Source organism: Mesorhizobium sp. M0074 (assembly GCF_040322975.1).
Classification (GTDB): Bacteria; Pseudomonadota; Alphaproteobacteria; order Rhizobiales; family Rhizobiaceae; genus Mesorhizobium.
Map to the genome: position 1 here is coordinate 55,874 of NZ_JAMYUM010000007.1, position 57,127 is coordinate 113,000.

At 62.7% G+C, this 57,127-nt stretch carries 50 protein-coding genes and 1 tRNA gene (1 of these 51 only partly in view); 25 read left to right on the forward strand and 26 right to left on the reverse strand.

Translation table 11 applies throughout. The features are described from left to right. Window positions 1-133: 133 nt before the first annotated feature. Window positions 134-466, reverse strand: coding sequence for a DUF167 family protein (locus NKJ73_RS11655; protein ID WP_352569478.1), 333 nt, complete (start codon window positions 464-466; stop codon window positions 134-136). Further along, complete coding sequence (locus NKJ73_RS11660; RefSeq protein WP_292657287.1) at window positions 463-765, reverse strand: YggT family protein; 303 nt, start codon at window positions 763-765, stop codon at window positions 463-465. The genes NKJ73_RS11655 and NKJ73_RS11660 overlap by 4 nt, the downstream gene beginning before the upstream one ends. 166 nt (window positions 766-931) lie before the next feature. Between NKJ73_RS11660 and NKJ73_RS11665 the strand changes: the two genes are divergently transcribed. From NKJ73_RS11665 to NKJ73_RS11680, 4 genes are all read left to right on the forward strand, one after another. Continuing rightward, window positions 932-1,007: transfer RNA gene (locus tag NKJ73_RS11665), tRNA-Ala, on the forward strand. 239 nt (window positions 1,008-1,246) lie between these two features. Continuing rightward, window positions 1,247-1,705 carry a hypothetical protein gene (locus tag NKJ73_RS11670; protein ID WP_352569479.1) on the forward strand — a complete coding sequence of 153 codons (459 nt, stop codon included), beginning with the start codon at window positions 1,247-1,249 and terminating at the stop codon, window positions 1,703-1,705. Between the two features lie 120 nt (window positions 1,706-1,825). Further along, window positions 1,826-5,038 (forward strand): AfsR/SARP family transcriptional regulator, encoded by a 3,213-nt coding sequence (locus tag NKJ73_RS11675; protein ID WP_352569480.1) that lies wholly within the window; start codon window positions 1,826-1,828, stop codon window positions 5,036-5,038. Between the two features lie 222 nt (window positions 5,039-5,260). Continuing rightward, window positions 5,261-6,601 (forward strand): LGFP repeat-containing protein, encoded by a 1,341-nt coding sequence (locus NKJ73_RS11680; protein ID WP_352569481.1) that lies wholly within the window; start codon window positions 5,261-5,263, stop codon window positions 6,599-6,601. 377 nt (window positions 6,602-6,978) lie between these two features. Here the strand turns inward: NKJ73_RS11680 and NKJ73_RS11685 are convergent, their stop codons facing one another. After that, window positions 6,979-9,033 (reverse strand): M3 family metallopeptidase, encoded by a 2,055-nt coding sequence (locus NKJ73_RS11685; protein WP_352569482.1) that lies wholly within the window; start codon window positions 9,031-9,033, stop codon window positions 6,979-6,981. 223 nt (window positions 9,034-9,256) lie between these two features. On the opposite strand from NKJ73_RS11685, the gene NKJ73_RS11690 reads away from it, so the two are divergent. Next, on the forward strand, window positions 9,257-9,685 hold the full coding sequence (locus NKJ73_RS11690) for a hypothetical protein (protein WP_352569483.1): 429 nt from the start codon (window positions 9,257-9,259) through the stop codon (window positions 9,683-9,685). Window positions 9,686-9,802: 117 nt separating this feature from the next. Here NKJ73_RS11690 and NKJ73_RS11695 read toward each other — a convergent pair whose 3' ends face one another. From NKJ73_RS11695 to NKJ73_RS11715, 5 genes are all read right to left on the reverse strand, one after another. Then, window positions 9,803-10,210: a nuclear transport factor 2 family protein gene (locus NKJ73_RS11695; RefSeq protein WP_352569618.1), complete on the reverse strand. Its 408-nt coding sequence runs from the start codon at window positions 10,208-10,210 to the stop codon at window positions 9,803-9,805. A 13-nt stretch (window positions 10,211-10,223) separates the two neighbouring features. Continuing rightward, complete coding sequence (locus NKJ73_RS11700) at window positions 10,224-10,868, reverse strand: carbonic anhydrase (protein WP_352569484.1); 645 nt, start codon at window positions 10,866-10,868, stop codon at window positions 10,224-10,226. Between the two features lie 166 nt (window positions 10,869-11,034). After that, window positions 11,035-12,060 carry a transporter gene (locus tag NKJ73_RS11705; protein WP_352569485.1) on the reverse strand — a complete coding sequence of 342 codons (1,026 nt, stop codon included), beginning with the start codon at window positions 12,058-12,060 and terminating at the stop codon, window positions 11,035-11,037. 86 nt (window positions 12,061-12,146) lie between these two features. Beyond that, entirely contained in the window at window positions 12,147-13,751 is a 1,605-nt protein-coding gene (locus NKJ73_RS11710) for an inorganic phosphate transporter (protein WP_352569486.1), read from the reverse strand. 144 nt (window positions 13,752-13,895) lie between these two features. Continuing rightward, window positions 13,896-14,432: a TetR/AcrR family transcriptional regulator gene (locus NKJ73_RS11715; RefSeq protein WP_352569487.1), complete on the reverse strand. Its 537-nt coding sequence runs from the start codon at window positions 14,430-14,432 to the stop codon at window positions 13,896-13,898. 149 nt (window positions 14,433-14,581) lie between these two features. Between NKJ73_RS11715 and NKJ73_RS11720 the strand changes: the two genes are divergently transcribed. Both NKJ73_RS11720 and NKJ73_RS11725 read left to right on the forward strand, forming a co-directional pair. Beyond that, window positions 14,582-15,859, forward strand: coding sequence for an efflux RND transporter periplasmic adaptor subunit (locus NKJ73_RS11720; RefSeq protein ID WP_502905370.1), 1,278 nt, complete (start codon window positions 14,582-14,584; stop codon window positions 15,857-15,859). Beyond that, complete coding sequence (locus tag NKJ73_RS11725; protein ID WP_352569488.1) at window positions 15,856-18,942, forward strand: efflux RND transporter permease subunit; 3,087 nt, start codon at window positions 15,856-15,858, stop codon at window positions 18,940-18,942. The genes NKJ73_RS11720 and NKJ73_RS11725 overlap by 4 nt, the downstream gene beginning before the upstream one ends. 43 nt (window positions 18,943-18,985) lie before the next feature. On the opposite strand, the gene NKJ73_RS11730 is transcribed toward NKJ73_RS11725, so the two are convergent. Beyond that, entirely contained in the window at window positions 18,986-19,450 is a 465-nt protein-coding gene (locus tag NKJ73_RS11730) for a L,D-transpeptidase (RefSeq protein ID WP_352569490.1), read from the reverse strand. A 601-nt stretch (window positions 19,451-20,051) separates the two neighbouring features. Between NKJ73_RS11730 and NKJ73_RS11735 the strand changes: the two genes are divergently transcribed. Then, window positions 20,052-20,219 carry a hypothetical protein gene (locus tag NKJ73_RS11735; RefSeq protein WP_023721318.1) on the forward strand — a complete coding sequence of 56 codons (168 nt, stop codon included), beginning with the start codon at window positions 20,052-20,054 and terminating at the stop codon, window positions 20,217-20,219. A gap of 76 nt (window positions 20,220-20,295) precedes the next feature. On the opposite strand, the gene NKJ73_RS11740 is transcribed toward NKJ73_RS11735, so the two are convergent. After that, window positions 20,296-20,982, reverse strand: a complete 687-nt coding sequence (locus NKJ73_RS11740; protein WP_352569491.1) for a winged helix-turn-helix domain-containing protein — start codon at window positions 20,980-20,982, stop codon at window positions 20,296-20,298. A 46-nt stretch (window positions 20,983-21,028) separates the two neighbouring features. Between NKJ73_RS11740 and NKJ73_RS11745 the strand changes: the two genes are divergently transcribed. Together NKJ73_RS11745 and NKJ73_RS11750 are read left to right on the forward strand one after the other, a co-directional pair. Further along, complete coding sequence (locus tag NKJ73_RS11745) at window positions 21,029-21,808, forward strand: response regulator (protein WP_198023578.1); 780 nt, start codon at window positions 21,029-21,031, stop codon at window positions 21,806-21,808. 46 nt (window positions 21,809-21,854) lie between these two features. After that, window positions 21,855-23,942 carry a PAS domain S-box protein gene (locus NKJ73_RS11750; RefSeq protein WP_352569492.1) on the forward strand — a complete coding sequence of 696 codons (2,088 nt, stop codon included), beginning with the start codon at window positions 21,855-21,857 and terminating at the stop codon, window positions 23,940-23,942. An 88-nt stretch (window positions 23,943-24,030) separates the two neighbouring features. On the opposite strand, the gene NKJ73_RS11755 is transcribed toward NKJ73_RS11750, so the two are convergent. Beyond that, a complete protein-coding gene (locus tag NKJ73_RS11755) occupies window positions 24,031-24,435 on the reverse strand; it encodes a hypothetical protein (RefSeq protein ID WP_023678146.1) in 405 nt (134 codons plus the stop codon). Window positions 24,436-24,855: 420 nt separating this feature from the next. Between NKJ73_RS11755 and NKJ73_RS11760 the strand changes: the two genes are divergently transcribed. Next, window positions 24,856-26,058 (forward strand): aromatic ring-hydroxylating oxygenase subunit alpha, encoded by a 1,203-nt coding sequence (locus tag NKJ73_RS11760; protein WP_352569493.1) that lies wholly within the window; start codon window positions 24,856-24,858, stop codon window positions 26,056-26,058. A gap of 12 nt (window positions 26,059-26,070) precedes the next feature. Here NKJ73_RS11760 and NKJ73_RS11765 read toward each other — a convergent pair whose 3' ends face one another. The 3 genes from NKJ73_RS11765 to NKJ73_RS11775 form a co-directional block, all read right to left on the reverse strand. Next, entirely contained in the window at window positions 26,071-26,838 is a 768-nt protein-coding gene (locus tag NKJ73_RS11765) for a DUF429 domain-containing protein (RefSeq protein ID WP_352569620.1), read from the reverse strand. Window positions 26,839-26,900: 62 nt separating this feature from the next. Further along, on the reverse strand, window positions 26,901-27,785 hold the full coding sequence (gene pdxY / locus NKJ73_RS11770) for a pyridoxal kinase PdxY (protein WP_352470715.1): 885 nt from the start codon (window positions 27,783-27,785) through the stop codon (window positions 26,901-26,903). A gap of 8 nt (window positions 27,786-27,793) precedes the next feature. After that, window positions 27,794-28,045 carry a hypothetical protein gene (locus NKJ73_RS11775; RefSeq protein WP_023678142.1) on the reverse strand — a complete coding sequence of 84 codons (252 nt, stop codon included), beginning with the start codon at window positions 28,043-28,045 and terminating at the stop codon, window positions 27,794-27,796. A 161-nt stretch (window positions 28,046-28,206) separates the two neighbouring features. On the opposite strand from NKJ73_RS11775, the gene NKJ73_RS11780 reads away from it, so the two are divergent. From NKJ73_RS11780 to ppa, 6 genes are all read left to right on the forward strand, one after another. Continuing rightward, window positions 28,207-28,851 (forward strand): LemA family protein, encoded by a 645-nt coding sequence (locus NKJ73_RS11780; protein WP_352569494.1) that lies wholly within the window; start codon window positions 28,207-28,209, stop codon window positions 28,849-28,851. Window positions 28,852-29,017: 166 nt separating this feature from the next. Further along, on the forward strand, window positions 29,018-29,860 hold the full coding sequence (locus tag NKJ73_RS11785) for a TPM domain-containing protein (RefSeq protein ID WP_352569495.1): 843 nt from the start codon (window positions 29,018-29,020) through the stop codon (window positions 29,858-29,860). A 52-nt stretch (window positions 29,861-29,912) separates the two neighbouring features. After that, window positions 29,913-30,755 (forward strand): TPM domain-containing protein, encoded by an 843-nt coding sequence (locus NKJ73_RS11790; RefSeq protein ID WP_352569621.1) that lies wholly within the window; start codon window positions 29,913-29,915, stop codon window positions 30,753-30,755. A 10-nt stretch (window positions 30,756-30,765) separates the two neighbouring features. Continuing rightward, entirely contained in the window at window positions 30,766-31,404 is a 639-nt protein-coding gene (locus NKJ73_RS11795; protein ID WP_352569496.1) for a TPM domain-containing protein, read from the forward strand. A gap of 117 nt (window positions 31,405-31,521) precedes the next feature. Continuing rightward, the gene (locus NKJ73_RS11800) at window positions 31,522-32,028 is read left to right on the forward strand and encodes a GNAT family N-acetyltransferase (protein ID WP_023678138.1); all 507 of its coding nucleotides are present in this window, start codon (window positions 31,522-31,524) and stop codon (window positions 32,026-32,028) included. Window positions 32,029-32,144: 116 nt separating this feature from the next. After that, window positions 32,145-32,675 carry an inorganic diphosphatase gene (gene ppa, locus NKJ73_RS11805; protein ID WP_352451245.1) on the forward strand — a complete coding sequence of 177 codons (531 nt, stop codon included), beginning with the start codon at window positions 32,145-32,147 and terminating at the stop codon, window positions 32,673-32,675. A gap of 18 nt (window positions 32,676-32,693) precedes the next feature. On the opposite strand, the gene NKJ73_RS11810 is transcribed toward ppa, so the two are convergent. Together NKJ73_RS11810 and NKJ73_RS11815 are read right to left on the reverse strand one after the other, a co-directional pair. Next, on the reverse strand, window positions 32,694-33,284 hold the full coding sequence (locus NKJ73_RS11810; protein ID WP_352569497.1) for a hypothetical protein: 591 nt from the start codon (window positions 33,282-33,284) through the stop codon (window positions 32,694-32,696). Window positions 33,285-33,381: 97 nt separating this feature from the next. Beyond that, entirely contained in the window at window positions 33,382-33,987 is a 606-nt protein-coding gene (locus tag NKJ73_RS11815) for a TetR/AcrR family transcriptional regulator (protein ID WP_352569498.1), read from the reverse strand. A gap of 82 nt (window positions 33,988-34,069) precedes the next feature. Between NKJ73_RS11815 and NKJ73_RS11820 the strand changes: the two genes are divergently transcribed. Together NKJ73_RS11820 and NKJ73_RS11825 are read left to right on the forward strand one after the other, a co-directional pair. Beyond that, window positions 34,070-35,353 (forward strand): MFS transporter, encoded by a 1,284-nt coding sequence (locus NKJ73_RS11820; RefSeq protein WP_352569499.1) that lies wholly within the window; start codon window positions 34,070-34,072, stop codon window positions 35,351-35,353. A 280-nt stretch (window positions 35,354-35,633) separates the two neighbouring features. Next, window positions 35,634-37,208, forward strand: a complete 1,575-nt coding sequence (locus tag NKJ73_RS11825; protein ID WP_352569500.1) for an alkaline phosphatase D family protein — start codon at window positions 35,634-35,636, stop codon at window positions 37,206-37,208. Between the two features lie 46 nt (window positions 37,209-37,254). Here the strand turns inward: NKJ73_RS11825 and NKJ73_RS11830 are convergent, their stop codons facing one another. Beyond that, window positions 37,255-37,536, reverse strand: a complete 282-nt coding sequence (locus NKJ73_RS11830) for a hypothetical protein (RefSeq protein WP_352451242.1) — start codon at window positions 37,534-37,536, stop codon at window positions 37,255-37,257. 198 nt (window positions 37,537-37,734) lie between these two features. Between NKJ73_RS11830 and typA the strand changes: the two genes are divergently transcribed. Together typA and NKJ73_RS11840 are read left to right on the forward strand one after the other, a co-directional pair. Next, window positions 37,735-39,564 carry a translational GTPase TypA gene (gene typA / locus NKJ73_RS11835; protein WP_023678130.1) on the forward strand — a complete coding sequence of 610 codons (1,830 nt, stop codon included), beginning with the start codon at window positions 37,735-37,737 and terminating at the stop codon, window positions 39,562-39,564. Between the two features lie 241 nt (window positions 39,565-39,805). Next, window positions 39,806-40,552, forward strand: coding sequence for a M48 family metalloprotease (locus NKJ73_RS11840; RefSeq protein ID WP_023678129.1), 747 nt, complete (start codon window positions 39,806-39,808; stop codon window positions 40,550-40,552). A gap of 110 nt (window positions 40,553-40,662) precedes the next feature. Here NKJ73_RS11840 and NKJ73_RS11845 read toward each other — a convergent pair whose 3' ends face one another. After that, window positions 40,663-41,289, reverse strand: coding sequence for a DUF1062 domain-containing protein (locus NKJ73_RS11845; RefSeq protein WP_352569502.1), 627 nt, complete (start codon window positions 41,287-41,289; stop codon window positions 40,663-40,665). Between the two features lie 393 nt (window positions 41,290-41,682). On the opposite strand from NKJ73_RS11845, the gene NKJ73_RS11850 reads away from it, so the two are divergent. Further along, complete coding sequence (locus tag NKJ73_RS11850) at window positions 41,683-42,297, forward strand: LysE family translocator (RefSeq protein ID WP_352569503.1); 615 nt, start codon at window positions 41,683-41,685, stop codon at window positions 42,295-42,297. Window positions 42,298-42,306: 9 nt separating this feature from the next. Here the strand turns inward: NKJ73_RS11850 and NKJ73_RS11855 are convergent, their stop codons facing one another. Both NKJ73_RS11855 and NKJ73_RS11860 read right to left on the reverse strand, forming a co-directional pair. Further along, the gene (locus tag NKJ73_RS11855) at window positions 42,307-42,630 is read right to left on the reverse strand and encodes a YciI family protein (RefSeq protein ID WP_023678126.1); all 324 of its coding nucleotides are present in this window, start codon (window positions 42,628-42,630) and stop codon (window positions 42,307-42,309) included. Between the two features lie 136 nt (window positions 42,631-42,766). Beyond that, complete coding sequence (locus NKJ73_RS11860; RefSeq protein WP_023678125.1) at window positions 42,767-43,330, reverse strand: peroxidase-related enzyme; 564 nt, start codon at window positions 43,328-43,330, stop codon at window positions 42,767-42,769. A 130-nt stretch (window positions 43,331-43,460) separates the two neighbouring features. Here NKJ73_RS11860 and NKJ73_RS11865 point away from each other — a divergent pair, with 130 nt between their 5' ends. After that, entirely contained in the window at window positions 43,461-48,281 is a 4,821-nt protein-coding gene (locus NKJ73_RS11865) for an NAD-glutamate dehydrogenase (RefSeq protein ID WP_352569504.1), read from the forward strand. A 188-nt stretch (window positions 48,282-48,469) separates the two neighbouring features. Then, complete coding sequence (locus NKJ73_RS11870) at window positions 48,470-49,846, forward strand: MFS transporter (protein ID WP_023678123.1); 1,377 nt, start codon at window positions 48,470-48,472, stop codon at window positions 49,844-49,846. Between the two features lie 39 nt (window positions 49,847-49,885). On the opposite strand, the gene purH is transcribed toward NKJ73_RS11870, so the two are convergent. From purH to htpX, 5 genes are all read right to left on the reverse strand, one after another. Beyond that, on the reverse strand, window positions 49,886-51,502 hold the full coding sequence (purH, locus tag NKJ73_RS11875; RefSeq protein ID WP_352569505.1) for a bifunctional phosphoribosylaminoimidazolecarboxamide formyltransferase/IMP cyclohydrolase: 1,617 nt from the start codon (window positions 51,500-51,502) through the stop codon (window positions 49,886-49,888). Window positions 51,503-51,585: 83 nt separating this feature from the next. After that, entirely contained in the window at window positions 51,586-53,334 is a 1,749-nt protein-coding gene (locus tag NKJ73_RS11880; protein ID WP_352569506.1) for a heparinase II/III family protein, read from the reverse strand. 146 nt (window positions 53,335-53,480) lie between these two features. Next, window positions 53,481-54,827, reverse strand: coding sequence for an RsmB/NOP family class I SAM-dependent RNA methyltransferase (locus tag NKJ73_RS11885; RefSeq protein ID WP_352569507.1), 1,347 nt, complete (start codon window positions 54,825-54,827; stop codon window positions 53,481-53,483). Beyond that, window positions 54,824-55,150 (reverse strand): hypothetical protein, encoded by a 327-nt coding sequence (locus NKJ73_RS11890; RefSeq protein ID WP_352451231.1) that lies wholly within the window; start codon window positions 55,148-55,150, stop codon window positions 54,824-54,826. The genes NKJ73_RS11885 and NKJ73_RS11890 overlap by 4 nt, the downstream gene beginning before the upstream one ends. Continuing rightward, entirely contained in the window at window positions 55,147-56,163 is a 1,017-nt protein-coding gene (gene htpX, locus NKJ73_RS11895; protein WP_352569508.1) for a zinc metalloprotease HtpX, read from the reverse strand. Before htpX ends, NKJ73_RS11890 begins: the two co-directional genes overlap by 4 nt. 116 nt (window positions 56,164-56,279) lie before the next feature. Between htpX and NKJ73_RS11900 the strand changes: the two genes are divergently transcribed. After that, window positions 56,280-56,492 (forward strand): DUF1674 domain-containing protein, encoded by a 213-nt coding sequence (locus NKJ73_RS11900; RefSeq protein WP_352451229.1) that lies wholly within the window; start codon window positions 56,280-56,282, stop codon window positions 56,490-56,492. A gap of 17 nt (window positions 56,493-56,509) precedes the next feature. Here NKJ73_RS11900 and NKJ73_RS11905 read toward each other — a convergent pair whose 3' ends face one another. Further along, a protein-coding gene (locus NKJ73_RS11905) for an HAD-IA family hydrolase (protein ID WP_352569509.1) crosses the window boundary here: on the reverse strand, window positions 56,510-57,127 show its 3' portion. Its footprint extends 54 nt past the window's final position; only the last 618 of its 672 coding nucleotides appear in the window; its start codon lies beyond the right edge, outside the window; it ends in the stop codon at window positions 56,510-56,512.

The following is a 57,127-nucleotide window of genomic DNA, read 5'->3' on the forward strand; positions in this document are numbered from 1 at the left end:
AACCCATATGCAATGTGCGTCGGATGTTTCCTCCCATTCGTCCGGCGCGTTCCCCTCTGAAGGTTTTCGACCTTCACATCTGGCCGGGCTTTGCAGCCCGGCCTTTTTTGCGGGGTAAGTGAGCGAGCCGAGATCATGGCGCAGACGTGCCCAGCGTATCGATGCGTTTCGCTAGCGCCGCAGTATCGCCAAGCACACGGACCGTCTTCAGCCGAGCGGTGCCGCCGGCGGCGATCGAGACGCCCGATGCCGGCACGCCAAGCGCCTTAGCTACCAGCCTTTCCAGCGCTCGATTGGCGGCTCCGTTTTCCGGCACGGCGCGGACGCGGGCTTTTAGATAGCTTCGCCCATCCACCGATGTTTCCATGCCCTCCAGCCTGTCCATCGCCGCTTTCGGCGTCAGCCGGACGAACAGGTCGATGCCGTCGGCGCGAAGTCGAAAGAAACGGTTCGTCTCGTGACTCACATCGATCCGATACCGAACATCGGCTGAACGGTCGTGTCTAGGAACACGCTGATAAATGTCAGCGCAAGCAACAGGATGATCGGCGAGATATCGATCCCGCCAAGGTCCGGGAGGACGCGGCGGATCGGCCGCAATGCCGGCTCGGTCAGCCGATAAAGCATGTTGCCGATAGAGTCGACAAGCTGGTTGCGCGAGTTGACGACGTTGAAGGCGTAAAGCCACGAGAAGATAGCCGCACCAATCACAATGTACCAATAGATATTAATCGCGGCATGCAGCGTATAAAAGACTGCGATCATCGGTTGCTCCTTGCGAACGCCCGACATGTAGCCACTGTAGGTGAAAGCGGCAAGAGCCGCCTTCCGCCGCATGGCGAAGCCGGACGAACGGCCGAACGGCATTTCGGCAGCAAGCGCAGCCTTGACAGGAAACCGCAGCGGCCGATAAAAGCCCCATCCGCTGGACGGGGCTGTAGCTCAGCTGGGAGAGCGCGTCGTTCGCAATGACGAGGTCAGGAGTTCGATCCTCCTCAGCTCCACCAGCGGATTTTTAGAATCCCTTGCCTGGTTGCATGCCGAAGACCCGCTTGGAGTCCATGGCTATCCTCAGCTGAAGCAACCGAATGCATCGCGAGCCTCTGCCGGCTTGGCACTGTCATCGCCGGGTGGATTCACATCGGCGACGTAAAGGCCTTCTACACCAGTAGCGTATGCGGCCTATTGCTACTGCGCCTCGTCCTTGCCAGACTTGGCCCGTCTTCAAAACCGAGGGGAATTCACTATGACCAGCACGACAAGACGTGATTTTGTAGGTCTTACAGGAGTGGCAGCGACTGCCCTGGCCGGTGCTGTTGCAACACGAGCTACCGCTGCTGAAACCGACGTATCGCCATCGTTCGATGAGGTTCTTCAAGAGTACAATCAAAACAACACAGAAAGGACTAGATCAAAGCTGGCGATCTATGTGGTGCTTTCTCATCTGCACGCCAGCCTCGAGGACGAATTTAGTGACCTTGGGCTAGAGCTGCCTTTAGGAAAAAAGGCCTTGCCATCGAAGCTGCCGGCCAATTTCGAGGACGCGCAGGTTGCACCCCTTCCTTGGCTCTTCAAGCCCTCGGAAGTTACCGACCACGAACGAAACGGCTATGCGACGATTGCAATGCGAATGAACGCAGTGATGGCAAGACACACCGCCGACGTGAGTGTCGGGGTTTCGCATATCATGTCGCACAAGGGATAGGCGCGACCTTGCCGGCGAGCACGGCACGTCAGGCGAGCACAACGCCGGCCGGCGATTTGTTGTTGCGGGCGAACCGATTGCCTGTTTTCGCGAGGCGACTGCGCTGCGAGAGTCCTCACAATGGATAAATCCTTCCGGGACGCGCCGCGCGAGATAGCAAAGCTCTCGGCACCCCGGCCAGTGGGAATTGTCAGCCGTCCGCGCGTAGTGGCGCTGCTTTCGCAGGCCCTCGACAGCGGTGCATGCTGGCTGGCTGCGCCTGGTGGATACGGCAAGACCACCGCGGTGATCGACTTTCTGGAACACGGCGGGCTGGAACAAGGCGGGCTGAAGCAAGGCGAATCGGCGTACAACTGGTATCGGGTCGACACCGAGGACCAGGACGTTGCGCGCCTTTTCCACTATCTGACGCTGTCGCTCGACGGCAGGCATGCCGGCATGCCGGTCTTTGGTCCGGAATATGCCGACAATTCCGACGATTTCGCGCGGCTGTTCTTCCGCACCTATTTCTCGCGGCTTGATCCGGGCACGATCCTGGTCCTCGACGATCTGCATCGTGCCGATGCGCCAGGCTTTCGCCGGACGCTGGCGATCCTGTTGCGCGAACGCCCCAACACCGTCCGCTGCATCTGCACATCGCGGATGCTGCCCGAGGGCGATGTCGCCGACCTCGTGCTGTCGGGACAGTTGCCGGTGCTCAACCAAACGCTGCTGGAGTTTTCGCCTGCGGAGGCTCGCAACCTCGTCGCCGCCCGCTCGCAATCGCCGTCCGAGGTCGGCGACATTTCGGAGGCGCGCGGCTGGGCGGTGGGGCTTCTCCTGCTGGCCAACGCCGGAATGTACTACCCGCTTTCGCAGACCGGCCTTGCCGGAGGCGCCGGCCTTCGGGAGATTGTCGGACGTTATTTCCTGCGCGACATCGCGCCGGAGGACCAGGATCTGCTTATCAGGCTCAACGTTCTGCCGGAGATCAGCACGGAGCTTGCCGATGCGTTCCTGGGCTCGCCGCAGGCTGCTCGCCTGCTGGTGCGGCTGCAGCATCGCCAGCTGCTGATCACGCGCGACGGTCCGGGCGGCGCCGCCTTCCAGCTGCATGACTTGTTGCGCGAATACCTTGCCGGCCTACTGGACCGGCGCGTGACGGAAGCGGACCGTTCCAGGCTGCGCGAGCAGGCAGCAAAGGTCCTGCACGAGGCAGACAAAACCGATGCGGCAATCGTGCTGGCGTTGCAGGCGGGCGCCTGGCCGCTGGCACGCCAGCTCATTCTGGAGTGCGCTAACGGCGTTCTCTCGCAAGGGCGCAGGGCCAGCTTCGTCGAATGGTGCAACAGGCTGCCCCCCGACCAGATGGACGGGTGGGTCCATTATTGGCTGGGCGTCGCCTTCGCATCGGACGATGCGAAGGCCGAACCGCACTTCTCCAAGGCCTGGCAAGCATTCGAGAACACCGACATGCGCGGCCAATGCCTGACGGTCGCGCGGGCGGTCGTAGTCAAGACCGCCAGCTGGCGTACGCATGAGGGGCTGGCGGATTGGACGCGCCGAGCCTCACAGGTTCTTGCCAAGGGATTGCCGGAGTTGGATCCGGAGGAACTCATGATGGTCAGGCTCGGCATCCTGCGGGCCGTCGATTTCGCCGAACCTGGCGAATTCGACGCCCATGACGCGAAGCGCCTCGTGAATGATATCCAGCAGCGCCTGACACATCTGCCGATCGAGGATTCGGTCGAGTTGCGCCTGCTGGCAAGCGAAGCGCTCATCGACTACGCGACCTCGTCGGGGCAGCGCGACATTTTTGCCAATGCCGTGGACAGCGTTGCCGCCGATCTCGAAAATCCGGATATCCCGCCGCTGGTGCTCGGCATGTGGCTGGTGTCCTTTGGCTCGGCCAGCGGCCGTTACTTCCCGTATTCGCGGCGCGGTTTTGTCTATGCCTCGCCCGAGGATGCGTTGCGACGCGCAACGGCGATAGGCGAGCAGCACGCGTTACGGGGCGTCGAGTTCAGCGCCCTCTATCAGCTTCAATTGCTGATGAAGCTTCACAACAGGTTCTCGGAATTCAATGCGCTTGTCTCCCGGCTGGGCGAGATCGCGGACAGCAGGTTCACAACCCAGGTCGCTGTAGTCGCCGACTGCCACGCGGCGATGCACACGCGCAACGGCGACTTCGTCAAGGCTTATCTCGACTGCGATGCCTTCATGGATGCGATCGAGCGGGCGAATGAGCCGATGATCGAACGCTGGCCGCATTACGTCACCAAATACCAGGTCCTGCTGGCCGATCGGCGTCCAGCGGAGGCCATTGCGCTACTCCAGGAGATCGTCGAAAGGCTGAGCGGCGGCCCTCGCCAGCGCGTCGAACTCAACATTCTGGCCGCTCAGGCCCTGGAGCAGAAGTGGAACGGCGGCGCGTCCTATGGCACTCGTCTGGCTGAATTCATGGAGGTGTTGCGCCAGGTCAACCCCTCCGCAATCCTGCTCAACCTGCCGGACATATTGGCCGATCTGGTCGCCGATGCGCTGGAGCGAAAGATCGACGTCGATCTCTGCCGCCGCGTCGTTCGGGCGCGATATCTGGTCCCGCCCGTCGGCCGACCCGCCCAGTGGCCTTGGCCGCTCAGGATCCACTTGATGGGAGGCTTCCGCCTCGAAATCGATGGCGCCGAGGTCGCGCCCGGTGCCAAACCTACCCGCGCGCTCGACATATTGCGCATTATCTGCCTGTCGAGGGACCAGGTCTGTTCGGTGGAAACCCTGCAGGATTGGCTCTGGCCCGACCTCGACGGCGACCAGGCCAAGGCGGCCTTGGAGCAGGCGCTGCATCGTCTGCGCAAATTGCTCGGGCAAGGCGAACTCGTGACGCTGAGAGAAGGCCGTTTGCGGCTCGCTGCCGACAAGGTCTGGATCGATCTGCAGGATTGGGAAGACCGGCTGAAACCCGTTCTGTCGGGCCAAAGAGACAGCGCAATCGAGGAGCAGGAGATGCTGCTGGAAGGCTTTGTCGGCCCGCTTTTCTCGAATGGCCCGACGCCCGCCTGGTCGAACGCCGCGGCCGACCGGGTGCGGGACGGGTTGGTGGAGCTTGCCGTGCGGATCGCCAAACACTGGCAGAGCCAAGGCAACGCGGATCGGGCACGCCAGGCGTGCCGGCGTGCGCTCGATTTCTACCCGGAATCGGCCAAACTCCATGGCACGCTCATCCAGGAGAGCCTCTCCAGGAACGACCAGGCCGGCGCCATCGAGGATTACCGGCGCTATGAACGCGCGCTCGCTTCGACCGGCGATGACGAGCCCTCGCCTTTGCTGCGTTCGCTCGTGCGCCCGTTTCTCTAGACCGGTTCGTTTCACGGAAACGCCGAACCGCTCTATCTCTTTATTTTTTGCGCAATTCCGGACGGAAAACCGTTCCACACTTTTCCTGGAATTGCTCTGGCGCAGCTCGGAACTCCGTAAGCCGTCCGTAAGTCGCGGTCTGGGAACCTCGGCCCGTCGATCAAAACCGATCGCCGGAGGCCTGAAGCCCCCGATACCAACACTCACAGGAAGGAAAAGGTCATGCCGTATACTGCCAGAGCAACTTCGAGAGTGCGTGCCGGCACCATCCGCGCTGGAGCCACAAGACTTTCCGACCAGCTCAGGATCGGGCCTTGGTCGCTCCTCTCGCCCGAAGCTGTCATACAGCAAAAGTACAACTCCCTTGGAGGCGCCGGCTTCGCCGAGATCGACAGGAAGGACACTGGAAAAGCCTGGTATCTCAAGAACGGCTCATGCATTTGTTACAACGATGCCATGCACGACGCCTTTGAGATCCATGGCGAAATCTATAGGAAGTGGATTGCGCTTGGCGGTCTCGCGTGGGGCATTCCCTGCACCGACGAAACCGGAACTCCCGACGGCGTCGGCCGATACAATCACTTCAACAACAATACCGCTTCGATCTACTGGACACCGAACACCGGTGCTCAAGCGATTTGGGGGGCAATTCGCGGCAAATGGGCAGCAATGGGCTGGGAGCGCTCGGTTCTCGGCTATCCGGTCACCGACGAAACCGGAACTCCCGACGGCGTCGGGCGCTACAACCATTTTGCCAATGCCGGCTCGATCTACTGGACACCGAACACAGGAGCCAACGTGGTGTACGGTGACATCCGCAAGAAGTGGGAGAGCCTGGGCTGGGAACAGTCATATCTGGGTTATCCCACGACCGACGAGACCGAATTTGCCGAAGGAGGCCGCGCCAATCTGTTTGAAAACGGCGGCATATACTGGTGGCCCGACACCGGCGCGATCGACCTTCGAGACGTCGTCGTCCACTATACCGGCCTCCATTGCTTCGGCGAGACCGACTGGGATCAGGGGCCGGGTGGTGCGGACGAGCCCTATGTCATCGTCAGCGTGGCAACGCCGCAGATCGCCGACACCAAGCGCAGCCAGGTCTATGGCGACGTCGATGCGGGAGATACGAGACCCGACCTGATGGAGGTCTATCGAGGCAAGCCCTACGGCATCAATATCGGTACGGTGCTGATGGAAAATGATTTCGGCGATCCGAACAAGTACAAGGACGAAGTGCAGAAGGTCGTGATGGGCGTCCATACGGCGGGTACGCTGGCTTTGGGCCTCATTCCGGTGGCAGGACCTATCATTGCCGCGATAGCCGGCCCGGCCCTGGGATCCTTGATGCCATCGATCGGCGGCGCCATCAGCGATCTCTTCGATTGGGGCGATGACAGGATCGGGAGCGCGACAGTGACCATCTCCGCAAGGCAGATGGTGTTGCTCGCGGCACGTACGAACAATACCACCTTCAGCGGGATTGGGTTCAAAGTGGAAACGCCCCTGATTTCCGGCGAGGGGGCTTCCTACAAAGCCTATTTTGGCTTTGTGCCTGCCTAGGCCAATCGCCCCGGCAAAAAAGCTTGCCGGGACAATCAACTTACCAGCCCCGCCTTCCGTTGGCGGGGCTGACGTTCGCGACTGAGAGTTTCCGTAGCGGTCGTCGCAAGGCGCGATCCAGATGCGGCAGCGGCCGATCAGCATCGCGGGCAAGCTGTCGTTGCCTACCCCGCACAGCCCGTAGCGCCGCCATGAACGCGGCTCCTTCGGCCGGAACGATGGAGACCGCATTAAGTGCAGTCACCTCAACGACGCGGCCGCAGCCAACGAGGCCGAACGGGACCGGCGGAAACCGGATCAGGCGATGCGCAACCCGCCGCCATGACAGCCGAGATCAATCAGGATGGAAAGAGAACGGTGACAAGAGCGGGCATGCATCACACCAGCCCGCGCTTGGCCATCATCGCTTCCGGGGAAGGCATCTTGCCGCGGAAGGCGGTGTAGAGTTCTTCCGGGTCCTTTGAACCGCCGGCGGCGTAGATGTTCTTGCGCAGCCGCTCGGCCAGCGCCGGATTGAAGGGATCGCCTGTTTCCTCGAAGGCGGCGAACGCGTCGGCGTCGAGCACTTCCGACCACATGTAGGAGTAATAGCCGGCAGAATAGCCATCGCCGGCGAAGATATGGCCGAAATGCGGGGTGCGGTGACGCATGGCGATGGTGTCAGGCATATCGAGCTTTTCGAGTGTTTCGGCTTCGAAACGAAGCGCCTGTTCCGGTGCATCCGGCCGGGCGTGGTAGGCCATGTCGACCAACGCCGAGGCGGTGAACTCGACGGTGGCGAAGCCGGCGCCGAAGGTGCGCGCCGCCAGCATCTTGTCGACCAGCGCCTTTGGCATCGGCTTGCCGGTCTTAATATGCAGCGCATGCTTTTCCAGCACCGCCGGCACCGTCAGCCAGTGTTCATAGAGCTGCGACGGCAGCTCGACGAAATCGCGGCTGACCGAGGTGCCAGCGACCGATGGCCAGGTAACGTCGGTCAGCATGCCGTGCAGCGCGTGACCGAATTCGTGGAACAGGGTCTTGGCCTCGTCGACCGACAGCAAGGCTGCCTCGCCGGCCGGCGGCTTGGCGAAATTCATGATGTTGTAAATGACCGGCTTGGAGCCATCGCCTAGCTTGTAGCCGGATTTCAGCGCGCTCATCCATGCGCCGGAGCGCTTCGAGGGTCGCGCGAAATAATCGGCGAGGAACAGGCCGCGCTCGCTGCCGTCGGCATTCTTCACCACGAAAACCCGAGCGTCCGGGTGCCAGGTGGCAATGCCCTTCTTTTCTTCGAAAGAAATGCCGAACAATCGTGTTGCAACGTCGAAACAGGCCTCGATGATGCGGTCGAGCTGCAGATACGGCTTCAGCTCGGCCTCGTCGAAGGCGAATTTCTCTGCGCGCAGCTTCTCCTGATAGAAGCGCCAGTCCCAGGCGGCGAATTTCTCGTTGCTGCCGGCCTCGGCCGCCAGCCGCTGCAATTCGGCCTGGTCGCTTGCGGCCTTTTCCACCGCCTTTTCCCAGACTGGATCGAGCAGCGCGTGCACCGCCTCCGGCGTCTTGGCCATAGTATCGTCGAGCTTCAATGCGGCGTAGGAAGCATAGCCGAGCAGCTTCGCCTTCTCGGCGCGCAGGCGCAGCATGTCGCGCACCACTTCCGTGTTGTCGGTGGCGCCGCCATTCTGACCACGCATGATGAAGGCGCGAAACGCCGTCTCGCGCAGATCGCGGCGTTCTGAGAAGGTCGAGAACGGCTCGTAGATCGAACGCGACAGAGTGACGGCGTAGCGGCCCTTCTGGCCGCGCATCTCGGCGGCTTCCGCCATCGAGCTTTTCAGGAATTCCGGCAGGCCGGCAAGGTCGGCCTCGTCGAGGAACAACGCCCAGTCGCGCTCGTCGGCAAGCACGTTCTGGCCGAAATTGGTGCCGAGCGAGGACAATTCCTCGTTGATCGAGGCCAGCCGCTTCTTGCCTTCGGCGTCGAGCCTGGCGCCGGAGCGGACGAAGTTTTTCCAGGTCTTTTCCAAGACCCGCAGCGTTTCGGCATCGAGCTTCAAAGCATCGCGGCGCTGATAGAGGTGGTCGATGCGGGCGAACAGGCGTTCGTTCATCGAGATTGCCGAGAAGTGCCGCGACATCTTCGGCGAGATGTCGCGCTCCAGCGCCTGGATCGCTTCGTTGGTGTGGGCGCCGGCGCGGCACCAGAAGATCGACGAGACATGGTCGAGCGCCTCGCCGGCAAGCTCGAGCGAGGCAAGCGTGTTTTCGATCGTCGGCGTCCCGGTGTTGCCGGCAATCGCCTCGATCTCGGCCTCATGCGCCTTCAGGGCCGCGTCGAAGACCGGAGAAAAATCGCCGTCGCCGATGCGCGTGAAATCGGGCAGGCCGAGCGGCCCTTGCCATGCGGTCAGCGGATGGGCGGCGAGGTCGACGGTGGACGGCATGGGCAAACTTTCGCTGAGGAAGGCGGGAGAAGCGGATCGTCACCGATGTAAGGCGCCGGCCCGTTGCGCGCAACAGCGCGCCTGGTTAACGCCGATGCGTGCCCACATGGTGCCGTGAGTATCGTTCGAGCCGAATTCTATGCGTACCAAGATTATTATCTTGTAACCTGCATTTTCCTTCGACTGAGGCTTCCACTCGTATCCTGACACCTGATCCAAAGGAACCTTAATGAGAGTAGAATTCTATGGCCTCACGTTCGACCTACCTGCCGGATGGGTAGATATAACCGGCGATCTTCCAGAGGGGTCGCCACCTACCTTAGCCAAAGAAACGGACGGCGGCGGCGCGGTTCAATTCTCTATTGCGAAGTATCGTAGCGGAGAAAAACCAACTGTAGACTCTAACGTTCTGAGAACATTTATGATTCAGTTTTGCCACAATAATTCCATAGATGTAGGTCATATCACAAGCAACGAGTCTGAAGGTATAATCTCTGTTGGCGTATTGTCAGAGACCGTGGATCAATTGCTATCTGCCTGGTATTTGTCGAATGGGAATGATGTTGTATTTATGACATACGTCGGTATGGCTAATGACACGGATTGTCTGAAAGAATTGGACGTTGCCCGAGCAATCGTGTCGTCTATATCGTTTTAGAGACTTCGATATTGGGTGGAATTACGGGAATTACGATGACAGTGCGCTTTTTAGACGCGAGATAACGCGGGCAATTCCAGCGCCCGTCACCAAAAAAGCCCTGGGCGGAAAACTCCGTCAGTAGCCGTCGCAGTTTTCGGCGATTGCGGCCTGCGAACTGGCGGTGATCTGGTCGTTGGCGACCGCAAAGGTCTCCTGCATCAGCATGTCGTTGCTGGGAAAATCATAGCAGGCGATGACAGTGGTGACGCCACCCTCCGCCTTCTCGATCCGGTGGCGGATTTCGGCCCCGGCGACGGCGCCTTGCCACTCGGCGATCGAGGCGATGAATTCCTGCTTGCTTTGCACGACGCCGAGGTCGTCGAGCTTGATGCGGACGTTGTCGGCAAGCAGGTCCGACAATTCGGTGCGGTCGGCGATCAGCAGTGCCGAATACCAGCGGTCTATGATCGCGCTATCGTCGGCGCGGGCGACATTTGCCGAGCACAGCAGTGCCGCCGCCGCGAACGCGAACCGAGCTCGCATCATGCCTCGTCTCCTACTCCGTCTCCGGCCGCTCGAAATCGCCTGTGTCCTTGTTCATCACCCAAAGCTCGCCGGTCGAAATATCGAACCAGGCACCGTGCAGCGACAGCCGCCCCTTGCCTTCGAGGATCGAAACACAAGGGAAGGTGCGCAGATTGGCTATGGAATAGCGGATCGAGATGCGCTCCAGCGCCGTCTGGCGCTCGGTCGCGGTCATGAAGGTGCTGGACGACACGGTCTCGGCCGCCGGCGCGATCAGGCTCATCCATTTGCCGATGAAATCGCCCGGCGACAACGGCGCGGCCGTGGTGTCGAGTGCCGCACGGATGCCGCCGCAGCGGCCGTGGCCCATCACCACGATGTTCTTGACCTTGAGGCTCTGCACGGCAAATTCGAGCGCCGCCGATGTCGAGTGGAACTGATCGTCGGGCGCATAGGGCGGCACCAGATTGCCGACGTTGCGCAGCACGAACAGCTCGCCGGGCCCGGCATCGAAGATCGCTTCGGGCGCGGCCCGCGAATCGCAGCAGGCGACGATCATCGTTTCCGGTGCCTGGCCCTCCCGCGCCAGCGAGCGATAACGGCCGCTTTCGGTGAGATAGCGGCCGCTCATGAAATTGCGGTAGCCGGTGAGAAGATGCTCGGGAAGATGGGGCATGGGCAGCGGTGGGAGCCTTTCCGGGTTAAAGGCACGGTTCAATCCCGAAAGGCTCTAGCGCATCGGCCTGAAAATCGGAACCGATTTTCGGAAGGCGGGATGGCGTGGTTTCGACGTGCCAGCCCGTATTTTGACACAGGTGAACGAACGCCGCCATTAATCGGCCTCAGAACCGCAGATTGGCGCCGGCGCGCAGTAGAAGCCAGTAGAACAGGCCGGTCGCGCCAACCGCCAGCAGCATCGCCAGGAAGAAGCCGCTGGGACTCTCGGCAAATGGCAGTCCGCCTGTGTTCATGCCGAAAATGCCGACGATCAGCGTTCCTGGCAAAAGCAGCGCGCTCATCACCGCCAGCGCCTTGAGGCTACGGTTCGATTCGTCGGCAAGCTCAGCCGCAAGCTCCTCCTGCAGCAGCCTTGCCCGGTCGTTGATCATGACGACCTCGCGGTCGAGCCGTTCAAGGCGCGCAGCAAGCCGGCGCAGAACTTCATGTGCGCCGGCGGAAAGGTTCCAGGCGGAACGGTCTTCGTCCTGGAAAAGCGCTGCCAGGGCCGAGATCGGCCGATGCAGGGATACGGCAAGGCGGCGCACATCCTTCAGCTGCCGTCTTTCGTCGGCAAGCCGCTCGGTCACGAGATGATCCTCGACTGCATCCAGCCGCTTCGTTGCCGCGGCGAGCCGCAGGCTGGTGGTCTTGCAAAAAGCCATGACTAGCATTTCGAACAGCTCGAATGCCGTGGCCGGCCGCAGCCCCGCGGCAAGGGCCGTGTGCACTTCCTCCACTGCCGCCAGCGGATGCCGGCGGCCGGTGACCAGCAGCCGTTCCGAGACCGCAAAATGCAATCTGCCGATGGTCGTCGACTGATGGGTGATCTCGCCATGCAGATCGGCCGAAATGCCGTGGACGACGCCATTCTCATGCGCCAGCACCAGGCTGTCCTCATGTCCTTCGAGGATTGCATGAGCCGACGCCGGCAGCGCGCAGGCATGGCTGATCCAGGAATGGGCGCGCCGGTCTACAAGGTCGACATGCAGCCAGACCCAGCCGTCCGGTAAGGCCAGCGCGGTTTCTATGTCTCGGGGCGCCAGCGATTCGGGAGCTTTGCCGGGAGCGGCATGATAGGCCCAGACCAGCCCGGGAGCATGATGCTGGTCGTCCGCGGCAAGCAATGTCAGATGCGATGCGTCATTCATGGCCGCCGCCGAAACGATGCACGTTCAGGTGATCCGGGCGGCGCCGGGGCCGGTGCCGCGACATTCTGGTCAAACCCTGCCCCCGCTCAGAACACCTGGCGGAAGATGACGAACAACACGAAGGCAAGACAGATGGAGACCGGAAGGGTCAGTATCCAGGCCATCAGCATGTTGCGCACCGTCGACCATTGCAGGCCCGAGCCGTTCGCCGCCATGGTGCCGGCAACGCCCGAGGACAGCACATGGGTGGTTGAGACCGGCAGGCCGAGATAGTCGGCCGATGCGATCGTCGCCATCGCGACAAGCTCGGCGGACGCACCCTGACCGTAGGTCAAATGGCTTTTGCCGATCTTCTCGCCGACGGTGACGACGATGCGCTTCCAGCCGACCATGGTGCCGAGGCCGAGTGCCAGCGCGATGGCGACCTTGACCCAGAGCGGGATGAACTTCGTCGCGTTGTCGACCGCCTTGTGATAGGTCGTCACCGCCTTCAGGTCGTCTGCCTCCATTGGCAGCAGCTTCTTCTTGTCGATCAGCTTCAGCGCTTCACCGATAAGATAGATGTTGTTGCGGGCGTTGCTGACCAGCGTTGTCGGAAGCTTTTCCACGGACGGATAGGGCGACAACATGGCGCTGGTGTCGTGGATGAAGCTCTGCAGGGCAGGCGTGGTCTCGTCCTTCCAGGTCTTGGTGCGAACGGCGTTGCCGACCACGGTTGCCGCATCGGTCACGGCGACGCCGGGCTTGACGTATTTGCCGAGTACCGTTTCGACCTGCGTCGCCGCCGATTTGTAAGCTTCGAGATAGTTCACGTCCGGTGTGCGGTTGAGCGCGAAGGCGGTCGGCACGACGCCGATCAGGATGAGCATGATGAGGCCCATGCCCTTTTGCCCGTCATTGGAGCCGTGGGCAAAGCTGACGCCGGTGCAGGTGAAAATAAGCAGCGCCCGAATCCACAGCGGCGGCGGCGCGCTCGATTTGGGCGCCTCGTAGAGCTCGCGGTTCCTGACCAGCAGCTTCATCACCAGAAGCAGCAGTGCAGCCAGGCCGAAACCGACCAGCGGCGAGATCAGGAGCGACAGGCCGACATTGGACGCCTGCGACCAGTCGACGCCGCTGGTGACGGAGCCGGCCGGGGCCATGAACTGGTTGGCGAGACCGACGCCGATGATCGAGCCGATCAGCGTGTGCGAGCTCGAGGCCGGCAGGCCGGGATACCAGGTTCCGAGATTCCACATGATCGCTGCGACCAGCAGCGCGAAGACCATGGCTAGCCCCGCGCTCGATCCGACCTGAAGGATCAATTCGACCGGCAGCAGCGATATGATGCCGAAGGCGACCGCCCCGCTGGCGGTAAGCACGCCCAGAAAGTTGAAGAAGCCGGACCACATCACCGCAAGCTCAGCCGGCATGGAATGCGTGTAGATCACCGTTGCCACCGCATTGGCAGTGTCGTGAAAACCGTTGACGAATTCGAAGCCGAGCGCGATCAGCAGCGCCAGCCCAAGTAGGATCCACGGCACCGCGATGGTGCTGGTCAGGTCCTGGCTGAGCGCGTAGCCGACATAGGCAAGGCCGCCCAGAATGATGACGGCAAAGGCCGGCAGAAACCATTTGCCGGTGCCGTTTGGCCGGTCAAGCGGATGCTCCGGCCTTGGAATTCCTGCTTCGCTTGAAACAATATCGACCATACCCCACTCCTCCTGCGTTGCAGCAAAGAATGGGAGGACGCTATGTCGGCAGGATGAAGCCTGTGTGACGGCGGGCACTTTGGGTTGACGCAACGGGCGATCGACGCGACCGAGGCAATTGAACCCGGCCGGCGCATTCCTAGACTATTCCGCGATCTCCAGCAGGGTCGATATCAGCAGCCGGCGCTCTTCGGCGGAGAGAATGTCCGAATCGAACAGGTTCATGCTGCGAAGCCCTTCGATGGCGAGATAGCAGACCAGCAGCGCCTTGAGGTTCGGCGTTTCCTGCTTCAGCCGCTCGAACAGCTGCCGCCTGAACGATTTTATCGGCGTCAGGAAATCGGGATCCTCGGCAATCGCCGAAAAAATCCAGGACGCCGACGGTTTCGATTCCTCGGCATGCTCGGCCGACAGCTTGATATAAGTTGCAAGCGGGCTTTCGCCGTTGATGCCGGCCGTGCGGGCGGACTGCAGCGCCTGCTCGAAGGCGCGCAGATAATCCTCCACCAGCGCCTGCATCAATTTCGCCTTGGTCGGGAAATTGTAGAGAAGACCACCCTTCGACACGCCAGCACGGCTGGCGACCGCATCCAGCGACAGGCTGCCAGGACCCGTCTCGCGCGCCACGGCGGCGGCGGCGGCGAGAATCTTCTCGCGCGAATTTGCTCTGCGGGCCTTCATCAAGCGTTCCCCATTCATTAGCTTAGGCGGAATTGACAAGACCGTCCAGACGGTACAGTAAGATCGCCGTCATTTGAAATTGGGACCAGGCACAGGTATGTGTTCCGGTCATCCGACCGTTATGCTGGCCCGTGGCCGAGGGACTGTTCGTGATCAAGCGCTTCATCATCGCCTTCATTCTGCTCGTGCTGGTGTGCGGCGGCATCGTTGGCTTCAACCTGTTTCGCGACAATGCGATCAAACAGTTCTTCGCCACCATGAAGCCGCCGGCCGCGACCGTGTCGACGGTCATCGTCAAACCGATGTCATGGACGCCCGGCATCGAGGCGATCGGCACTGTCAGTGCCGTACGCGGCGTCGACCTCACCGTCGAAACTGCTGGCATCGTCAAGGACATCCTGTTCCATGCCAATCAAAAGGTCGCCGCCAACGCCGTGCTGCTGCAGCTCGACGATGAAGTCGAGCGAGCCGACCTCGTGGCATCGAAAGCGCAAGCCACATCCGACCAGACGACGCTGATGCGCGCTCTTGAGCTGCAGAAGCGCGGGGTCGGCACCGATGCTACGCTCGACACGGCGCAGGCAGCAGCATCGGTCTCCGCCGCGCAGGTAAACAAGCTGCAAGCGGTGCTCGACCAAAAGCAGTTGACGGCCCCCTTCAAGGGTACCGTCGGTATTCCGAAAATCGACCTTGGCCAGTATCTCACACCCGGCACCGCTGTGGTGACCTTGCAGGACATGGATACGATGCGTGTCGATTTCACCGTGCCGGAGCAGCAGCTTCCGCAGCTGAAGATCGGACAGACGGTGCGGTTGGGCGTCGGCGGCGGCGACATGCCGTTCACCGGCAGCATCCGCGGCATCGATCCGAAGATCGACCCGACCAGCCGGCTGGTGACGGTAAGGGCGGAGGTCGGCAATCCCGAAGGCAAGCTGACGCCCGGCCAGTTCGTTCAGGTGCGCGTCGAACTGCCCGAGGAGAACGACGTGCTGGCGCTGCCGCAGACGGCGCTGACTTCCAGCCTGTACGGCGACTTCGTCTTCGTGGTGCGCCCGGCCAAATCCGCCGAAGCCAACGGCGCGGCGCCCGAGGCAAAGCCGGAAGAAAAGCCGGCTGCAGATGCTGCCAAGCCCGCAGCCGAGGCACCCGCGGCAAAACCCGACGAAAAGTCGGCTGCTACCCCAGCCAAACCGGCAGAGGAAGCCAAGCCGGCAGCGGAAGAACAGAAGCCGCAGCTCGTGCTAGCCCAGGTGTTCGTCAAGCCAGGCCGCCGCAACGCCGGCCTGGTCGAGATTCTGGAGGGCATCGCGCCAGGCGACGAAGTCGTTACCGCCGGCCAGAACCGGCTCTCCAACGGAATGTCCGTTGCCGTCGACAACACGATCGATCCGAGCAAGCCAGGGAACCAGCAGGCAGCCCAGCAATGAGCTTTTCCGACCTCTTCATCCGCCGCCCGGTCCTTTCGACCGTGCTTGCCTGCATGATCCTGCTTCTGGGTTTTCAGGGCATCTTCAACCTTTCGATCCGGCAGTATCCAGAGGTTGAAGAAACGGCCATCACCATCACCACTGCCTATCCCGGCGCCAGCGCCGACCTGATCCAGGGGTTCATTTCCGCGCCGATCGCGCGTGCCGTCGCGTCGACCGAAAACATCGACTATGTCACGTCGGCGAGCCGGCCGTCATCCAGCACCGTGACAGTGCAGATGAAACTCGGCTCCGACCCCGACGTCGCGCTGAACGAAGTCTTGTCGAAGGTGCAGAGCGTTCGCGGCGATCTGCCGGACGAAACCAAGGACCCGGTGATCGTCAAGGGCACCGGCCAGCAGTTCGCGATGATGTACATCTCGATGCAGAACCCGAACATGACGCCGGAACAGCTCACCGAATATATCGAGCGCGTCGTGCGGCCGCGTATCTCGACGGTCGAAGGCGTCGCCGACGTGCAGATCTTCGGCGCAGCCGAATATTCGATGCGGGTCTGGATCGACCCGATCAAACTGGCGGCGCGCGGCGTGACGGCGGCGGAAGTGCTGGCCGCCATCAACGAATCGAATTTCCTTTCCGCGCCCGGCGACACCGAAAACGAATATGTGGTTTCCTCGATCACCGTTCGCTCGACGCTGCAGACCCCGGAGGCTTTCGCTGCCCTTCCGCTCCGCTCGAAAGACGGCAATGTGGTGAGACTGCGCGACGTGGCCCGCGTCGAACTCGCCGCGGCGAACACCGACACCAGGGTCAGCTTCAACGGCAAGCCCGGCATCTTTCTCGCTATCTTTCCGACGCCGGCCGCCAATCCGCTGACCACCGCGGCGGCAATCCACAAGATTGTGCCGACCATTCAGGAGACGCTGCCGCTCGGCATGACGATGGAGATCGTCTACGACTCAACCGAGCAGATCAGCGCTTCGATCGAGGAGGTATTCAAGACCATCGGCGAGGCGGTCGCCATCGTCATCGTCGTCATCCTGCTCTTCCTCGGCTCGTTCCGCTCGGTGCTGATGCCGATCGTGACCATTCCGCTGTCGCTGATCGGCGTCTGTTTCCTGCTGTTTTCAGTGGGCTATTCGATCAATCTTTTGTCGTTGCTGGCCATGGTGCTGGCGATCGGACTTGTCGTCGACGATGCCATCGTGGTGGTGGAAAACATCCACCGCCATATGGAGGAAGACGGCTTGTCGCCGATGCAGGCGGCGTTCAACGGCATGCGCGAGATCTCGTCCGCCGTCGTCGCCATGACGATAACATTGGCCGCCGTGTTCGCGCCGCTGGCCTTCACCGGCGGCCTGACAGGCGCACTATTTCGCGAATTCGCGGTGACGCTTGCCGGCTCGGTGGTGCTTTCGGGTGTCGTCGCCCTCACCATCACACCGATGATGTCGGCACGTATCCTGAGGTCCGGCTCGCACAGCCGCTTCCAGCGCATTGTCGACAATACGTTCGGGCGCGTCGAACACATCTATGAGCGGCTCGTCACCGGTTCGTTGAACTATCGCCCGGTGACGCTGATGATCGTCCTCGCGCTGGTCGCCACGACCGGTTTCATGTTCACCAAGACCGCGAGCGAACTGGCGCCGGAAGAGGACCAGGGTTTCCTGCTTTCGCTGGTGACCGCGCCGCGGTACGCGACGTCGGACTATACCGAAACCTACGTCAATCAGATACTCGGCCTGGTCAAGGATCTGCCTGAGACGCGGGCACAGTTCTCCGCGGTCGCCTTCGGTGGTGGCCAGACGAACAGCGCTTTCGTCGGCTTTGCGTTCAAGGACTGGGCTGACCGCACGCGCAACTCGAAGGAAATCCAGCAAGACATTACGGCCCGCCTGAGCAAGGTGGCGGGCGTCGAAGCTTTCGTCTTCGCGCCGCCGACGCTGCCCGGCTCCGGCGGCGGCCTGCCGATAACGATGGTCGTGCGCTCGACCGGCGACGCCTCGCAGGTGTACGAGGCGGCCGAAGACATCAAGAACAAGGCGCAGGCCTCCGGCCGCTTCATCGTCGTGCAGAATTCGATGACCTTCGACGCGCCGCAAGTGACAGTGACGATTGACCGCGATCGCGCCGCCGCGCTCAACCTGCCGATAGCCGACATCGGCCGGACGCTGACGCTCCTGGTCGGTGGCGCCGAAGTGGCGCAATTCGACCGCGAATCCAATAGCTACGACATCATTCCGCAGGTGCCGCAGCAATTCCGCGACAATCCCGAAAAACTGGGCGAGTATTTCGTGCGCAGCGTATCGGGCGAGATGGTGCCGCTCTCGGCGGTGGTGAAGATCTCGACCAACGCGTCGCCGGCCGCCATCGAGCAGTTCAACCAGCTCAACTCGGCGACGATCTCTGCCTTGCCGCGGCCCGGCATCACCACCGGGGATGGGCTACAGGCGATCGAGGACATTGCCAAGCAAAGCCTGCCCGACACCTTCTTCATCGACTATACCGGTCAATCGCGGCAGGAGAAGGAACAGGGCTACACGATCATCATCGCCTTCGCGGCGGCGGTGCTCGTCATCTATCTGGTGCTGGCGGCGCAATTCGAAAGTTTCCGCGATCCGCTGATCATCATGATGGCGGTGCCGCTGTCGATCTTCGGCGCGATCGTGCCGCTTAATATTGGGCTCGGCACGCTCAACATCTACACCCAGGTCGGCTTGATCACGCTGATCGGCCTGATCACCAAGCACGGCATCCTTCTGGTCGAGTTCGCCAACCAGCAGCGTGAAATGCACGGCATGCGGCGGCGTGATGCGATCATCGCCTCCGCCAAGGTGCGGCTACGGCCGATCCTGATGACGACGGCGGCGATGGCGCTCGGCGTGGTGCCGCTGATCATCTCCAGCGGCGCCGGTGCGGCGGCACGCTATTCGATGGGCTTGGTGATCTTCACCGGCATCCTGGTCGGAACCATGTTCACGCTGTTCGTGGTGCCGATGTTCTACACCTTTATCGCCAGCAAGGACCTGCCGCATCACGCCGAAAAGCCGGATCCGAAGCTGATGCCGGTAATGCCGGATTAGACTGCGCTAATTTCCGGCCCCTGGGAGCGACGAGAAGCATCGCTCACTTGACGATGACGATGCTGGTGTTGGCCGGGCCGAAGACCTCGACGAGCTGGTAGAAATCGGCGGCGTTGTCCGGATGCAGACGCACGCAGCCATGCGAGGCTGGCTGGCCGAGGCGCTTGATGGCGCTTGTCGCATGTACGGCGTAGCCGCCGCTGAAGAACACCGAATGCGGCATCGGGGCGTTGTCGTATTTCTTCGAATACCAAATTTCATGCATGCGGGTCGGCTTGAACGAACCGGTCGGCGTGACGTGCGTCCTGTCGCCGGTCGAGACCTTCCAGGCGAATGTCGGCCGGCCGTCGACCAGGATTTCCATGGTCTGCTGCGATAGCGACACACGCGCGACGATCTTGTTGGCGGCGGCGTGGGCTGCGCCGTTGCCGGCACTGACAAGCAAGGCAGTACCGGTGATGAGGGCGGCGGCGATGTTGATGAGCTTGGCGGAAATGGCAGTGTACATGATGTCTCCCCTATTCTGCCGGTCGGGGCCGGCTCAATTCGATGACCGGCTTATCGGGGCGTCATGTTTCAAGTCGATTTCGCTACGTGCTCGTTTGTGTTTCGATTCTGTTTCCCCTGGTTAACAGAAAAGGTCCGTGCAAAGCAGCTTGCAGTTGCACGACGTCGTCATGACGGTGGCGTGTTTGCCTAGGCGGATCGGCCAAACCGCGGCGCGAATACGCGATTGCCTTTCGTTTGATAGGAATTCACCTGACTCCGAAACCGAGCTGCAACAAAGCGCAGCCTCGGCGGCATGATCCGGATACAGCGAACAGGCAAAGTTGACCTAACGAAAACAGCGGTCAACGAACGATCGGAAGCCAACACTGTTTTCGCTACGGTCTGGATTGGTCTGGACAGTTTCCAGCCTGCGCGTCGACCGGCTCAAGCCCCCTCTGGCGGGGGCGGCTTAGGGCCGTTGAGGATGCGCGGCGCCTCCGGCAACTTGCAGCCGAGAGGACCGAAGGCCCGCGCCGCAACGGGGGGCTCCGCTGGCGGCGCGGGCGCTTCGGGGGTTCCCCTGAAGTGCCCGTAAATTCCAATTTTGAGGAACGAACAGGATGAAAACGAAATTCGCCGCTTCCGTGCTTTCCGCCCTGCTCTACGTGCAGGGGCTGCTCGGCATTGCCGGCCTCGCCACCGTGCTGCTGAAGGAACGTGCCCATGCCGGCGAGGTCAGCACGAACAGTGACATGCCGTCCGGCCCGTCGCTTCTCGTGGTGCGCTGAAGAGCATCGGACCCCAAAGTGGAAACCGGTTTTGGGAAAATCCGATGCTCAAGACAAAAGGGTGGCCGTCCTGCCTTCAATCGGCGAATTGCGTGGGCGGATCGAACCGGTAGCCCGCACCCCGTATGGTGGTGATGGTTTCGGTATCGAGCTTGCGGCGCAGCCGCACGATGCGCGAATCGATCGACCGATCGAAGGCTTCGGCATTTTCGGCGGGCGCGGCGGCGATGATGTCGTCCCGCGTCAGCACCTTGCGCGGGCTGGCCAGGAACAGCCTGAGCAGCGCCACCTGCCCGGGGGACAGCTGTTCTTCCGTTCCCGAGCGGTGCATGACGATGGCCGATCGGAGATCGACGGTCGCGTTCTCCAGCACGATCAGTTCCCCGGCGCTCCTGCCGCGCCGAGCCAGAAGGCCGCCGACGCGAGCGGCAAGCTCCCTGACATTGAGCGGGCTTTCGACGACGTCGGCGGCGCCGAGTTCGAGCGCCAGAACCTTGTCGACCAGATCGGCCGGGCGGCAGATCAGGATGAAATCCGGTCCACCTTCGCCGCCGTGTCGCCTGAGCAGGTCGCGCCCCTCCGCCTGGCTGACGCTGTCGCCGACAACCACGACATCGATACCCTTTTCCGAAAGCAGCGATTCGGCCTCCCACGGCTGTCGCGCCGCGCGGACGTCATGACCGCGCCGCTCGAGATGATCGGCGAGATCGGTCGCAACTACTTCAGCGACGGAAACAAGCGCGATAACGGATCGTGCAGCCATGTTTTTCTACCCCGCATACGGCAACCCAAGAAGAGTGCTGGACATCATGTTTATACCCAATCTACTTTCCGCTGAAAGCGGGAGCGAAAGCATCGTGCGGGCACGAATTGTCATTGTCGAGGACGAGCCCGACCTGAGGGATGCGGTCGCCGAGTATCTCGGCGCCAGCGGCTATGATGTGGCCACGGCCGAAAGTGCGGCGGCGGCGCGCGACCTTTTGGAAACCCAGTCCTTCCATCTGGCCATTCTCGACATCGCCATGCCGGGCGAGGACGGCCTGTCGCTCGGCCGCTGGATGCGGTCGAAAATGCCGATCGGCATCATCTATGCGACGGCGGCCGGTACCGCGCTGGACCGCATCGTCGGACTGGAGCTCGGCGCTGACGACTACATCGTCAAGCCTTACGAATTGCGCGAAGTGCTGGCCAGGGTGCGCAGCGTGCTGCGCCGCGTTCCGGAGCCGACCGAGCCACAAAAGGCCAAGGCTGAAACATCCGGCGGCCGCCGGTCCGTGAGCTTCGGACCCTTTCACGCCGATCTCGACGGCAGGCTCGTCACCGGCGCCAACGGCGCGGTCATCGACATGGCCAAGAGCGAGTTCGACGTGCTGGAGGTGTTCCTGACGCGCGCCAACCGGCTGTTGACGCGGGCGGCGATCTCCGAGGCGATCGGTTTCGTCGAGGACCCGGAGTCGTCCCGCGCCGTCGACATCCGCATCATGCGGCTGAGAAAGAAGATCGAGGCGGATCCGGCCAATCCGAAATTCCTGCGCACGGTGCGCGGCGAAGGCTATATCTTCTCGCTGCCAGTCGGGGAAAACAACTAAGGCCCGGCGGCTTGAGCAAGCCACGGCCAGGAAATGACGGCTGACCATGACGGCTGAAACAACACGCGCGGACATGCAGGGCGCCAGGCAGGGCGCGGCGATGGCGGCCGTGCATGTGGTTCGCCGGTTGCGCGAAGCCGGCGACTGGCAACGCGAAATGGAGGGTATTCTCCAGACGCTTTGCGAAGCCATGGATTGTCACCGCGGCATCCTGTTTCGCCTGCGCGAACTGCCCGGCCAGGGCTTCGCCCAGTCGGTCGCCGCTTATTGGATCGCTCCCCGGTTTGGCGGCGAACTGGCGTCACCGACCGTCATCATGCAGTCGGTCGTCGATTCGGACCCATTGCTGGAACGGCTGGCGGAGGACGAGCGTCAAGGCAAGATCTTCGCCGGGCACACACGCGATCTCGAAGGCTTTCTGCGGACGGATTTCGAAAAGCAGAACATCAAGTCGTTCCTGTCGGTGTCGGTGTTTTCGCACGGCAATTTGTGGGGCACGCTGGCGGTCAACGACTGCATCCACGAACGCGAATGGACCGACCAGGAAGAGGCGGCGCTGCACATGGTGGCACTCGCCATCGGCGATGCCATCGAACGGTCGCCCTCCGACGCGCATGCCAGCGACGTCATTCGCCGCACCATGCTGCAGGCCTCTCTCGACGCCATCATCGTCATCGACGAGACCGGCTCGATCATCGAATTCAATCCGGCCGCCGAGAAGATGTTCGGCTATCGGCGCAGCGATATCCTCGGCAAGGACCTGCTCGATACGGTCGTGCCGGAATATTACCGCAAGGGCTATGCGTCGGGTGCCGAATACATGTCGGGCCGCGGCGCGCCGATGGTCGGCCAACGGCTTGAAACGGTCACCCAGAATGCCGCCGGCGAGGTTTTTCCGATCGAGCTGACGGCAACCGAGATGCGGGTCGCCGATCGCCAGCTGATCTTCGGCTCCATCCGCGACCTGCGCGACAAGTTGCGGGCCGAGGAGGAAATCAACCGCCAGCGCGAAAAACTGCACCAGAACGAGAAGATGGCGGCAATGGGCTCGCTGCTTGCCGGCGTTTCGCACGAGCTCAACAATCCGCTGGCCGTGGTTGTCGCCCAGTCGACGCTGCTGCACGAATTCGCCGCCGATCCCCAGACCAAGGTGCGCGCCGAAAAGGTGCGCGCCGCTGCCGAGCGCTGCGGCCGTATCGTCAAGAGCTTCCTGTCGATGGTCCGCCTGCACCCGGCCGCACAAGCCGAAACCGACCTCAACCAGGTGATCCGCGCCGCACTCGAAGTGACCGCCTATGGTGCACGGTCGAGCGGCATCATCATCGACACCGATTTCGCCAGCGGCCCGCTGCTGGCCATGGCCGATGCCGACCACGTGACGCAGGTGGCCGCCAACTTCCTCATCAACAGCCAGCACTCCTTGGCCGGCGTTGCCGGCGACCGCCGGATCAAGGTCCGGACGTTTCGCAGTGACCGCGGCAATCCCGGATTCTCGGTCGAGGACAACGGGCCAGGCGTGCCGGAAGCGATACGCTCACGCATATTCGAATCCTATTTCACCACCAAGCCGGTCGGTGTCGGTACCGGCATCGGCCTGTCGATCTCGAAATCGATCATCGAGCGGCACAATGGCAATATCTGGTTCGAGGAGGTTTCGCCGAGAGGTGTGCGTTTTGTCGTGCAGCTGCCGGCGATCGCGGCCGGCGCGGCCGCCGCCGGCGAAGCTCCGTCGCGGTCGAGCGGCTTGCGTCACGCGCTGATCATAGACGATGAGCCGGATGTCGCCGCGTCGCTGTCCGATATTCTGGAGCTGATGGGCATCAAGTCGCGGGTCGTGCCGGCCTGGGTCTCGGCCGCCGCGACGCTGAGCGGCCATGTGCCGCCGGACATCGTGTTTTCCGATTTGCGCATGCCCGGCACCAGCGGCATAGCCGCCTATCGCGAGCTACTCGCCGAAATGCCGGGTCTGGCGCGGCGCTTCGTGCTTGTCACCGGCGATCTGATCGGCGCGAAAGGCGAGATCGAAGCGCTGCCGGCGCAGCAGCGGCCGCCGATCCTCGAAAAACCGTTCAGCACCCTGGACGTGCGCGGCGTGCTCTCGGTCATTGCCGAGCAGGCCGCTCTGGGCGGCTAACTCCGCGATCTCTCCCGGAAGAAAAAGGCTCCCGGCCGACATTGCGGCGGGAGCCTGACTGGAGTGCTGGAGGGCGCTCGCAAAAAAATCAAAAAACGTTCGGCGTATCGGCCAGCGGGGCGGCGTTGGCGATCATGCGGACCGGTCGTGCCTTGCCCGACTGGGCAGCGATGACGCGCAGGCAATCCAGGCTCTCGGCGCCCCAGGCCTGCCCCTTGCAGGCAAAATCGATCTCCGGCATCGGCAGGCGCGCCGTCTTGGTGGTGGTTGTCGCGCCATCGATGAGGTTGGCCGGCGGGTTCAGTGAGGCGAAGGCCGGACCGACGGTCGGCGTCAACGCCATGCCGGCAAATGCGGCAGCCGCCAGCAGCATGAACATCGCCATCGGATGATCACTGGCGCGCTGGCGCAGCGCCAGCTTCGGGCGTCGGTCGTTACGCTGGGGACCTTGCTGGCGAAGGTCGGTATCGGTGATCTGGATTTTCGTACGCATCGTCGTTTCCTTCGGTCTTCTTCTTTTCCCTGTTGAAACGAACTTAATCGCACCTTGTAACCGGCCAACGATGATGGATTAACGATTGTGTAACCGGCATGAAACCCAAGCCCGCGGCCATTCCCGGGCAAACCGATCCGGCGTAGCTGGCAGCACCGGTGGCATTCTGTGCTCGTTTTCCGCTACCCACGGCACCAGATCCACGTCGCCTTCCAGGCCCACGGAGCGTCGGGCGCTTAACAAGTGTTAAGGGATTAACGTCTGGAATTCCCGGGATTTTCCCGGCTTCGATCGTTCGGACTGGGCTCTCGAATCCCGCTCGATTTCCCGTCGAGAATTCGTCCCATTTTCCCAAGCCATTGCATTTCAACGGAAAATATGCTTTTATTGAACGATCATTCAATAAATAAAGAGCCTTTTATGAACCCGCATCTGCGTGACGTGGCAATCCCCAACGATTGGGATCGGCGGGGGCTGCCGGGCTGGAGCTATCATTCCGACGCCTTGCTCGAACTCGAGAAAGAGCACGTCTTCCGCAACCATTGGCAGATCGCCGGCCATGTCTGCGACGTGCCGAACGCCGGCGACTATCTGACGATGGATGTGGTCGGCGAGCGGGCGCTGATCGTGCGCGGCAAGGATGGCGTTGTGCGCGCCTTCAACAATATGTGCCGCCACCGCGGCAGTCGCGTCGTTGCCGACAGCCGGGGCACTTGCAAGAATGCGCTGGTCTGCCCCTTTCATGGCTGGGTCTACAATCTCGACGGCACGCTGCGCGGTGCTGCCCGCCCCCGTTCCTTCCCCGACCTCGACAAGACCGAATTCGGCCTGATGCCGCTCGAGCTCGAAATCTGGATGGGCTTCATCTTCATCCGTTTCCGCAAGGGTGGGCCGCAGCCATCCGTGGCCGAGCTGTTGAAGCCGATCGAAGCCGAGATTGCCCATTACGGCGTCGCCGAGATGGTGCCGTCCTGGGGCATCTGGACCCAAAAGACGCCGGTCAACTGGAAGTCGGTGCGCGATGTCGACAATGAAGGCTACCACGTCGCCATGGCGCATCCGGCGCTGCAGGACCTTTACGGTGCGACCTATTTCGACGAGCCGTTCGTCAACGGCGTGTCGCGCTCGTTCGCCACCTACAATCCGCATGCCGGACGGCGCTGGAGCGTCGCGCAGTACATCAAGCTCGCACCCGAGGCGAAGCACCTGCCGGAACACCTGCGCAAGGCCTGGATCTACTACGGCATCTTCCCGAACAACGTGCTGTCGATCATGCCGGAATCGGTGCAGTTCTATCAGGAATTTCCGCTGTCGACGGGTGAGACGCTGCTGCGCGGCGCCATCTACCGCTATCGCGACGAGACCAGGGAACAGGCGGCAGCCCGCTACCTATCCTACCGCATCGACCGCGACACGCTGGCCGAGGATGTACAGCTTTCGATATGGTCCAACGAATCCATGCTGTCCGAAGCCTTCGGAGGTTTTTACCTCTCCGATCTCGAATATGGCGTGCGCACCCACCACGACCATTTGCGTAAGCAAGTTCCCGTGCTCGGATTGGAGACCGCGCCCGAGGAGAAGGATATGTGGGCACTCAACGAGGCGCTCAGATCACGCTCCTGACGCCCCCGGTCCTCAGGCCCAAATGGCGACCGGAATGCCGAAACGATCGGCGAGCGGCGGATCCGGAAACGGCATTGCCTCGCCTCTGACGATGCGTCCGGCAACCACCATCATCGCCGCAGCATCGAGGAAATCGTCGGCGGCCGCGCCGCGCGGCGGCGTCTGGTCGAGAAAATCCTGGCTATAACCATGCCGGGCAAGCAGCGCCTTGCGTTCGGCCATGCCGGCCGGATTGATGTTGCCCCTGATCTTCTTTGGCAGGCGCATCGCCCGGTCGCCGTTCAGTTTGCAGAAGGCAACTTCCGGATGCGATTCGAACACGCGGCTGCGTAGTTCGGGGCGCGCGATCAGCAGCGAATCGATCTCACGGATCTTGGCGAAGATGCCGAAGGCCTGGATCGAGACACCGCGCGGCGGATCTGAGGTCGTCTTGGCTACCTCACTTGTCTTGCGGTGTGCGGCGTACCAGGCGTCGACCGTGGTGAAGGCTTCGATCTCCGCGTAGAGCGCGGCGCGGGAGGGGATGGCAAAGACACTGGACTGCCGGGCCCCAAGCAGCGGCCGCACCAGCGCCTCCGGGCCGCGACCGCCTCTTTGGGAGAAATCGGGCAGGCCGATTGGCATATCGACCGCTACCAACGAGTCGGCGGGCAGTCGGTCGAGCAACGCCGCGAAGCTTGGGAAAACGGCTGTCGACGGTGCCGCACCGGGATCGCGGCGGACGGCTATCCAGCCGGCCTTGCAACCGTCGACGCCGACAAGCACAACATCCCAGGGCATAACATCGTCTGGCGCAACATCCTTGGGCGCATCATCCTGGGGCACGGCGTCTTCGGCCTGCTTCACGCCCGGCGGTCCCGTTCCGGATGCAGGAGATGGCGAAGCTGCACCATCGCCATCGGGTGCGACAGGCTCTGGGCATCGGTCTCGAGCTGCAACTCGTCGCCGCCGCGCTTGGCGGTCCGCGCCAGGATCTCGTAGACCGCCGCCGTGGTCGATTGCAGCGCCTTGGCGGCCGGCTGGCCGGACAGGATCCGCGCCAGGTAGACGGCCGCCGTTAGGTCGCCGAGCCCATTCGGCGGCTTGTCGATGAGCCGGTGTTCGGCAAGCAGTGCCTCTCTGCCGGCGAGCAGTAAATTGCCGGTGCCGCCGGCCATCATCGCCGGCGCCGATGTGACCAGCATGGCCGGTGGGCCGGCCTGCAGGGCTGCAGCCATTGCCGATTTCAAGTCGGGCAGCGGCGCTCCGGCCATCCATTCCAGCTCGTAGCGGTTGGGCGTGGCGATATCGGCGATCGGCATCAGCCGGTCGCGCATGGCGATTGCGGTCGGCTCAGGTACGTAGAGCCCGCCCGAATCGCCCATCACCGGATCGCAGATATAGAGGGCGTCCGGCGTCTTCGCCTTGACCGCGCCGACCAGCGAAGCGACGGCTTCGGCCTGGCCAGCCTCGCCGAGATAGCCGGACAGCACGGCGCCGACCTCGCCCAGCCACGGCGCGCGCTCGAGGTCGGCCATCAGCGCCTTGAACTGGTCCAGCGGCGGCACGATGCGGGTGGCCCGGCCATGGCCCGGATGCCAGGGCAGGATGACAGTCGGCACCGCCCAAACCGGAAAGCCGAGCGTCTCCAGCGCAAAGACAGCGGCACGGTTGCCGACCGAGCCACGGGCGACATGGCTGGAGACGACGATGACCGCGCGCGGCGCGTCGGTTTTTTCGGCACTCATTGATTTTCCTAACTGCCCCTGGTGACGAAAAGCACGAGCCAGATCAACAGGCCGATGGCAATAAGCAAGCCCGCTGCCCGACCGATGCGGGTGCCCCAATATTCGATCGGGTCCGACCGGTCGGCATCGGCCGCGGTGACGTGGTCGCGCGCGCCTTTAGTGGTTCGTGCAAGGAACGAGGTGCCCCCCGGGTCGGTCTCGCGCGCCACCCGTTCGATGATGCGGCGCGATTCCGCGTCGCTGTCGTGGCGTTTCGCCATGGTGATGTCCCGTTTTATGCTGAGCTTAACCCGTTCGCCTCGTCTGTCACAGGGCCCGACGGCGAATGGCAGAAACCAGTAACACTTCTCGGCCGAAGTCATTTTCTTACGCAAGGATTGTGCTAATGCTTCGCCTGCCAATGCTATCGAGGGGACTTATCATGCTTGCCCAGCGCCTTTCTTCGCCGCCAATCTTTCGTAATCTAGCTACGTTCCTGGTCATGGCCGTCATGCTGCCGCTGCTTGCCGGCTGCGGCTACAACACCATTCCGACGGCTGAGGAAAACGCCAAGGCCGCATGGAGCGAGGTGTTGAATCAATACCAGCGCCGCGCCGATCTCATCCCCAATCTGGTCAACACGGTCAAGGGCTACGCCGCGCACGAGAAGGACACGCTCGATGCCGTGGTCGAAGCACGCGCCAAGGCGACGCAGGTGACCGTGACGCCGGAAACGCTGAACAATCCGGAAGCCTTCAAGAAATTCCAGGACAGCCAGGCCGGCCTGACCAGCGCGCTGTCGCGCCTGCTGGCGGTGGTGGAGAACTATCCCGATCTCAAGGCCAACCAGAACTTTCTGGCGCTGCAAGCACAACTCGAAGGCACCGAGAACCGGATCACGGTCGCCCGCCGCGACTATATCCAGGCAGTGAGAGAGTACAATCTGACGCTGAGGACCTTCCCGTCGGTGATCTGGGCGACCTTGTGGTTCCGCGGCAACCAGCCGTTTGCGAATTTCACCATCGAGGAGGATAAGATGCAGCCGCCGAAGGTCGATTTCGGCACCAACACCACGCAAGGCGGGTGAACGGCGCCTGTTGAGCCTGGGCCTGTTGGCCTTGTATTCCGTCGCGCCCCCCTCTGTCCTGCCGGACATCTCCCCCTCAAGGGGGGAGATTGGCAGCTTTGGCCTCACCGCCCATCCTGCAACGTTGGAGATTGGCGAAAACAGCCGTGACAGCCGATCTCCCCCCTTGAGGGGGAGATGTCCGGCAGGACAGAGGGGGGCGCGACAGAACGCCAGCCTGGCCTTCCTGCTCGTCTTCCAAAGCCTTCTCCTCCTCCCTCTCATCGCCTTCGCCGCCGACCTGCCAACCCTCACCGGACGGGTCGTCGACAATGCAGGCATCATCGATGCCGCGACCGAGGCGGCGCTGACGCAGAAGCTTGCCGCGTTCGAGACCAAAGGCTCCGACCAGATCGTCGTCGCGACCATCCCCAGCCTCGACGGCGAGGAGATCGAGCCTTACGCCAACCGGCTGTTCCGCGCCTGGAAACTGGGCCAGGCGAAGGAGAACAACGGCGTCCTGCTTCTGGTGGCGCCGAACGACCGCAAGATGCGCATCGAGGTCGGCTATGGGCTGGAAGGCACGCTGACCGACCTGCACACCAAGCTGATTATCGAAAACGACATGGTGCCGGCCTTCCGTGCCGGCGATTTCTCAGGCGGCATCAGCAAGGCCGTCGACGACATGATCATGGTGCTGGAAGGCAATCCCGAAGAACTGGAGGCGCGCGGCGAACGCAACCAGCAGCCGCCGTTCAACAGCGACGATCTGTTCTTCACGATCTTCATAGCCATCTGGGCAATCATCTTTTTCGGCGGCCTCGCAGCCTCCATCCTGCCGCCGATCTTCGGCCAGAAGATCGGTCCCGGCCGCTATCGCTGGCTGGGCATGACCTTCGAGCCAAACCGGCGGTCGTCCGGCGGCTGGTCGGGAGGTTCCGGCGGGGGATGGTCGTCGGGTTCAAGCGGTGGCGGGTTTTCCGGCGGCGGCGGTTCGTCCGGCGGCGGCGGCTCCTCGGGAAGTTGGTGACGAGATGACAAGACACGCCATCAGCCCGGTGGAATCCGGCCGTTTCATCAAAATGATCGGCACCGCGCTGTTCGCCATGGCGGTGCTGCTGGTCGGCTTCGCGGCCTTCGCCGCCGCACTGCCGGCGCTGACCGGACGGGTCGTCGACAATGCCGGCATCATCGATGCCGCGACCGAGGCGGCGCTGACGCAGAAGCTTGCCGAGTTCGAGACGAAAGGGTCCGACCAGATCGTCGTCGCGACCATCCCCAGCCTCGACGGCGAGGAGATCGAGCCTTACGCCAACCGGCTGTTCCGCGCCTGGAAACTCGGCCAGGCGAAGGAGAACAACGGCGTCCTGCTTCTGGTGGCGCCGAACGACCGCAAGATGCGCATCGAGGTCGGCTATGGGCTGGAAGGCACGCTGACCGACCTGCACACCAAGCTGATCATCGAAAACGACATGGTGCCGGCCTTCCGTGCCGGCGATTTCTCCGGCGGCATCAGCAAGGCCGTCGACGACATGATCATGGTGCTGGAAGGCAATCCCGAAGAACTGGAGGCGCGCGGCAAGCGCAATCCGGCGAATGACAATCCTGTCGATCCCATCTTCATGCTGTTCATTGTCCTGTGGGCGACGATGTTCTTCGGCGGCTTGGCAATGGCGTTCCTGCCGCCGATCTTCGGCACGAAACTGTCGCCGGGCGTGTACAAGTGGCTGGGCATGACGTTTCGCTACGGCCGTGGGCCAGCTTCGTCATCCTCCGGTGGCGGTGGCTGGACGTCGGGGACCTCGTCCGGCAGTGGCTGGTCGTCTGGAAGTTCCGGCAGCAGTTGGTCGTCCGGAAGTTCCGGCGGCGGGTTTTCAGGCGGCGGCGGTTCGTCCGGCGGCGGCGGTTCTTCAGGAAGCTGGTGAGACATCAATCATGGCAACACGACCGATCAGCCCCGAGGATCATGAGCGCATCGCCGATGCGATCCGCGCTGCCGAATCAAAGACCGACGGCGAGATCTACTGCGTCGTGGCGCATGCCAGCGACGGCTATTTCTTTCCGGCCGCTTTCATGGCGATGCTCGGCATGCTCGTCGTCAGCCTCGCCGTCGGTTATGGGCTGGAAGCCTGGTGGCTGTCGATCCGCTTGCCGCATTTCGTCATCGCCGAGCTTCTGGCGCTTGCCAGTGTGCTCATCCTGTTGTGGGCATTGCCGGCATTGCGCATCCATTTGGTGCCGAGGCGGCTGCGCTACCAGGCCGCCCACGCCAATGCGATGAAGCAGTTCCTCGCCCGCAACGTCCACCGCACCACGGCGCGCACTGGCGTGCTGGTGTTCGTCTCGATTGCCGAGCGCTACGCCGAGGTGGTCGCCGACAGCGGGATCGATTCTTGTGTCGGCCAGCATGTCTGGGACGGTGTCGTCCGCGACCTTACGGCGCATGCCGGCGACGATCGGCTTGCCGAGGGGTTCGTCAAGGCGATCCAAGCAGTCGGTGCGGTACTGGCCGAGCATTTTCCGGTCTCGACCGGCGACAGCAACGAACTGGACGACCATCTGGTCGAGATTTGATCTCGCCAAAGGCGGTTTCGCAGCGTCTCAAGGACGCACCGTCCGGCTGTGTGAAAGCATCGCGGCGGTTGACCGGACTCTTGCAATCGGGCGCAGCGGGTTTATGGTTAACCAATCATGAATACGCTGAGCATCGACATCAGGAAAGCCGAACCGCGCGATGCAGCCGCCATCGCCGACGTGCATCTCGAGGCCTGGCGCGGCGCCTATTCGGGCATCATCCCGCACCGCACGCTGACATCGATGATCAACCGCCGCGGCGCCGACTGGTGGGCGAATGCCATTCGCCGCGCTGCCACCGTCCTGGTCGTCGAAATCGGCGGCAAAATTGCCGGCTATGCGACGATCGGCAAGAACCGCGCCCGCGAACTCAGGCAGCAGGGCGAGATCTACGAACTTTACCTGCGGCCGGAATATCAAGGCATCGGGCTCGGCAGCCGGCTGTTCTCGGCCGCGCGGGCACGGCTGGCCGACCATGGCCTGAAAGGCATGGTGGTCTGGGCGCTGGAAGACAATCAGAACGCACTTGCCTTCTATGCCGGCGCCGGTGGCCGCGATGTTGCCGAAGGCGTCGAGATATTCGAGCAGAAGGCGCTGAAGAAGGTCGCTTTCGTCTGGGAATGACGGCCAGCGCATGATCCGGCCGGTTTTCGGTTCGGACGATCTCCCCGTACCATTCGCCGCATTGCACCATTCGCCGTCGCCCGCTATCGATCTCCAATCGAGAGAGGGATAAAGCGATGCGTATCGAAGCGATTGCCAGCGGAAAGAACCCGCCCGAGGACGTCAACGTCATAATCGAGGTGCCGATTGGCGGCGAGCCGATCAAGTACGAGATGGACAAGGAAGCCGGCACCCTGTTCGTCGACCGCTTTCTGCACACGTCGATGCGTTATCCCGGCAATTACGGTTTCGTACCGCATACGCTGTCGGGCGACGGCGACCCGATCGACGTGCTAGTCTGCAACACGCGCGCGCTGGTGCCAGGCTGCGTCATCAATGTGCGGCCGATCGGCGTGCTGGTGATGGAGGACAATGCGGGCCAGGACGAGAAGGTGATCGCGGTGCCTTCACCCAAGCTGACCTTGCGTTACGAGGACGTCCACGAATACACGCAATTGCCCGACATCACCCGCCAGCAAGTGCAGCACTTTTTCGAGCACTACAAGGATCTCGAACCCGGCAAATGGGTCAAGATCGAAGGCTGGTACGATGCGGCCTATGCCAAGAAGATGATCGTCGAGGCAATCGAGCGGGCCAGGCGCAAGTAATTGTCGGGCGCAAAATAATCAGTTGTCGACGCGGCCGAAAGCGGGCGCGTCGCCAAGCACCTCACGCTTGTCCTTGCCGCAGGCGAAGGTGCGTGCCTTCTCGTCGGCAAGCTTGCGCGCCTGATCGTTGGCGGCGGGATTGCCGGTGGCGAGCACAAGGCCGATCGTGCAGCCTTCGTGGGCGTCAGGCTGGGCAACCTTGGCGACGATCAGCACTTCCGTCGACTTGTTCTCGCCCTCGGTATCGCTGATCGAGCGACGATGAATGACGGCGAAGGGAATGGCAGTTTTGCCGTTGGTTTCGATCCGCCATTCGACTTTGGGTCCAGCCGAATTGAGGCCGGAAAAGCTTTCCCAGACCGTGGTCATATCGCCAGGTGGAAAGCCGTAGAACAGCGATTCCCGCGCATCGTCGTAGGAAACCAGCACCGGGTAACCGCGGTAGCCCGAACAGGCGAGATCGGCCCAGTCCCCGTCGCCTTCTTCCGCTTGGGCATAGGTGACGCAGTCCTTCTCCCAATCGAGATCGGTATAGACGCTGGATATGTCGCCGGCCCGGGCCGCCTGGCAGAAACCGGCGAGGGCAAGCGGGATCAAGAGAGCGCGCATGGCGGAACAACTCAGTTGGGGGGCGCAGCGTACCGTCAAATTTAGCAGCAGCCTAGAGGAAGTCAGGCTGCGCACAGTGGTCTGGTAAAACGGAACACTATTTCTTCAAACTTGCCTCTATCAGAAGATCGGCGTTGCGGGCCACCGACTGCGCCGGTCCGCCGGCACCGAACAGCTGGCCGCTAATATAGGCGCCCTCGATCAGCAGCAGCAGCCCGTCGCCCAGCGTCTCGGCGTCGCCGGCGCCCATCGCCGCCGCCATGGCACGCAAGCGCCGGCGCAATTCCTGCTTGTTGGCCTCACTCACGACGCGGGCCGGATGGCCAGGTTCGGGATATTCGACCGCGGCATTGGTCATGCCGCAGCCGCGATAGTCGGGCTTTTGCGTGCGCTTGCCGACGCGGGTCAGGAAAGCGACGATCTGCGCGCGCGGATCGCCGGGATAGGCATCCACCGCCTCGTCGAAACGCTCCCAGAATTCGAGGTCATAGTGCCGGAGGTAGGATGCGGCCAGCTCATCCTTGGACGGAAAGCTGCGGTAGAGGCTGGGCTTGGTGACGCCGGCACGCCGCACGATCTCGTCGACGCCGATCGCCCTGATGCCTTGCCGGTAGAACAGGTCTCGCGCCACCTGGAGAATCCGTTCGGCGGCGCGAGGCGGGGGTGCGTCATTCGCCTTGATCGTTGGTTCAATGCTTTTCATGCCTGGTCTGCCGGTTAGCTGGTTGACAATGTTACCGGTCGGTACGTATGTTTCGCGCTCCCGCAACGTACCGGTCAGTAACATGATAGCTCAATCCCGCCCGTTTGGCCAGCGCTACGCTTTCGTCGTGGTCGCCATCATCTTCCTCTGCCTGCTGATCGCAGCGGGCCTGCGTTCGGCGCCGGCAGTCATGATGCTGCCGCTGGAGAACAGTTTCGGCTGGCGGCGCGACGTGGTGTCGCTGGCGGCGGCCACCGGCATCTTCCTCTATGGCCTGACCGGGCCGTTTGCCGCGGCGCTGATGGAGCGGATCGGGCTGCGCCGCACCTTGCTTGCCGCGCTGCTGTTGATGTCGGGATCGACCGCGCTCAGCCTGTTGATGACCAAACCGTGGCATCTGCTCCTCACCTGGGGCGTGTTTTCCGGCGTCAGCTCGGGCGCCGTCGCCACCGTGCTCGGCGCGACCATCGTCAACCGCTGGTTCAAGACCAATCGCGGCTTGGTGATGGGACTGATGTCGGCGTCCAGTGCCACCGGGCTGCTGGTCTTCCTGCCGCTGCTCGCCTCGCTCGCCCAGTCGGGCGGCTGGAAGCCGGTCGCCATCGCCATTGCCGTGGCCACCGCCTGCCTGGTGCCGCTGGTCTATATGCTGGTGCCGGAGCGCCCGGCGTCGATCGGCATGGTCCGCTATGGCGCCGATGCCGACGACGTGCCGCCGGTGCCGCCAGCCTCGCAAGGCAATTTCCTTTCGCACACGCTGAGCACGCTGCGCCGCGCTGCCGGCACGCGCGTGTTCTGGTATCTGTTCGCCACTTTCTTCGTCTGCGGCTTCACCACCAACGGGTTGGTCGGCACTCACCTGATCGCCTTTTGCGGCGATATGGGCATTGGCGAAGTGCAGGCTGCAGGCCTGCTCTCGATGATGGGCATCTTCGATCTTATCGGCACGACGCTGTCGGGCTGGCTCACCGACCGTTTCGACCCGCGCAAGCTGCTCGGCGTCTATTACGGTATTCGCGGCCTGTCGCTGATCTATTTGCCCTATTCCGGCTTCTCGGCGACCAGCCTGATCATCTTCGCCGTGTTTTACGGACTGGACTGGATCGCCACGGTGCCGCCGACGCTCAGGCTTTCCAACGAGGCGTTCGGCGACCGCAGCGGGCCGATCGTCTTCGGCTGGATCGTCGCAGGCCATCAGGTTGGCGCCGCGACAGCGGCCTTCTTCGGCGGCACCATGCGCGAGCTGCAAGGCAATTACGAGCTTGCCTTCCTGATCGCCGGTATGACGGCAATAGCCGCCGCCTGCATCTCGCTGCTGATCAACACCAGCCGCCCGGCCTTTGATCCGGAACCGCAGGCGGCGTAGGGCGCAATCGGCCGTGCTAATCTCCCCCCTTGAGGGGGAGATGGCCGCGAAGCGGCCAGAGGGGGTCGGTCCGACTGGGCTCGGCCCCTTATCGCCGATGCAGGAGGCCGGCGCTCCGCGCGAGACGACCCCCTTCTGTCGCCTTCGGCGACATCTCCCCCTCAAGGAGGGAGATTCGCCTGCCTGTTCACTGTTATCAAACCTTCATCGTTTCGAAATGTGCCTGAAACATTGAAGCTGGAGCTTGGCGGCGACGTTCAATGCCATCCAGGAGACAGCCATGAACCAGATTTCGATGACGCGGCGCGCTTTCGTCACGTCGGCCAGCGCCGTTGGCCTGGTCGGCGCCTCGGGCCTCGCCCTTCCCTATTACTCGCGCGCCAATCAGCGCCCGGCTTTCACCCATGGCATCCAGTCCGGCGACGTCGACGCCACCAGCGGCATGGTCTGGACACGCACCAACCGGCCGTCGCGCGTCATGTTCGAGGTGTCGCCGACCGAAAGCTTCACCAATGCCGTCCGCCTGGCGTCGCTCGATAGCTCGCCGGCCAGCGATTATACGGTGAAGCGGCTGCTTACCGATCTCGCCTCCGACCAGGACATCTTCTACCGCCTGGTCGCGGCCGATCTTGCCGACATCAACGCAGTTTCCGAGCCGGTCGTCGGCCGCTTCCGCACGGCACCTGCCTCGAAACGCGACATTCGCTTTGCCTGGTCGGGCGACACCGCCGGCCAAGGCTGGGGCATCGACGAGACCGGCATGAAGACCTACGCCACCATTGCCAAGCACACGCCCGACTTCTTCCTGCATTCGGGCGATACGATCTATGCCGATGGTGCGATGAAGGACGAGGTCGACCTGCCCAACGGCGGCAAGTGGAAAAACAAAGTGCTGATCGATGAGAAGCGCAAGGTTGCCGAGACGCTGGACGAATACCGGGCGCAGTGGAAATACAACATGATGGACAGGCATGTGCTGGCGCTCAGCGCCATCTGTCCGACCTTCTATCAGTGGGATGACCACGAGGTGCTGAACAACTGGTCGGACTCGAAGGACCTGAGCGCCGACGATCGCTACACTGAAAAATCCATCCATGTGCTGGCGGCACGTGCGGCGCGCGCCTTCCACGAAATGACGACGATCCGTTACGAGCCGTCGGAGCCCGGCCGCGTCTACCGCAAGATCGCCTATGGTCCGCTGCTCGACGTGTTCTTCCTCGACATGCGTTCCTACCGCGGCCCCAACGGTCCGGATATGCAGGAGACGATGACGCCGCAATCGCGCATCCTCGGTGAACAGCAGATCAAGTGGTTGAAGCGTGAACTGGCGAATTCCAACGCAACCTGGAAAATCATCGCCGCCGACATGCCGCTCGGCCTCGTCGTCTGGAACGACGGCACCAAGAAGGTAGGGGCCGAGGCGGTCAGCAATGGCGACAATGGCCCGGCCAAAGGGCGTGAGCTGGAAATTGCCGACCTTCTTCGCTATATAAAGAATGCGGGTATCAGCAACACTGTCTGGCTCACCGCAGACGTGCATTACACAGCCGCGCATTACTACAATCCGGACAAGGCACAGTTCCAGGACTTCAATCCGTTTTGGGAATTCGTTTCGGGTCCGATCCATTCCGGCACGTTCGGGCCTAATGGTTTCGATATGACATTCGGCCCGGAGCTGAAGTTCATAAAGGCACCAACTGCCGAACAGGGTCAAAACCTGGCGCCTTCGGCCGGCCTGCAGTTCTTCGGGCTCGTCGAAATCGATGGCGCCACCGAGCAGTTGACGGTGCGGCTGATGGATCGCGACGACAGCGAGCTCTACAAGGTCACGCTCGATCCGGTGCGGTCGGCGTGAGCGACGGCGCCACTACCCTCGGGCCAGCCCGAGGGTAGGACGTATATCAATCGGGATAGCAGACGACGGGAATGTTGGGCCAGACGGCGCTGTCGCATCCGGCATTTTGCTGCCGCTGCTTGAAGGCGGCGCTGACCGGCCCGGTCACCACCGGATCGACGCCATCGGGAGCATCGGCAAAAAGCTGCTCCGCCGACGGCTTGTCGGACGGCAAAGCAGACCGCGTCTCCTTGAACGACGCCGCCGACTGCGCCGCGCCGGCCGCGAGGAGGACGGCGAGCGCGGTACATGCCAAAATCGGCCGGAGTTTGATGCCTATCTCGATCATGAAATTCGAACTGTCCGGACCATGAAAGGTTCCGCCTTGGTTAATAATTCCACTTCACACCAAGACATTTAAGATTTGGTGACTTTATTTGGTGGCTCGCCTCCTCTTTCGCAATTGCGAAAAACCCTGTATGAGCCGCCCAACCGAAAGAGGCAGCGCCTTTTGGCCTGCTGCCTGCAACGCTCCCGAGACCGAAACATGAAAATCCGCAATATCGCGATCATCGCGCACGTCGACCATGGAAAAACCACCCTTGTCGACCAGCTTCTGAAACAGTCCGGCTCGTTCCGCGACAACCAGCGCGTCGCCGAGCGCGCCATGGATTCGAACGACCTCGAAAAGGAACGCGGCATCACCATCCTGGCCAAGGCGACCTCGGTCGACTGGAAGGACACCCGCATCAACATCGTCGACACGCCCGGCCACGCCGACTTCGGCGGCGAGGTCGAGCGCATTCTGTCGATGGTGGATTCGGCCATCGTGCTGGTCGACGCCGCCGAGGGGCCGATGCCGCAGACCAAATTCGTCGTCGGCAAGGCGCTCAAGGTTGGACTGAAGCCGATCGTCGTCATCAACAAGATCGACCGGCCCGATGCCCGTCACGTCGAAGTGGTCAACGAGGTGTTCGATCTTTTTGCAGCACTTGACGCCACCGACGAGCAGCTCGACTTCCCTATCCTTTATGGTTCAGGCCGCGACGGCTGGGTCTCGGAAAACCCCGAAGGTCCGAAGGACCAGGCTCTGGCGCCGCTGTTCGACCTCGTCATCAAGCACGTGCCGGCGCCGACCGTTCATCCCGGCCCGTTCCGCATGATCGGCACCATCCTGGAAGCCAATCCGTTCCTCGGCCGCATCATCACCGGCCGTATCGAATCCGGCACGCTGAAATCCAACCAGGCTGTCAAGGTGCTGCACCATGACGGCACCCAGGTCGAAACCGGCCGCATTTCGAAGATCCTCGCTTTCCGCGGGCTCGAGCGCCAGCCCATCGACGAGGCGCAGGCGGGCGACATCGTCGCTATTGCCGGCCTGTCGAAGGGCACCGTCGCCGACACCTTCTGCGACCCGTCGGTGACGGAACCGCTGCATGCGCAGCCGATCGATCCGCCGACCGTGACGATGTCGTTCCTGGTCAATGATTCCCCGCTGGCCGGCACCGAAGGCGACAAGGTGACCAGCCGCGTCATCCGCGACCGCCTGCTGCGCGAGGCCGAAGGCAATGTCGCGCTGAAGATCGAGGAATCGCCGGATAAGGATTCGTTCTTCGTCTCCGGCCGCGGCGAATTGCAGCTGGCCGTGCTGATCGAGACGATGCGCCGCGAAGGTTTTGAGATCGCCGTGTCGCGGCCGCGCGTTGTCATGCAGAAGGGCGACAGCGGCGAATTACTGGAACCGGTCGAGGAAGTCGTCATCGACGTCGACGAGGAGCATGCCGGCGTCGTCGTGCAGAAGATGTCGGAGCGCAAGGCCGAGATGGTCGAGCTTCGCCCTTCGGGCGGCAATCGCCAGCGCATCGTCTTTCACGCACCGACGCGCGGGTTGATCGGCTACCAGTCGGAACTGTTGACCGACACGCGCGGCACCGCTGTGATGAACCGGCTGTTCCATGCCTATGAACCTTACAAGGGTGAGCTGCCGGGCCGTACCAACGGCGTGCTGATCTCCAACGAACAGGGTGAATCGGTGGCGTACGCCATGTGGAACCTGGAAGACCGCGGCCCGATGGTCATCGACCCCGGCGTCAAGGTCTATCAGGGCATGATCATCGGCATCCATTCCAGGGACAACGACCTCGAAGTCAACGTGCTCAAGGGCAAGAAGCTGACCAACATCCGCGCCGCCGGCAAGGACGAGGCGGTGAAGCTGACACCGCCGATCCGCATGACGCTGGAACGCGCGCTGGCCTGGATCCAGGACGACGAGCTGGTCGAAGTGACGCCGAAGACCATCCGCCTGCGCAAGCTCTATCTCGATCCGAACGAGCGCAAGCGTTTTGAAAAGTCGGCGAAAGTGGTCGGCGCGGCGTAAGAGCTTTTATTCTGGGCGGAATGGAGGGGCGAAACACGCGTTCCTTCCCGCTGAGCGGACACGGCTTGTCGCCAGAAGGAATGTGGCGCCGGCCGCTCAGTGTCTCTTCAGGGGCTACAGCGGAGTCGTCGCAATACCATGATATTTTCGCTCTCTCCTTCTTTGTCACGGTAGTTTAGCTGTGGGTAAAGTTGGGGAACCGGGTGTGGGAAATGCCGTTCTGGCTTTCGTCCGGAGCCTTATGCAAGATGACATGCGGCGAAGGCTCGTTGCTCACAAGAATCTTGTTGGATTTGGCAATGCAGTATTGCCAGCGATCGAGCACGAACTTGCAAGGATCGATCTAGGCAAGGTTTCTCATCACGAAATCACAACGCTTGTGGCGGGCCTCGCTACTGCTCTGCACGATATCAACGAAGACGCATCCCGACGATATATGTCGGCTTCGCTCGCAAGACCGATAACTCCCCTCATGCGAGCTGCGCTCCGCAGCATCGTCCGCTTTACAATGGACGACTGGCGGCGGTCTTCGGTCGGCGGCATCATTGTTCTGGAGCATGGCAAGCTCGACAGTCGCTTTGAAGCCTCTCGGCACGTTGGCCGCTGGCTCGCAAATGTACCTGAAGCCGATCTGGTTGGCATTTCGCGAATCTACATAATCCCGGAACCTCCCGAGCCCGAATTCGCCGGTACCTACCTCCAGGCGGTATCGGTCATCGAGATTGTCTGGCGACGCCCGTCCGAGCACAGGATTGGGAACGTAGTTCGGAGATTCATGATCGAGAAAACGCTCTATCATGAGGTAGGACACCACGCGCTGCAGCATGTCGAATCTGGACAGGATCCTGATCAGGAACGGCAGGCAGACCGTTACGCATGGAAAATGATGCGCAAGGCACATCCCAATCTATCGATGCTTACTCTTCCCTTGCGATTCCTTGGCGCGTTTCAGCGAAGGAAAAATGCCAAGGATTTGGAAACAGCTTAGGATTGCGTTTCGGGAAATCGGCGAAAGTGGTCGGCGCGGCGCAAGTTTCTTTCTTGTAGTCTACAACAACGAGGGAAGGGAGCACTCGTGTGCTCCCTTCCCTCGTTGTTTCATCCGCCGGCAGCCGAGATCATGGCTTCCCGGTCGGGCTCGCCGACGAGATAGACGCGGATCGTCGTTCCCGTTCGAGCCGGCTTGCGCAAGGCTTTGCCCCCGTCCGGACCAATGACCAGCAATCGCTTCTCTTCCCAAACCTGTAGCCGCGATCGCGAGACACCGAGTTCGTTGGCGAGCAACCGGTCGAGCCGCAGCGTTGTCGGCATTTCGAGCCAGAGCTGAAGTTCGAGAGCGCTGGTATTTTCCAGCCTGTCCCCGAGCACCTGCTTATGAACGACGGCTTCAGGAAACGCCTCGACGCGCCCGATCCTGCTTCGCAATGCGGCAACATCGAAGGCATGGCGCCGCGCCAGGACCGGATCGTTGCTTTCGAGCGCCTGCAATATTGCCGGTTCGATATCGCGGCGGCTGCAGCGCTCCAGAATGCCGAAATTCCAGGAATTGTCGCAGTCGATGCAGCGGTAGATCAACCAGGCGTCAATGCGCTTGCCATTGGCATTGACGCGGAATTTGCCGCTGCAGCGATAGGCTTTCAAGCCGCCGCAGCGATTGCAGTTGAGGTGAGGTCGAGGTGCGGTCTTGGGTGTGATCGCCCAGCGGATACGCAGTATCGAAGGCATGCCGAAAAGCCCTTCCCGTCGGGAAGTTCGTCAGATCGGCGATATCGAGAACCCTTGCGGGCACGGCGTGGCGAGAGACTGCGGCAGTCGGAAATCAGGTGTCGCGGGTGGTTATGCGCGACAGCGGTTCAGCAGTGCCAAACCGGTCTCGAACCGCCACCCGAGGAACACATGATGTGAAAACAGGCATCGCGACTGCGACGCCCTGCTCTGTGTTGGGGGAGTTGACGAGACCGGCGGTTACGTAGGCAAAGTGAAGCTCGGAAAAGATTTCGGAACGACATCTCTAGCCGTGAGGTGCCTGGCCGACAAGCCTTCTTTCGGTAGACGCTACCGTCGCCGGAACAGTTGGGTTATGTTGAACGACCCAAACATTTCAAACGAGACCGCGTCATGCATTTCACGTCGCTGCTGATTTTTGCCGGCGCCCTGCTTGTTGCAGCCGGCTCGCCCGGCCCATCGATCGCCGCTCTTGTGGCGCGGGTCATCTCGAAAGGGTTTCGCGACGTGTTTCCGTTCCTGCTTGCCATGTGGATCGGCGAAGCGATCTGGCTGTCCCTGGCGGTGTTTGGCCTCGCCGTGGTGGCGCAGACGTTCCACTTTGCCTTTGTCGTCGTGAAGTGGGTCGGCGTCGCCTATCTCGGCTGGCTTGCCTGGAAGATGTGGACGGCGCCGGTCGAGGCCAAGGAAGGCGCGCTGCCGCGCGAAGATTCGCCCGTCAGACTGTTCTTTGCCGGCATGGCGGTGACGCTCGGCAATCCCAAGATCATGATGTTCTACCTGGCGCTGCTGCCGACCATCATCGACCTCGGTTCGGTCAGCATGATCGGCTGGGTCGAGCTGACCGCGACCATGGCCGTTGTCCTGGTCGCTATCGATTTGACCTGGGTGCTCGCCGCATCACAGGCGCGCAAGCTGCTCAAAAGCAAGCGGGCGATGAAGATCGCCAACCGCGTCAGCGCCGGAACCATGGCCGGCGCTGCGGCGGCTATCGCGGCGCGGTCCTGAGCCGGCGCGTCAACCCATTTCGATTATCGGCGCAATCTCGACGCTGAAACCCGGGTCCGTCAGGATAGGACAATCCTTGGCTTTGCCGACGGCATCGTCGATGTCTTTCGCTTCGATGATGGTGTAACCGGCGGTCGGATTGCTACCGCCATTGTTCTCGACCTTGCCGCCGGGCAGCAGGGTCTTCGACATGCCGACTGGATTGCCACCATCGACCACGGCTGAGCCAAGCTTGCCGTACCAGCCGTTCCAGGCATCCATCGCTGCCTTCCGTTCGGCCTCCTCGGTCGGCATCTTGCCCGAGCCGTGATAGACGTAGAGAAATTTCGCCATGTTCTCCTCCTTTGATCGGCGGCATCGAACCGGCATGCGGTCATGCCGCATGCCGATCATCGGACCAAACCGGCAAACAAGCAACGAGAATGCGAAGTAGCTAATATAATGTGTGGTTGGCTCGCAACGGCGGTGCCTATCGCGCCATCGCATGGTATTCATCGTTCGGCCGCATGTCGATTGCCGATGCCAGCCGGTTCGACATGTTGAAGAACGCCGCGGTCGAGGCGACGTCCCAGATGTCGCGGTCGGAAAAGCCGACTTGCCGCAGCGCCGCCCGGTCCGCTTCGACGATCTTTGCCGGCTGCCCGGTCAGCTTCACCGCGAATTCGAGCATGGCGCGTTGCCTGTCCGACAGCTCGGCGGCGCGAAAATTCATCACCATCATCTCGCCGAAGGCCGGGTCGCCGGAAAGCTGGCGCACCGCCGCGCCATGCGCGACCAGGCAATAGTAGCAATGGTTGATCGACGAGACGGCCACCGCGATCATCTCGCGCTCGAGTTTCGACAGGCCGGATTCACCCAGCATCAAATCATTGTACATGTCGGTGAAAGCGCGCAGCTTCTTCTCGTCGAAGGCATAGGCGAGCAGCACATTGGGAACGAGGCCGAGCTTCTCCCGGCACTTGGCGAAATAGGCCTTGGTCGCGTCGCTCAGCTCCGCCGGTGCCAGGTCAAGCGCGGTAATTTTCTCCGTCATGGCGGATTTCTCCTCGTTTTCGCCAGGCTGCCGGTGAATTTCGACATTTCGTCGCAAGCCGTCAAACCTTTGTCGCCAAATACCCGTCATCTGTTAGCATAGCCGCAAAAACATGTGACGGGAGGGACTCATGGCCAGCGTAAAGTCAGCGAGCCGGTTGAAAAAAGCCGGCGTGACGAGGGGTGAAGCCGCGGGTGGCGAAAAGCCCGGCAGGCTTGCCGACTACTTGCTGGCCCGAGCTCCGGCCGAAGATGTCGCCGCCTACGACGTCATCGATCTCGAACGCGCTGCCGAACTCGCCGGCCGCGCAGTGGCCAGGCACAAGAAGGACGACTGCGTCGTTGCTATAGACGTTGATTCCGGTGTCGTCCGCCAGCGCCGGCCGATGACGGTGATCACCGTCGTCAACGACAACATGCCGTTCCTGTTCGATTCCGTCCTCGGCGAGATTACAGAAAGCGCCGGCGAGCCGCTGCTGGTTACCCATCCGGTCATAGTCGTCAGGCACGGCAAGAACGGCGTCGAGGAAATCCTCGGCGATGGCGGTTATGCCAAGGGCGACCACAGCCATGACCGACTGAGCGTCATCCATGTCCATATCGGCCGCCTTTCGGCCGAGCAGGCCGAAGGCCTGGCCGCACGCCTGACGAAGCTGCTCGGCCAGGTGCGAGCCGCCGTCACCGACTGGAAGCCGATGCTTGCCCGCCTCGACCAGGCGATCTCGGAATTCCGCTACTCGCCAGTGCCGCTCGACAAGGCCCATGTCACCGAGGCGATCGCCTTCCTCGAATGGCTGCGCGACGACAATTTCACCTTTCTCGGCATGCGCGAATTCAACTACACCGGCGGCGAGACGAGCGGCATGCTCGAGCGCGCCGAAAAGCCCGGCCTCGGCATCCTTTCCGATCCCGACGTGCTGGTGCTCAGGCGCGGCACCGAAGCGGTGAGCACGACGCCGGAAATCCGTGCCTTCCTGCATGGGCCGGAACCGCTGATCGTCACCAAGGCCAACGCCAAGTCATCGGTGCACCGCCGCATCTACCTCGACTACATTGGCGTCAAGACCTACACCGGCAAAGGCGTGCTTTCAGGCGAGCTCCGTATCGTCGGCCTGTTCACCTCGACTGCCTATACGCGCTCGGTGATGAAGATCCCCTACCTGCGCTCGAAGGCGGAAACCGTCATTGCCAAATCCGGCTTCAATCCAAGCGACCATTCCGGCAAAGCTTTGATCAACGTGCTGGAGAGCTATCCGCGCGACGAGCTGTTCCAGGTTCCGGGGCCGATCCTGCGCAAGCATGCCGAAGCCATACTGGGCTTGATCGAGCGACCGCGCGTCAGGGCATTGGTGCGTGTCGACCAGTTCGACCGCTTCGTCTCCGTGCTCGTCTTCGTGCCGCGCGACCGCTACGACAGCGTCGTGCGCGAGAAGATCGGCACCTATCTGAAGACCGTCTTCGAAGGCCGGCTGTCGGCCTATTATCCGGCCTTCCCGGAAGGCGGGCTGGCGCGCGTCCATTTCATCATCGGCCGCTCCGGCGGCAAGACGCCGAAGGTCGAGCAGGCGACGATCGAGGCGGCGATCCGCGACATCGTACGGACCTGGGACGATGCACTGCGCGAGACCGCGACAGAGACCGGCGCCGATGCGAGACTCACGGCCATCGCCTCGCGTTTTTCGGAAAGTTATCGCGACAGTTTTCCGCCGGCCGTGGCGCTTGCCGACGCCAGGCGCATCGCCAAGCTCGATGCGTCAAATCCGATCGCCATCGACTATTACCGTCACACCGTCCAGAAGCCGCATCAGGCGGCGCTGAAGATCTATCACCATGGCAGCCCGGTGGCGCTGTCGCGGCGCGTGCCCGTGCTGGAAAACATCGGTTTCCGCGTCATCAGCGAGCGCACTTTCGAGGTCGGCGACATTCAATCCGGCATGATCAATAGTGATCAGCCCGGCATGGTCTTCATCCACGACATGGAACTCGAGAACAGCTACGGCAGGCCGATCGACCTCGGCAATGGCGGCGCGCTGTTCGAGGATGCGTTCCTTTCCGTCTGGCGCGGCGATGTCGACAATGACGGCTATAACGGCCTTGCCCAGACCGCCGGCCTGTGGTCGGGCGAGATCACCGTCCTGCGCGCCTATGGCCGCTATCTGCAGCAGGCCGGCATCCCGCAGAGCCAGGATTTCATCGCCGCCGCACTCAACCGTTATCCCGAGATCGCCCGCGGCCTGCATGCGCTGTTTGTCGCCCGCCTCAGCCCGACGGCCGAGACGGAAGGCGTCGTTCAGGCCAAACATCTGAAAGCCAAGATCACGGATGCGCTGGAAGACGTTCCCAACATTGACGACGACACCATCATCCGCCGTTATCTGAACCTGATCGAAGCCTCGCTGCGCACCAATCATTTCGTTTCCGATACGAAACAGAAAGGCCAATCGCTGGCGATCAAGCTCGATTCGCAATCGGTCGACGGGCTGCCGGCGCCGCGGCCATGGCGGGAGATCTTCGTCTACGGCTCCGAGGTCGAGGGTGTGCATCTGCGCTTCGGCCCGGTCGCGCGTGGCGGCCTGCGCTGGTCGGACCGTGCGCAGGACTATCGCACCGAGGTGCTCGGCCTGGTCAAGGCACAGCAGGTCAAGAATGCGGTGATCGTGCCGGTTGGCGCCAAGGGCGGCTTCTACCCGAAAAAGCTGCCGATGAGCGCCGGGCGCGACGCAATTTTCGAGGCCGGCACGGCCGCCTACAAGAATTACGTTTCCAGCCTGTTGTCGATCACCGACAATATCGGGCTGGACGGCGTCATCCCGCCAGCCGGCGTCGTGCGGCGCGATCAGGATGATCCGTATTTCGTCGTCGCCGCGGACAAGGGCACGGCGACCTTCTCGGACATCGCCAACGCCATCAGCGAAAGGCACGGCTTCTGGCTCGACGACGCTTTCGCCAGCGGCGGTTCGGCCGGCTACGACCACAAGAAGATGGGCATCACCGCCAAGGGCGCCTGGGAAGCGGTCAAGCGGCATTTCCGCGAGATGAACCGCGACATCCAAACCACGCCGTTCACCGCCATCGGCGTTGGCGACATGTCAGGTGACGTGTTCGGCAACGGCATGCTGCTGTCGGAGCAGACCCGGCTGATCGCCGCCTTCGATCATCGCGACATCTTCATCGATCCCGATCCCGACATGGCGGCTTCGATGGCCGAGCGCCGGCGTATGTTCGCTCTCGCCCGCTCAAGCTGGCAGGATTACGACAAGACGAAGCTGTCCGAAGGCGGCATCATCGTCTCGCGCAGCCAGAAGTCGATCACCTTGCCGGCCGCCGCGGCTGCAGCTATCGGCCTCGGCAAGACAACGGCCACGCCGGTCGAGATCATGAGTGCCATCCTCAAGGCGCCGGCAGATCTTTTGTGGTTCGGCGGCATCGGCACCTATGTCAGGGCATCGGGCGAGACCAACCAGGACGTCGGCGACCGTGCCAATGACGCGATCCGCATCACCGCGCTCGACCTGCGTGCCAAGGTCATCGGTGAAGGCGCCAATCTCGGCGTCACGCAGCGGGCGCGCATCGAATTCGGATTGAATGGCGGCCGCTGCAACTCAGATGCGATCGACAATTCGGGCGGCGTGAACTGCTCAGACGTCGAGGTCAACATCAAGATCGCGCTGGCTTCCGCCATGCGAAAGGGATCGCTGACGCGGCCGTCGCGCAACAAATTGCTGGCCGAGATGACCGACGAGGTCAGCGCCCTGGTGCTGTCCAACAATTACCAGCAGACGCTGGCGCTGTCCCTTGCTCGCAAGCGCGGCCTTGCCGACATTGCCCATCAGAGCCGCTTCATGGAGGCGTTCGAGGCGCGCGGGCTGCTCGACCGTGCCGTCGAGACGCTGCCGTCGCCGGCGGCTGTTGCCGAGCGCGAAGCGCGCGGCGAGCCGCTCACCCGGGCCGAGCTCGGCGTGCTGCTTGCCTATGCCAAGATCGTGCTGTTTTCCGATATCGTCGCCAGCGACGTGCCGGACGATCCGCATTTCGACCGCGACCTGATGGGTTACTTTCCCGACGGCATGGCAAAGAAATATGCGGCGGAAATCCACGGCCATCGCCTGCGCCGCGAGATCATCGCCCGTGTCGTCGCCAATGATCTGGTCAATCGCGGCGGCCCGTCCTTCGTCAACAGGCTGCAGGAAGCGACCGGGCGCAGTGCCGCCGATGTCGTGCGCACCTTCGCCGTGGTGCGGGATGGCTTTGCACTGCCGGCGCTCTATCGCCAGATCGACGCGCTCGACAACCAGATCGACGGACAGATCCAGCTCGACCTCTATCAGGCGGTCAGCCGGCTGATCTATGTGACCAGCGGCTGGTACCTGAAGAACGATGCCGACACTGCACTGCTCGGGCAGCGGATTGCCGAGTTGCAGGATGCGCGCAAGGCGCTGGAGCCGAAGCTCGTTTCGCTGCTGCCGGCCTTCTCGCGCGAGCGGATCGAGGAGCGGCGGCACAGCCTGTCGAAGGGCGGCGCGCCCGAGAGCCTTGCCGAGCAACTGGCGTTGACCGATGTGGCGGAACTCATCCCCGACATAGCGCTGACGGCGCGGACGGCAAATGCCGGCATCGTCGCTGCCGCCAAGGCGTTTTTTGCAGTCAGCGATGTCTTCCGCATCCCGCGCGTCGAAGATGCGGCGCGCTCGATCACGCCCTCGGATTATTACGATCAACTGGCGCTTTCCCGCGCCACCGACACGATCGGCGCGGCCAGGCGCGGCATCGCGGTGGCGGCGCTGACCGGCCATGCCGAGGCGGCGGATCCGGTGACGGCATGGTTGGAGGCCGGCGGCGAACGGGTCGGACGCATCCGCGAGCGGTTGCAGGCTCTGACCGAGGGCGGCGACATCACCGTGTCGCGGCTGTCGGTGGCATCCGGCCTGATGAGTGATCTGACGCAGCTGTGAGACGTCTTCCATATCGCGCGGGATTGCCGGCAAGAACCGCGCTATAGAGCAAACGGCGCGCTGCTTTGGGGGGCGCCGGACCATGATCCCAAAAAGTGACGATCGGCTTTTGGACAAGATCGTGCTCAACAAGAAGACGGAGCATCATTCCGATTCGATCGGCATGGAGCAAGCTCCAGCGGAGGGACATGGCTGAGATGGCAGTGCAGCGGGCATCGGGACGCGGCATCTGGGGATGGATGCTGTTCGACTGGGCGGCACAGCCGTTTTTCACGGTCGTTACCACCTTCATCTTCGGTCCTTATTTCGTCTCGCGTATGGCCAGCAATCCGGAGACCGGGCAAGCGGCCTGGGGCTACGGCATTGCCGCCGCCGGCCTCGTCATTGCCGTTTTGTCGCCGGTCCTCGGCTCGATCGCCGATCAGACCGGACCACGCAAACCGTGGATAGCCTTCTTCGCCGCGGTCAAGATCACCTGCCTCACCCTGCTGTGGTTTGCCGCGCCCGGCTCTGATCTTTTTCTGGTCGTGGCGTTGTTCTCGCTGGCGTCGGTCGCGGCGGAATTCTCGACCGTGTTCAATGATTCGATGATGCCCCGCCTGGTGCCGAAGAGCGACATCGGCAGGATCTCGAACATGGCCTGGGGACTCGGCTATCTCGGCGGCATGATCGCACTGATCTTCGTCGTTACCGTCATGGCCGGCTCGCCTGAAACCGGCAAGACCGTCGTTGGGCTCGACCCGATCTTCGGCCTCGACCCCAGGCTCGGCGAGGACGCGCGCGCTACCGGGCCGTTGTCGGCGGGCTGGTATTTCCTGTTCATCCTGCCGATGTTCTTCTTCACGCCTGATGCGATCAAAGGCATTCCAATCGGGCCGGCGGTGCGCGAAGGCCTGTCGGAACTGAAGTCGACGCTGGCCGAAGTGCGCAAGCGCAGCGGCATTTTTCGCTTTCTCGTCGCCCGTATGATCTATCAGGACGGCGTCAATGCACTGCTGGCGCTGGGCGGAACGTTTGCGGCGGCAATGTTCCATTGGTCGATTACCGAGATCGGCCTGTTCGGCATCATCCTCAACGTCGTTGCCATCGTCGGCTGCCTGGTTGCCGCACGCCTCGACACAGCGCTGGGTTCCAAGACCATAGTGATGATTTCGCTGGTCATGCTGAGCATTGCCACGATCGGCATCGTTTCGACCGGACCGGGCTATACGCTGTTCGGCGCCTGGGTGATGCCCGGACTGGATGGTGGCGGATTGTTCGGCACGGCGGCGGAAAAAGCCTACATTTTCTACGGCCTGCTGATCGGGCTTGCTTTCGGCCCGGTGCAGGCATCGTCGCGCTCCTACATGGCGCGCAGCGTCTCCGCTGCCGAATCGGGCCGCTATTTCGGCATCTATGCGCTGGCCGGCCGGGCAACCAGTTTTGCCGCACCCTTCATGGTGGCCACGATCACCCTGGCCAGCGGCTCGGCGCGGCTCGGCATGGCGGCGATCGTGCTGTTCCTTGGCGCCGGCATGGCGATCCTGATCGGCACGCCCTATCCGGCAGATCGGCCGGCGGAGTGAGCTGCTCTTGCCTTCTCCCACAGCGGGAGGGTAACGCGTTCAATGCCGGAAATGCCTCACTCCGGTGAAGACCATGGCAATGCCGTGAGCGTCGGCGGCGGCGATGACATCGTCGTCGCGCATCGAGCCGCCGGGCTGGATGACGGCGGTGGCGCCGGCTTCGATTGCCGACAAAAGCCCGTCCGCGAACGGGAAAAAGGCATCCGAGGCGACGACCGAGCCCCTGGTCAAAGGCTCCGTCAGGCCGGCAGCCTCGGCCGCGTCGAGCGCCTTGCGCGCCGCGATGCGCGAGGAATCGACCCGGCTCATCTGGCCGGCGCCGATGCCCACTGTAGCGCCATCCCTGGCATAGACGATGGCGTTCGACTTGACGTGCTTTGCCACGCGAAAAGCGAATTTCAGATCGGCCAATTCGGCCGGCGTCGGAGCGCGCCTGGTCACCACTTTCAGCTCGAGGTCATCCACCACCGCGTTGTCGCGGCCCTGGACCAGCAAACCGCCGGCAACCGATTTCAAGCCAAGGCCCGCCGCGCGCGGGTCGGGCAGGCCGCCGGTGACCAGCAGGCGTAGGTTCTTCTTGGCGGCAATGATGCGGACTGCTTCTTCGGACGCCTCCGGTGCGATGATCACTTCGGTAAAGGTCTTGACGATCTCTTCGGCGGTTCCGGCATCGAGGATGCGGTTCATGGCGACGATGCCGCCGAAGGCCGAGACCGGGTCGCAGGCCAGCGCCTTGGCATAGGCCGCCTGCAGCGAAGCGTCCTCAGCGACGCCGCACGGGTTGGCGTGCTTGATGATGGCAATTGCTGCGGAGCGCGACGGGTCGAACTCGCCGACCAGCTCGAAGGCAGCGTCGGTGTCGTTGATGTTGTTGTAGGAAAGCTGCTTGCCCTGAAGCTGGCGCGCCGTGGCGACGCCCGGCCGCCTGTCGCCGTTGACATAGAAGCCGGCGCCCTGATGCGGGTTTTCGCCATAGCGCATCACCGACTGCAGCTTGCCGCCGAAGGCGCGCCATGTCGGATGCTCGATCTCAAGCGCCTCGGCGAACCATCCCGAGATTGCCGCATCGTAGGTGGCGGTGCGGGCAAAGGCCTTGGCTGCCAGCTTCTTGCGGAAATCCAGCGACAACGACCCGAAATTCATCTCCAGCGCGTTGAGCACCGAGGCATAGTCATCGGGATCGGTGACGATGCCGACATAGGCGTGGTTCTTGGCCGAGGCACGGATCATCGCCGGGCCGCCGATGTCGATGTTCTCGACGATCGCCGCGTAGTCGGCGCCGGAGCGACGCACCTCTTCGAACGGATAGAGATTGGAGATGACGAGATCGATCGGCTCGATGCCGTGGTCGCGCATCGCTGCGGCGTGCTCGGGATCGTCGCGCACGCCAAGCAGTGCGCCATGCACCGACGGGTGCAGCGTCTTGACGCGGCCGTCCATGATCTCGGGAAAGCCGGTGAGCTCGGACACGTCGCGCACCGCCATGCCCGCCTCGGCAAGGGCCCTTGCGGTGCCGCCGGTCGAGACTAGCTCGACGCCGGCCGAAGCCAGCGCCCTGGCGAAATCGATCAGGCCGGTCTTATCAAAGACGGAAAGGAGCGCGCGACGGATGGGTACAAGGTCGGGCGCGGGAATGTTCTTGGCGGCGACGGCCATGGGCTGGCGGCCTTTCCAGTTCTGGTTGGGAGCGTCCGCGGGCCGTAGCATATGAGGCCCGGAAATCAAGCCGCAAGACTTGATCAGTGTCTGCCGTTGCCACCGGCTTCAGCTTTTTCCGGACGGCCGGCGATGATGGTGCGCGTCAATTGCCAGTGGACCTCGGAAATTTCCGAGGCCTTGAACGCAAGCACGATCTGGCGGCTGCGGCGCGGGCCGCCAAGCCCTGCGAAATAGATCGATTCCTCGACCTCGGGCACCACTTCGGTAGAGGTAAACACCCAGGTGTCGGCATGGTCGGCGGCCAGCACCAGACGGTCATGCTCATCCTGGAGCAGGCTTATATCGGGATGGACATGGAAACGCACCGTGACGAAGTCACGGCCATTGTTGCGGATAGAAGCGCCGCCCGGGCGCAGGAAACGGTCCCTGCCGGCAAGCACATTGCCGTCGGTCGATAATTTCAGCTCGCGCTCATGCAGGAAGCCGAAGCGCGCCACATAGCCGTCATGGCGGGCGATGAAGCCCTGGCTGCCCTTCTGGTCGGTGCGCTTGCAAGGCACATGCTGCGGCCCGCCGATCAAAGGCGTGCCGAGCAGGTCGTTGACGCGCAAGGAGTGATTGAAGCGCGCCGACGACGTGTCGTTGATGGTGGCGGTCGAGTGGGCGGCGGTGGCGCGGGCAAGCGGCCGGAACTCGGCGGCGCCATAAGTGTCTATTCCGGCGTTGACGATATAGTGCTGGCGGCCCGACGACAATTCGAAGGCGAGGCATCCGGCGTGAGCGGCATTGGATACGTCGACGAGGGGCGGCGGGCCGGTATCGGCGATCACAGTGACACCGCCCATCGACAGGCGCTCATAACCCGAATGCGGCGCGTGCAGCAACGGTGCGCCGGCGGTGTCGTCGTGATGCAGGATGCTGGCGATACGGTCGTGAATGGTGGCGCCCATGCCGTTGAAGCGGGCAAGGCTGCCGTCCTGATGGCGAAAGAAGCGCAGTGCCGGCAGCATCCGGTCGATGGCGCCGATCAGGGCGGCCGGCGGCGTCTCGGCCTGATTGGCGTATGTCTGGCGCAACGGCAGAAGGTCGGCGAGGATTTCAAGCACGGTCATCGGATTACGCGAGATATGGCCGCCGTCAGGCAGGATCTGGCGGTCGAGCTCCTCGGCGAGATTGCGGGTAGCACCGCGTAGCGCCGAGGCCGGCGCCGGCAGCGACAAAGCGGCAAAGGCCAGCGCAATGCGGGCGCGCAGCCTGTCCTTGCCGTCCGGCATCTCGCGCACCATGGCGCGCAGATAGCGGATCTGGACGGCGAGCGATTTCAAGAACGCGCGGTAGAACGGAAATTCGGCGCCCTGCAACACGATCGAGGAATGCTGCAGCCAGGCAATGACACGCTTGGCCGTCGTGCCGGGCTCCCAGGCGACGCCGGAAATATGGCTGCCATGGATTGCAATCCAGTCGGAAACCAACGCCCGCGCGTTGGCGGCGGCGAGCTCGGTACCGGCGGCACGCATATGGCGCAGCCAGCGAAAGCCATGCAGCGTTTTTTGCCAGCCGGGATTGGGCACGTCGATCTGGAAGGGCGATTTGCCGCCGGTCTCGACCAGATGCCCCGAAAGCGGATAGCGGCCGTAATAGATCTCGAGCGCGATCTGAGGATCGGCGAGCCGCAGGTCCGGTGGGGCGATCAGGACGCGCTCCGGCGTGCGGCCTGAGTAGCGCCAGCGATAGAGTGGCCCGGCGCGCAAGCGCCGGCGCGTCTTGCGCCAGAACTCCCTCGCGACAAGCGTCCACAGACGCGTCGTGTTACCGGCAGCGATTGCCAAAACCCCTCCTGATCGTCCTCACCCAAGCACAAGTTTATATGATTCAAGAACTTGTGCGAAGGCGAATTCCGCGGCAGTGGGGCCGTTCAGCCTGTTTTCCATGCCTCCTCGCCCCAAGAAGCCGGACGGCGCTTCAAGATCGGCCCTTAGCCGGCTCTGCGCATGCGGGCGGCGAAGAAGCCGTCCAGCCCGGAGCGGCCCGGCGAGCCTAGCTCCAGATCGGCAGGCGTGGTGCGCAACGTGCCTTGCGGCGTCAGAAACGGGTCGATGCCGGCGATCTCACCCGGCCGAAGCGGGTCGTCGACAATCTCCGCATTGCCGGCGAGAAAGTCGCGATAGAGCTCTTCGCCTTCCATCGGATCGAGCGAACAGTTGGAAAAGACGATGCGTCCACCAGGCTTGACCAGGGTGACGGCGCGGGCAAGCAGCCGGCGTTGCAGGTCGGCCAGTTTTTCGACGTCGGCCGCCGTCTTCGTCCAGGGAACGTCGGGATGCCGCCGCACCGTGCCGGTCGAAGAGCAAGGTGGGTCGAGGAGGACGGCGTCGAAGAGGTCCTTCGGCTCGTATTTGAGCAGATCGGTCTGGACGATCTCGGCGGCCAGACCGAGCCGTTCGAGGTTCTGCGTCAGCCGTGCCAGCCGCGTTTTGGACATGTCGAGCGCGGTGACGTGGGCGCCGGCGAGGATCAGCTGGGCGGTCTTGCCGCCCGGCGCGGCACAGAGGTCGGCGATTCGCAAACCATTGATGTCGCCGAACAGCCGGGCCGGCAGGCTGGCCGCTGCATCCTGAACCCACCAGGCGCCTTCCCCAAAGCCGGGCAGTTCGGTCACGGAAGCGCTGAGCTTTTCCACCCGCACCGTGCCGGTCGGCAAGACAAAGCCGCCGAGCCGTTCGGCCCACAGCGCCGGGTCCGACTTGACCGAGAAATCGACCGGTGCCTCATGGCGATGGGCGAGCAGTATCTGCCTGGCCTTGTCGAGGCCGTAGACCGTTTTCAAACGGTCGGAAAACCATTTTGGCGCCTCGTCGGTAGCGGCAAGTGCTGCCGCGAGCTCGTCCTGCTTGGCCCGCGCCAGCGTGCGCAGCACGCCATTGACGAGGCCGGAAAAGCGCGCCGTGCGCGGATCGGACTTGGCGTGTGTCACGGCGAGGTCGACGGCGGCGCTGTCGGGAACATCGAGGAACAGGATCTGCGCTGCCGCCACATGCAAAATGTGCGAAAGCGCCGTGGCGTTGGGCGGCAGCGGCTTTTCCAGGCGACGGGCCAAAAGGCCTGATATGGTCATGCGGTAGCGCAGGGCGGTGACCAGAATGGCGCGCACCAAGGCGCGGTCGCGCAGGTCGAGCGCCTTGTATTGTGGATGGCCGTTTTCATGGTCGGTCAGCCCGTCGAGCGGCGTTTTCGCGTCAATGACGGCGGCAAGCAGGCGCGCAGCTGCCTTGCGCGCGGCGAGACCGCGAGCTTCTGAAGCCTCACTGTGAGTTGGCCTCATTGTGTCGGCGATCGGTTGACTAGTTTAAATATGGCGCTGACAAAATCTTCTTTGCTTCCTAGGGGGGAGATCACCTGAATGTAGTCTTTCTCAACCGTGCCGACATAGTCCGCGACTTGCTTTGGAGATGCACCATCCCCGACAAGTCGGACGATGTGGCGAAGATAGGTGTCATATTCATCTTCAGGAAGTGGGCGAAAGCCCAGGTCACTTGATGTTGCTATGCTCGCCATCGGTATTCCGATAGGGTTCCAGTGCCTTGCACAAAGATCGCGCATTTCCGCCAGCGAGATCCCGCCTTTTTTGTCTGTCGCGCTCGTCACGACCACGGACCTTTGGGTCCGGTCGGATTGCGTCCCCAGGGATTGGGTCTCGGCTTGGCCGGCTCAGGCGGCCTCTCGGGCCGCACGGCCCTGTCCCACGGACCAGACGGCTGCTGCCCGGTCCCTTCCGGCGCCGGCCTTGGCGTCGCGGCCTCTTCGGGTGCGCCGGCCATTTCGCTCGCCATCCTCTGCAACGCGGCGATGCGGTTTTCTGTGCTCGGGTGAGTGGAAAACAAACTGTCCATGCGCTCGCCGGAAAGAGGATTGATGATGAAGAGATGGGCGGTTGCCGGATTGCGCTCGGCATCCGGGTTGCGGATGCGTTCGGCGCCCCGCGCGATCTTGTCAAGTGCCGAGGCGAGCCACAGCGGGTGTCCACAGATTTCGGCACCGCGCCGGTCGGCCTCATATTCGCGGGTGCGGCTCACCGCCATCTGCACGATCATGGCGGCCAGGGGCGCGACTATCATCGCCACCAGCACGCCGACGATGCCAAAGGAATTGTTATTGTCGCGGTTGCCGCCGAAAAAGAAGGCGAAATTGCCGAGCATCGAAATTGCGCCGGCAAAGGTGGCGACGATCGTCATGGTCAGCGTATCGCGGTGCTGCACATGGGCGAGCTCGTGTGCCATCACCGCCGCGACTTCTTCATGCGATAGCCGCTCGAGCAGGCCGGTGCTGGCGGCGACAGCGGCATTTTGCGGATTGCGGCCGGTGGCGAAGGCATTGGGCTGCGGATTGTCGATGAGATAGGTTCTCGGCATCGGCAGGCCGGCACGTTGCGCGAGACCCTTCACGATGGCGTAATATTCAGGCGCGTTGCGTTCGTCGACTTCGATCGCACGGTGCATCGACAGCACCATCTTGTCGGCGTTCCAATAGCTGAACAAATTGGTGCCGGCGGCGATCAGCAAGGCAATCATCATGCCGCCGGATCCGCCGATGAGATAGCCGACGCCCATGAACAGGGCCGTCATTGCGGCCAAAAGCATGGCGGTGCGAAGGGTGTTCATCGTCTGCTCCATTTTGGCCCAACAAAGGGGTCGATCCTTGTGGGCCCATCGCTATATGATGGGAAACAGCGGTTCCCGTTTCAATCGGGGCCTGTTTCAATCTAGCGGAAGATCGCATGATCGACAAAACCAGCCAAACGCATGCTAACGGCTCGCCGCAAAAGCCGCTGACCCCGGCAGCCAGGCGCGCCTTGGTCGAGGCCGAGGCCCGGCGGGAGAAATATCGCGAGCAGGAAGCCACGCTGCCGAGGGAGATCGGCGGGCGCGGCGGCAAGGAGCCTGGCCGCTATGGCGACTGGGAGGTCAAGGGCCTGACCAGCGACTTTTAGCGCAAGCAGGGTGCTAGTTAAGCAGGCTGTGCGGTCCGTTCCGCTTCGATGGCAATCCAGCCGTTGTCATCGACGGCGATGCCGATCGCGCCATAGCCGGTGATGGCGGCATGCGGCGTCTCCAACGGATGCCGGTGCGTGGCGCTGATCACCACGATTGCAGCGCCCGCGGCTTCGGCCGCCGCTATGCCGGCCGGCGCGTCCTCGAAGACGAGGCAGTCGCCCACATCGACGCCGAGCCGTTCGGCCGCCAGCCGGAAGCAGTCGGGCGCCGGCTTGCCGCGCGATACATCCTCCGCCGCAACAATCACGGCGGGAGCCGGAATACCCGCGGCCTGCAGGCGCAGCAGGGCGAGCTCGCGCGGTGCCGAAGTGGCGATCGCCCAGCTTCCAGGCGGCAGCGACGCCAGGAAGGCCGCGGCGCCGGCAATCGGGCGAATGCCCTCGACATCGGCCGCCTCGGCCTGCAAAAGCGAATCGGCTTCGCGGGCAGGATCGACGCCTGGGAGCGCCAGCCGGCCGATGGTCTCGATCGCCCGCACGCCGTGGATGGTCGGCAGGAATGCGGCGACATCAAGACCTTGCCGATGCGCCCACGCTGCCCAGACCCTTTCCGCCGCGGCGATCGAATTGAG

Coding starts and splice junctions, on each gene's coding strand:
- purH (WP_352569505.1), bottom strand. CDS start 51,502: ATGGCCGTCGCCGCCAAGAACATTCCCGCGCCCGACCTTGTACCCATC.
- NKJ73_RS11660 (WP_292657287.1), bottom strand. CDS start 765: ATGATCGCAGTCTTTTATACGCTGCATGCCGCGATTAATATCTATTGG.
- NKJ73_RS11715 (WP_352569487.1), bottom strand. CDS start 14,432: ATGAAGGCCCGCAGAGCAAATTCGCGCGAGAAGATTCTCGCCGCCGCC.
- NKJ73_RS11735 (WP_023721318.1), top strand. CDS start 20,052: ATGAAAACGAAATTCGCCGCTTCCGTGCTTTCCGCCCTGCTCTACGTG.
- NKJ73_RS11730 (WP_352569490.1), bottom strand. CDS start 19,450: ATGTACACTGCCATTTCCGCCAAGCTCATCAACATCGCCGCCGCCCTC.
- NKJ73_RS11790 (WP_352569621.1), top strand. CDS start 29,913: ATGATCGGCACCGCGCTGTTCGCCATGGCGGTGCTGCTGGTCGGCTTC.
- pdxY (WP_352470715.1), bottom strand. CDS start 27,785: ATGAGTGCCGAAAAAACCGACGCGCCGCGCGCGGTCATCGTCGTCTCC.
- NKJ73_RS11775 (WP_023678142.1), bottom strand. CDS start 28,045: ATGGCGAAACGCCACGACAGCGACGCGGAATCGCGCCGCATCATCGAA.
- NKJ73_RS11840 (WP_023678129.1), top strand. CDS start 39,806: ATGCAAGATGACATGCGGCGAAGGCTCGTTGCTCACAAGAATCTTGTT.
- NKJ73_RS11800 (WP_023678138.1), top strand. CDS start 31,522: ATGAATACGCTGAGCATCGACATCAGGAAAGCCGAACCGCGCGATGCA.
- htpX (WP_352569508.1), bottom strand. CDS start 56,163: ATGAACACCCTTCGCACCGCCATGCTTTTGGCCGCAATGACGGCCCTG.
- NKJ73_RS11765 (WP_352569620.1), bottom strand. CDS start 26,838: ATGCCCTGGGATGTTGTGCTTGTCGGCGTCGACGGTTGCAAGGCCGGC.
- NKJ73_RS11900 (WP_352451229.1), top strand. CDS start 56,280: ATGATCGACAAAACCAGCCAAACGCATGCTAACGGCTCGCCGCAAAAG.
- NKJ73_RS11675 (WP_352569480.1), top strand. CDS start 1,826: ATGGATAAATCCTTCCGGGACGCGCCGCGCGAGATAGCAAAGCTCTCG.
- NKJ73_RS11740 (WP_352569491.1), bottom strand. CDS start 20,982: ATGGCTGCACGATCCGTTATCGCGCTTGTTTCCGTCGCTGAAGTAGTT.
- NKJ73_RS11825 (WP_352569500.1), top strand. CDS start 35,634: ATGAACCAGATTTCGATGACGCGGCGCGCTTTCGTCACGTCGGCCAGC.
- NKJ73_RS11855 (WP_023678126.1), bottom strand. CDS start 42,630: ATGGCGAAATTTCTCTACGTCTATCACGGCTCGGGCAAGATGCCGACC.
- NKJ73_RS11815 (WP_352569498.1), bottom strand. CDS start 33,987: ATGAAAAGCATTGAACCAACGATCAAGGCGAATGACGCACCCCCGCCT.
- NKJ73_RS11810 (WP_352569497.1), bottom strand. CDS start 33,284: ATGCGCGCTCTCTTGATCCCGCTTGCCCTCGCCGGTTTCTGCCAGGCG.
- NKJ73_RS11750 (WP_352569492.1), top strand. CDS start 21,855: ATGACGGCTGAAACAACACGCGCGGACATGCAGGGCGCCAGGCAGGGC.
- NKJ73_RS11780 (WP_352569494.1), top strand. CDS start 28,207: ATGCTTGCCCAGCGCCTTTCTTCGCCGCCAATCTTTCGTAATCTAGCT.
- NKJ73_RS11755 (WP_023678146.1), bottom strand. CDS start 24,435: ATGCGTACGAAAATCCAGATCACCGATACCGACCTTCGCCAGCAAGGT.
- NKJ73_RS11725 (WP_352569488.1), top strand. CDS start 15,856: ATGAGCTTTTCCGACCTCTTCATCCGCCGCCCGGTCCTTTCGACCGTG.
- typA (WP_023678130.1), top strand. CDS start 37,735: ATGAAAATCCGCAATATCGCGATCATCGCGCACGTCGACCATGGAAAA.
- NKJ73_RS11830 (WP_352451242.1), bottom strand. CDS start 37,536: ATGATCGAGATAGGCATCAAACTCCGGCCGATTTTGGCATGTACCGCG.
- NKJ73_RS11745 (WP_198023578.1), top strand. CDS start 21,029: ATGTTTATACCCAATCTACTTTCCGCTGAAAGCGGGAGCGAAAGCATC.
- NKJ73_RS11865 (WP_352569504.1), top strand. CDS start 43,461: ATGGCCAGCGTAAAGTCAGCGAGCCGGTTGAAAAAAGCCGGCGTGACG.
- NKJ73_RS11680 (WP_352569481.1), top strand. CDS start 5,261: ATGCCGTATACTGCCAGAGCAACTTCGAGAGTGCGTGCCGGCACCATC.
- NKJ73_RS11885 (WP_352569507.1), bottom strand. CDS start 54,827: ATGAGGCCAACTCACAGTGAGGCTTCAGAAGCTCGCGGTCTCGCCGCG.
- NKJ73_RS11795 (WP_352569496.1), top strand. CDS start 30,766: ATGGCAACACGACCGATCAGCCCCGAGGATCATGAGCGCATCGCCGAT.
- NKJ73_RS11870 (WP_023678123.1), top strand. CDS start 48,470: ATGGCTGAGATGGCAGTGCAGCGGGCATCGGGACGCGGCATCTGGGGA.
- NKJ73_RS11710 (WP_352569486.1), bottom strand. CDS start 13,751: ATGGTCGATATTGTTTCAAGCGAAGCAGGAATTCCAAGGCCGGAGCAT.
- NKJ73_RS11695 (WP_352569618.1), bottom strand. CDS start 10,210: ATGCGAGCTCGGTTCGCGTTCGCGGCGGCGGCACTGCTGTGCTCGGCA.
- NKJ73_RS11760 (WP_352569493.1), top strand. CDS start 24,856: ATGAACCCGCATCTGCGTGACGTGGCAATCCCCAACGATTGGGATCGG.
- NKJ73_RS11690 (WP_352569483.1), top strand. CDS start 9,257: ATGAGAGTAGAATTCTATGGCCTCACGTTCGACCTACCTGCCGGATGG.
- NKJ73_RS11820 (WP_352569499.1), top strand. CDS start 34,070: ATGATAGCTCAATCCCGCCCGTTTGGCCAGCGCTACGCTTTCGTCGTG.
- NKJ73_RS11845 (WP_352569502.1), bottom strand. CDS start 41,289: ATGCCTTCGATACTGCGTATCCGCTGGGCGATCACACCCAAGACCGCA.
- NKJ73_RS11850 (WP_352569503.1), top strand. CDS start 41,683: ATGCATTTCACGTCGCTGCTGATTTTTGCCGGCGCCCTGCTTGTTGCA.
- NKJ73_RS11860 (WP_023678125.1), bottom strand. CDS start 43,330: ATGACGGAGAAAATTACCGCGCTTGACCTGGCACCGGCGGAGCTGAGC.
- NKJ73_RS11700 (WP_352569484.1), bottom strand. CDS start 10,868: ATGCCCCATCTTCCCGAGCATCTTCTCACCGGCTACCGCAATTTCATG.
- NKJ73_RS11670 (WP_352569479.1), top strand. CDS start 1,247: ATGACCAGCACGACAAGACGTGATTTTGTAGGTCTTACAGGAGTGGCA.
- NKJ73_RS11705 (WP_352569485.1), bottom strand. CDS start 12,060: ATGAATGACGCATCGCATCTGACATTGCTTGCCGCGGACGACCAGCAT.
- ppa (WP_352451245.1), top strand. CDS start 32,145: ATGCGTATCGAAGCGATTGCCAGCGGAAAGAACCCGCCCGAGGACGTC.